The sequence below is a fragment of the Acidovorax sp. FG27 genome (assembly GCF_040365715.1).
In the GTDB taxonomy this organism is placed as follows: domain Bacteria; phylum Pseudomonadota; class Gammaproteobacteria; order Burkholderiales; family Burkholderiaceae_C; genus Paracidovorax.
The window spans coordinates 221982-279652 of record NZ_BAABVY010000010.1; the positions used below are offsets into that span (position 1 = coordinate 221982).

Consider the following 57671-nt stretch of genomic DNA (forward strand, 5'->3'; position numbering starts at 1 on the left):
GCGGCGGGCGATCTGAGCCCGGTGACAGCGGCGGGTGGCGGGCGCCTGCGCGAAGGCAGCGTGATGGCGTCGCTTGCCGCCATGCAGGCCAGCCTGGCGACGGTAGTCGAGAAGGTGCGCGTGGCCTCCGAGGCGATGGCCTCCGATTCGCTGGAGATCGCCAGCGGCAATAGCGGGCTGCTGCAGCGCACCGAGGAGCAGGCCGCCAACCTGCAGCAGACGGCAGCGTCGATGGAGCAGATGACGGCGACCGTGAAGCACAACGCCGACTCTGCGCGCCAGGCGACGCAACTGGCCACGTCGGCCAGCGCCACGGCGGCGAAAGGGGGAGCAGCGGTGGGCCAGGTGGTGTCGACGATGGAAGGCATCACCGCCAGCTCGCGGCAGATCGCGGACATCATCGGCGTGATCGACGGCATCGCCTTCCAGACCAACATCCTCGCGCTGAACGCCGCCGTGGAGGCGGCGCGGGCGGGCGAGCAGGGGCGGGGTTTCGCCGTGGTGGCGTCCGAGGTGCGCAGCCTGGCGCAGCGAAGCGCCGCGGCGGCCAGGGAGATCAAGGCGCTCATCGACAGCAGCGTGGGCAGGGTCGAGGAGGGCGCGAGGCTGGTGGGCGACGCCGGCGCCACCATGACCGACATCGTCACCCAGGTGCAGCGGGTGGCCGACCTGATCGCGGAGATCAGCGCCGCGACCATCGAGCAGACCAGCGGCATCGCCCAGGTGAGCGACGCCGTGACGCAACTGGACCGTGCCACGCAGCAGAACGCCTCGCTGGTGGAGCAGAGCGCCGGCGCCGCCGATGGCCTCAAGCAGCAGGCGGCGCATCTGGCGCAAGTGGTGAGCGTGTTCAAGCTGCGGCACGCCTGACGTCTTCCGTCTGCCGTCTGCCGTCTCCAGCCATTGCCGCCGCAGGCCCCCGATACGGAATCACGATGGCGTTCGATATATCCGATTGGTTGTAACGACATGAACAACCATTCGTTCCGGTTCTGCCCGCAAACCCCTACGATCACCGCCCAGTCCATCCAACAAAGGTAATTTTGTCGTGAACAAGCGCTCCCTGCTCCGTGCCACCCTCGCTCTTTCCGTGGCGGCCAGCCTCTCTTCTGGCGTTCTGGCGCAAGACAAGCCCATCAAGATCGGCGTGACCGCCGGCCCACATGCCCAGATCCTCGAGGCCGTGAAGAAGACGGCCGAGAAGGACGGCCTGAAGATCCAGATCGTCGAGTTCAGCGACTATGTGCAGCCCAACGCGGCCCTGGCGGCCGGCGACCTGGACGCCAACAGCTACCAGCACAAGCCGTATCTGGACGCGCAGGTCAAGGACCGTGGCTACAAGCTGGTGTCGGTCGGCTACACCGTCAACTTCCCCATCGGCCTGTACTCCAAGAAAGTCAAGAAGCTGGAAGACCTGAAGGAAGGCGCGCGCTTCGGCATTCCGAACGACCCCACGAACGGCGGCCGCGTGCTGCTGGTGCTGCAGGACAAGGGCCTCATCAAGCTGAAAGACGGCGCGGGCCTGAAGGCCACGCCGCTGGACGTGACGAGCAACCCCAAGAAGCTGCGCTTCGTGGAGCTGGACGCGGCCCAGCTGGCCCGCTCGCTGGACGACCTCGATGCCGCCGCCGTCAACACCAACTTCGCCCTGTCGGCCGGCCTGAACCCGGGCAAGGACGCCATCGCGCAGGAAAGCGCGAAGAGCCCCTACGTCAACATCATCGCCGTGCGCGAGGCCGACAAGGACAAGCCCTGGGTCGCCAAGCTGGTGAAGGCCTACCAGTCGGAAGACACGCGCCAGTTCATCCAGACGGAGTTCAAGGGCGCCGTGCTGGCCGGCTGGTAAACGGCACCCCGGCTGACCCCGCCGGCCGCTCCGCGGCCCGCAGACTGCCGCCAGAGCGGCGGGCATCAAGGCTTGCGAGCAGCGCAGGCCTTTTTATTTGTGGAAACCGCGACGAGGAATCCGCCCATGGCCCATTTCGAGATCGATCAGCTGGTGCAATCCCTGCACGCGGTGCGCCGCGAATGGCGCGAGTCGCAGAACCGCTCGCAGGAGCCGGGCGGCCGCGAGCTGCCCTCGCGCGAAGCGGTCGCCCAGGCGCTGGAGCAGCTGAAGGGGGCGCTCTTTCCGATGCGCCTGGGCCCGCACGACCTGCGGCAGGAAAGCGAGGACCTGTACGTGGGCCACACGCTCGATCTGGCGCTGCACACGCTGATGGCGCAGGCCCAGCTGGAGCTGCGCGCCAGTGCCCGCCAGCACGGCCTGCCGAGCGACGCCGACACGCCCCGGCAGGCGCAAGAAGCGATCCAGACCTTCGCCCGGGCGTTGCCGCAGATCCGCCGCCTGCTCGACAGCGACGTGCTGGCCGCCTACCGGGGCGACCCGGCGGCCCGCAGCGTGGACGAAGTGCTGCTCTGCTACCCGGGCGTGCTGGCCATGATCCACCACCGCATCGCGCACCAGCTTTACGGCCTGGGCCTGCCGCTGCTGGCACGCATCGCGGCGGAATTGGCCCATGGCCAGACCGGCATCGACATCCATCCGGGCGCGCGCATCGGCGCCGGGTTCTTCATCGACCACGGCACCGGCGTCGTCATCGGCGAGACGGCGGTCATCGGCGAGCGGGTGCGGGTGTACCAGGCCGTGACGCTGGGCGCCAAGCGCTTTCCGACCGACGCCGAAGGCGTGCTGCAAAAGGGCCTGCCGCGCCACCCGGTGGTGGAAGACGACGTGGTGATCTATGCCGGCGCCACCGTGCTGGGCCGCGTCACGCTGGGCCGGGACGCCGTGATCGGCGGCAACGTATGGCTGACGCACGACGTGCCGGCGGGCGGCCATGTGTCGCAGGCCGTGGCACGCGGCGGCAGCGACGCCGGCAGTGCCGCCGAACTGGGCACCGAGGCGGCGCGGTGAGCCACCCGCCGCGCCACTAGCGTGTCGCGGCCTGGGCCTGGGCCGGGGCCGACGGGGTGAAGTCTTCGCGCACCCGCAGGTAGCTGGCGAAACGCGGCAGCCTGCCCTCGTGCGTGCCGCGATACCGGTAGGTCACCCAGCTGCCGATGGACGGCGGCGCGCGCCGCTCGGCATCGGTGAAACCGGTGCCCAGCTTGAAGCGCCGGCCTTCGGGTGTTTCCACCAGCAGCGCGCCCAGCACGCCCGCATGCCGGCCCTGGCCAGGCAGGTGGGCGACGACGCGGGCTTCGGCATCGTCGTGCGTCTTGACCTTCAGCAAATCGTCGCTGCGCCCGCTGCGGTAGGGCGCGCTGCCCCGGTGCAGCATCAGCCCTTCGCCGCCGGCACGCACGGTGCGGCGCAGCAGGGCCTGCAATTGCGCGTCGTCGGCGACGCGCTGCTGGGGCACGGCCCGCACCCACGGCTGGGCGATGCGTGCGACGGTTTCCTGGAGCGCCGGCAGCCGCTCGTCGAAGGGGCCGCCGTGTGCAGGCAGGTCGAACACCATGAAAACGAGGGAGCGCCATGCGGCGTCCTGCGGCTGCTGCTGGCGCACGGTGGACTGCGCCTGGCCGAACCGGCCGCGCCCGGCCCACAGCTCGCCGTCCAGCGGGGTGGAGGGCCAGCCCTGCGTGAACCAGGCGGGTGCGTGAATGGTTTCGCCGCCGCGGGTGCGCAGGGTGCGGCCATCCCAGAAGCCGCGCACGCCGTCGTACTTCTCGCTGACCCAGTAGTCCTTCAGCGGCACGCCCCCACGGTAGCTGTTGGCCAGCCAGACGGCGGGAGCGGCCGGTGCGCTCCCCTGGGCCGGGGCCGGCAGCGGCGCCAGCAGAGCCGCCAGGGCTCCGGCCACCGCGAGCAACAGCAGGCGCCGGGATGGCATCATGCTATCGATTCGGTAGCTGCAGGTGCTTGATCCATCAGCGCCGCAGCCCGTTTTGACCCGGATTTCAGGCCAGATTGGCGCTGTCCCGGCTGATACCTCCGGTCTGGCTGAAGCCGCCGTCGACATACATGATCTCGGCCGTCACGCCGCTCGCCAGGTCCGACAGCAAAAAGGCCGCGGCATTGCCCACGTCCTCGATTGTGACGTTGCGGCGCAGCGGCGAGGCGTCGGCCACGGTGCCCAGCAGCTTGCCGAAGTCTTTGATGCCGCTGGCCGCCAGCGTCTTGATGGGGCCGGCGCTGATGCCGTTGGCGCGCATGCCCTTGGGGCCGAGCGATTCGGCCAGGTAGCGCACGCTGGCTTCCAGGCTGGCCTTGGCCAGGCCCATGGTGTTGTAGTTGGGCACGGCCCGCAGAGCGCCCAGGTAGCTCAGGGTGAGCACGGCGGCCTTCTCGTTCAGATAGGGCAGGGCGGCCTTGGCCATGGCTGGGAAGCTGTAGGCGCTGATGTCGTGCGCGATGCGGAACGACTCGCGAGACAGGCCTTCGAGGAAGTCGCCGGCGATGGCCTCGCGCGGCGCGAAGCCGATGCTGTGCACGAAGCCGTCGAACTTCGGCCAGGTCTTGGCGAGGTCGGTGAACATACGCTCGATCTGCTCGTCGCTGCCCACGTCGCAGTCGAAGATCAGCTGGGAATCGAACTCGGCTGCGAAGTCGGTGATGCGGTCCTTGAATCGCTCGCCCACATAGCTGAAGGCCAGCTCGGCACCCTGGGCGCGGCAGGCCTTGGCGATGCCGTAGGCGATGGAACGGTTGGACAGGACGCCCGTGATGAGCAGCTTCTTGCCGGCAAGGAAACCCATGTGTCGTTTTCTCCAGAGGAAATGCGGGGGAAGAGGGCGGCCGGGCGTGCCGGCGGGGAATGTGCCCCGACAGCGCTGGCCCGGCGCCGCCGTGGTGCAGAATTGTCGCATGCGGTTCTTGGCGATCTGTCTGCTGTGGGGAAGCTCTCTCGTTGCCGTGCCGGCGTGGGCCGCGCATGGCTACGCCCTGTGGGACGATCTCAAGTACCCGGCCGGCTTTGCGCACTTCGACTACGTGAATCCCGACGCGCCCCGGGGCGGCGAGCTGCGCATGGTGAGCAACCTGCGCTATTCCACCTTCGACAAGTACAACCCGTTCACCATCAAGGGCTCGCCGCCGGCGTACCTTTCGTCCCTGCTGTTCGACACCTTGCTGACGGGATCGATGGACGAGACCGCCTCCGGCTACGGCCTGCTGGCCGAGGACGTGGAGGTGCCGCCCGACCACCGCAGCGCCACCTTCCGCCTGCGCGCCGAGGCGCGCTTCCACGACGGCAGCCCGGTCGAGGCGGCCGACGTGAGGCACACCTACGACACGCTGACCGGCCCCCATGCCTCGCCCGGCTACGCCACGCTGCTGCAGGACGTGGAGGCCGTCGACGTGCTGGACCGCCGCACGGTGCGCTTTCGCTTCAAGCAGGCCAACCGCGAGCTGCCGCTGACCGTGGGCGGCCTGCCCATCTTCAGCCGCGCCTGGGGGCGCCAGGCGGACGGCAAGGCCAAGCGCTTCGACGAGATCGTGACCGACACGCCCATCGGCAGCGGCCCCTACCGCATCGGGCCGGTCGATTTCGGCCGCGACATCACCTACCAGCGCGACCCGAACTACTGGGCGCGGGGCCTGAATGTGAACCGGGGCCAGTACAACTTCGACCGCATCACGGTGAAGATCTACCGCGACAACACGGCCCGGCTCGAGGCCATGAAGGCGGGGGAGTTCGACTTCATGACCGTCTATTCCGCTGGCGACTGGGCGCGCCGCATCGACGGCAAGCTGTTCCGCCATGGCGTGCTGGTCAAGAAGGAATTCAGACACCAGCTGCCGGCTGGTTTCCAGAGCTACGTGCTGAACACGCGCCGCCCTCTGCTCAAGGACGTGCGGGTGCGCGAGGCGCTGGGCCTTGCGATCGACTACGACTGGATGAACCGCCAGATGTTCTACGGCAGCTACCCGCGCGTGACCGACCTCTTCGGCAACACCGACTGCCAGGCCAGGGGCACGCCCGGACCCGAGGAACTGGCGCTGCTGGAGCCCTGGCGCGGCAAGGTGCCGGACGCTGTGTTCGGCGCCATGTACCAGCCGCCGGTGACCGAGGGCGAGGGCCACTCTCTGCGCGACAACCTGCGCCGTGCTCGCCAGCTGCTGGCCGACGCCGGCTGGACCTACCGCGATGGCGCCCTGCGCAACGCCCAGGGCCAGTCCATGGTGCTGGAGTACGTGGACAGCAAGGAAGCCGGCGCGCGCACCGTCACGCCCTGGATCCGCAACCTGGAGAAGCTGGGCATCACGCTGCGCTTCGCCTCGGTGGACTTCGCGCTCTACCTGCAGCGCATGGACAAGTTCGACTTCGACATCATTTCGCTCAACTACCCCGGCACGTACAACCCGGGCCAGGAAATGCAGGAGCTGTTCGGCAGCCAGCGCGTGGACGTGGAGGGCGGCAGCAACCATGCGGGCGTGAAGAGCCCGGCCGTCGATGCGATGGTCCAGGCCCTGACCCGCGCCCGCACCAAGGACGAACTGCTGCCCGCCTGCCGCGCGCTCGACCGCATCATCATGCACAGCCACTACCTCATCCCGCAGTGGTTCCTGTCGTCGCACCGCGCCGTGTACAACCAGCAGCGGCTGGGTTACCGCGAGCCCATGCCGCCTTATGCGAAAGCAGAGGAATGGGTCCTGTCCACCTGGTGGAGCAAGTGAGAGACCACCCCCCTGAGGCGCTGCGCGCCTTCCCCCCGCTCTCGCCGTGCTGCGCACCGCGGGCAGGGGGACGCCGCCGGTGGCCTGGCAAAGCCAGTTCCACGGCGTCCACTGGCATGGCCTGCTCCGCGGCCATCGGACGGGTCATGCTGCGCTGCTTCCGGTGCGCGTGGATGCGGCGCAGCGCCGGGAATCACTGAAGCGCTCACGAATCACCCATGCTCGCCTACATCGCCAAACGCCTCCTGTTGATGGTGCCCACCCTGCTGGGCGTGCTGCTGCTGACCTTCGTGGTGATCCAGTTCGTGCCGGGCGGCCCGGTGGAGCAGTACCTGGCGGAGGCCCGCACGGCGGCGGGCAAGGGCGGCGGGGCGGAGTCGGGCGGCATGAACTACCGGGGCGACCAGGGCGTGGACCCGAAGCGGCTCGAGCAGATCAAGGCGCTCTACGGCTTCGACAAGCCCGCGCCCGAGCGCTTCTGGCAGATGCTGGGGCAGTTCGCCCGCTTCGATTTGGGAACCAGCTTCTTCCAGAACAAGAGCGTGTGGGAGCTGGTCAAGGAAAAGCTGCCGGTTTCCATCAGCCTGGGGCTCTGGACCTTCTTCATCAGCTACCTGGTCGCCGTGCCGCTGGGCGTGGCCAAGGCGGTGCGGGCGGGCTCGCGCTTCGACCTGGTGACCACGCTCCTCATCCTGGTGGGCTATGCCATTCCCGGTTTCGTGCTGGGCGTGGCGCTCCTGGTCATCTTCGGCGGCCAGCTGCAGTGGTTCCCGCTGCGGGGGCTCACATCGTCCAACTGGGACCAGCTGAGCTGGGGCGCCCGCATCGCCGACTACCTCTGGCACATCACGCTGCCGGTGACGGCCATGGTGGCGGGCAGCTTCGCGGTGACGGCCATGCTGACCAAGAACGCGTTCCTGGAAGAGATCCGCAAGCAGTACGTGCTGACGGCGCGGGCCAAGGGCCTTTCCGAGCGGCAGGTGCTCTGGAAGCACGTCTTTCGCAACGCGCTGATTCCCATCGTCACCGGCTTTCCAGCGGCCTTCATCGGCGCGTTCTTCACCGGCTCGCTGCTGATCGAGACGCTGTTCTCGCTGGACGGCCTCGGGCTGCTCAGCTATGAGAGCGTGATCCGCCGCGACTACCCCGTGGTGCTGGGCACGCTCTACCTCTTCACGCTGATCGGGCTGGTCACCAAGCTCATCAGCGACCTCTGCTACGTGTGGGTGGACCCCCGCGTGAAGTTCGACTGACCCGCCCATGAACGCGACGACGCCGCCGCCTTCCTCCGCCAGTGTGACCGCTACCGTGCCCGCGCCCGGGCGCTCGATGTCGCCCCCATCCTCACCCTCCCACCGCGCCTGGCAGCGCTTCAAGCGCAACCGGCTGGGCTTCTGGAGCCTGATCGTCTTCTGCGTGCTGGTCGCCCTCAGCCTGGGCGCCGAGCTGGTCAGCAACGACCGGCCGCTCATCGTGCGCTACGAAGGGCAGACCTACTTTCCGCTCTTCAAGACCTACCCGGAGACGACCTTCGGCGGCGACTTCGATACGCCGACCGACTACCTGGACCCGTTCATCCAGGACCGCCTGCGCACGGGGAGCAACTGGGCGCTCTACACCCTGAACCCCTACGGGCCCAACACCGTCAACTACTTCGCCAGGTCGCCCAACCCGTCGGCCCCCACGGCCGAGAACTGGCTGGGCACCGACGATCGGGGCCGCGACATGGTGGCGCAGCTGCTCTACGGCTTTCGCGTGAGCGTGCTGTTCGGCCTGGCGCTCACCTTCACCGGCACGGTGCTGGGCCTGCTCACGGGCGCCATCCAGGGCTTCTTCGGCGGCCGGACGGATCTCGCCTTCCAGCGCTTCATCGAGATCTGGAGCTCCATGCCCGAGCTCTACCTGCTCATCATCTTCAGCGCGCTGTTCTCGCCCAGCCTCTCGCTGCTGCTCATCCTGCTGAGCCTCTTCGGCTGGATGGGGCTGTCGGACTACGTGCGCGCCGAATTCCTGCGCAACCGCCAGCTCGACTACGTAAAGGCCGCCCGCGCCCTGGGCGTGCCCAACGGGCAGATCATCTGGCGGCACATTTTGCCCAACAGCCTCACGCCGGTGGTCACCTTCCTGCCGTTCCGCATGAGCGCGGCGATCCTGTCGCTCACCTCGCTCGACTTCCTGGGCCTGGGCGTGCCGGCCGGAACGCCCAGCCTGGGCGAGCTGCTGAGCCAGGGCAAGAACAACATCGACGCCTGGTGGATTTCCCTCAGCACCTTCGGCGTGCTGGTCGGCACGCTGCTGCTGCTCACCTTCATGGGCGACGCGCTGCGCGACGCCCTCGACCCCCGCAAGGCCGACCGATGACCACCGACGCTTCCCAGGCACCCGCCCCGCATCGCCAGGGCGAGCCGCTGCTGCGCGTGCAGGACCTCGACGTGCGCTTCGGCGACAAGCAGGTCGTTCGCGGCGTCAGCTTCGACATCGCGGCCGGCGAAAAGCTCGCGCTGGTGGGCGAATCCGGCTCGGGCAAGACCATCACGGCCCTGTCGCTGCTGCGCCTCACGGGCGAGGCGCAGCTGGGCGGCCATGCCTGGATGGGCGGGCGCGATCTGCTGGCGCTGTCCGAGCGCGAACTGCGCGGCGTGCGCGGCGGCGACATCGCCATGATCTTCCAGGAGCCGATGACCGCGCTCAACCCGCTGATGGCGGTGGGCGACCAGATCGCCGAGGTGCTGGAGCTCAAGGAGGCCCTGGCGCGCGGCCAGTCGGGGCAGGCGGCCGTCGAATTGCTGGCGAGCACCGGCATTCCCGACCCCGCCCGGCGTGCGCGGGCGTTCCCGCACCAGCTCTCCGGCGGGCAACGCCAGCGCGCCATGATCGCCATGGCGCTGGCCAGCCGGCCGCGCCTGCTGCTGGCCGACGAGCCCACCACCGCGCTGGACGTGACGCTGCGCGGCCAGATCCTCGACCTGCTGTCCGACCTGCAGCGGCAGACCGGCATGGCGGTGCTGATGATCACCCACGACCTGAACCTGGTGCGGCGCTTCGCCGACCGCGTGGCGGTGATGGAGCGCGGCGTGCTGGTGGAAGAGGGCGCCGTCGGCGACGTGTTCGCCGCGCCCCGGCACCCCTACACGCGCCGCCTGATCGGCAGCGTGCCGGTGCGCGACGTGGTCGATACCCCGCCGCCCGCCGATGCGCCCCTGGCGGCGCGGGCGCAAGGCCTGCGGGTGGCCTACCCGACACCCTTGCCTGGCCTGCGCGGCTGGTTCGCCAAGGGCGAGTTCGTGGCGGTGAAGGGCGCTGACTTCGCCATTGCGCCCGGCCGCACGCTGGGCGTGGTGGGCGAATCGGGCTCGGGCAAGTCCACGCTGGCGCAGGCGCTGCTGGGCCTGCTGCCGCACCAGGGCGAGTTGTCCGTCGAGGGCCGCGCCTGGGAGCTGCCCGCGCAACGCAACACGCCGGCCAACCAGGCCCTGCGGCGCCGGGTGCAGGTGGTGTTCCAGGACCCGTTCTCGTCGCTGTCGCCGCGCCTCACGGTGGAAGAGATCGTGGGCGAAGGCCTGCGCGTGCATGCCCCGGGCCTGCCCCCCGCCGAGCGGCGCTCGAAGGTGCAGGCGGCCCTGGCCGACGTGGGCCTCGCCGAGGCGCAGTTCCCGGGCCTGCTGGAGCGCTATCCGCATGAATTCTCCGGCGGGCAGCGCCAGCGCCTGGCGGTGGCCCGCGCGCTCATCGTGGAGCCGCAGATCCTGGTGCTGGACGAACCCACCAGCGCGCTCGACGTCACCATCCAGCAGCAGGTGCTGTCGCTCTTGCAGCGGCTGCAGAAAGAGCGCGGTCTCTCGTACCTGCTCATCACCCACGACGTGGCGGTCATCCGCGCCATGGCGCACGACGTGCTCGTGATGAAGGACGGCGAGGTGCTCGAAACCGGGCCGGTCGCCCAGGTGCTGGATGCGCCGCGCCACCCCTATACGCAAAAGCTGGTGGCGGCGGCCCTGCCCGCCTGACCCACCTCACCGGTCCGCCGTCCCGCCTCACCGGCCGCCCTCGGGTGGCCCGCAGGCGGTCACCCTCCCGTCGCCCACACCGCCTCCATGACCGAATCCCTGTTCCCCGGCTTCACCCGCCACGACATTCCCACCGCCCCGGGCGTGCACATCCACGCCGCCTCAGGGGGCGAAGGCCCGCCGCTCCTGCTGCTGCACGGCCACCCGCAGACCCACGCCATCTGGCACAGGGTGGCGCCGCGCCTGGCGCGGCACTTCACCCTGGTGCTGGCCGACCTGCGCGGCTACGGCGACTCCGCCAAGCCGGCGGGCGACGACCGGCATGCGCTCTACAGCAAGCGCGCCATGGCCGCCGACATGCTGGCGTCGATGCGCCACCTGGGCCACGAGCGCTTCGCCGTGCTGGCCCATGACCGGGGCGCGCGCGTCGCGCACCGGCTCGCGGCCGACCATCCGCAGGCGGTGCGGCGGCTGGCGCTGCTCGACGTCGCCCCCACGGTGGCGATGTACGAGCAGACCGACGAGGCGTTCGCCCGGGCCTACTGGCACTGGTTCTTCCTCATCCAGCCGGCGCCGCTGCCCGAGCGGCTGATCGAGGCCGACCCTGCCGCCTACCTGCGCGACGTGGTGGGCCGGCGCAGCGCGGGCCTGGCGCCGTTCGATGCCCGCGCCCTGGCCGAATACGCCCGGTGCCTGGCGCTGCCCGGCGCGGCGCACGGCCTGTGCGAGGACTACCGCGCCGCGGCCGGCATCGACCTGGAGCACGACCGCGCCGACCGCGACGCGGGGCGCCGCCTGGAGATGCCGCTGATGGCCCTCTGGGGACGCGACGGCGTGGTGGAGCGCTGCTTCGACGCCCTGGCCGAGTGGCGCCGCGTGGCCACCGACGTGCGCGGCGGGCCGCTGCCCTGCGGCCACTACATCGCCGAGGAAGCGCCCGACGCCTTGCTGGAGGCGGTGCTGCCGTTCCTGCGGGAAGGCGCCGCGCAGGGCGACTGAGCCACGCGCCCACCGCGGCCGCCCCGGTCGCGCCCTCTTTTCCAAGCCAAAAGAGCACCCCGCGCTTGATGCACAAGCGCGGGGTGCTCTACTTTTCATAGCGTTGGGACCGCAGGCGGAGCGGCCCCTTCGTCCGTCAGACGCCGATGGCGCCGCCGTCCTTGCGCTGGATCACCACGGTGGAGGAGCGAGGGCGCACCTTGCCGGTAGGCGCGGCGGTGGCGTCCTCGGTGTCGTAGGCCGGCCAGTTCACCGGATGCTGCACGTTCAGGAACACCGTCTTGTGGTCGGGCGTGAAGGCGAAGCCGGTGATCTCCGCCTCGTTGGGGCCGACGAAGAAGCGGCGCAGCTCGCCCTGGTTTCCGCCGTTGATGACCGGCCCGGTGGCCGGCGTGGCGCCCATGGCGGGCGGGATGACGGCCAGCATCTGGTCGTTGGTGGTCTTGGCCACCGCGTTGTTGCGGCCGCCGTCGATGCCGTTGTCGGTCTGCACCCAGAGAATGCCGCGGCCGTCGAAGCACAGGCCGTCGGGGCTGGCCAGCTGGTTGAGCGCCGTGAGGCCCGAGCGGTTGGTGTCGGCATCGGCGCCCGCGTCGGAGCCGTAGACGAAGATCTCCCACTGGAAGACGGTACTGTCCGGCTGGTCGCGCCAGCGCACGATGTGGCCGTTGACGTTGTTCAGGCGCGGGTTGGCCGGGTTGGTGCCGCGCGCCGCGTTGCGCGAGGTGTTGTTGGTGAGCGTGACGTACACATCGCCGTTGGTGGGGTGGGCGGCGGTCCATTCCGGCCGGTCCATGGGGGTGGCGCCCACGAAGTCGGCGGCGCCGCGCGTGTTCAGCAGGATCTGGTCGATGCCGCCGAACTCTTCCTTCAGCGTGCGGCCGGCGGCGTTCTTCGTGCCCTCGGCCAGCGCCAGCCATTCGCCCTTGCCGCTGGCGTCGAAGCGCGCCACGTACAGCGTGCCCTGATCCAGGTACTTGGCGCCCACGGCCAGGCGGTCCGTGCGGTCGGCGTCCTTCGGGTCCCAGGCGGCGGCGGAGACGAACTTGTAGAGGTATTCGAAGCGCGAGTCGTCGCCGCTGTAGAAGGACAGCGGCTTGCCCGCCACGGGCGGAGCGTACGCCGAGCCTTCGTGCGCGAAGCGGCCCATGGCCGTGCGCTTGGTGGCGATGCTGCTGGGGTCGTAGGGGTCGATCTCCACCAGGTAGCCGAAGCCGTTGGCTTCGTTGCGCCAGTCCTGCGTGGCGTCGGCGCCCCGGGGCGTGTTGTCGAAGCGGGCGAATTCGCCCAACTGCTCCGTGGCGTCGCCGGCCGCCGTCTCCCACAGGTAGCGGCCCTTGGCCGCCTGCACGCCCACGCGCTTCTGATCGCGCGTCAGCGTGCCGGTGTTGACGAAGCACGCGGCCCAGTTTTCCTCGGCGGTGATGTAGGTGCCCCAGGGGGTGAAGCCGTTGCCGCAGTTGTTGTTGGTGCCGCGCACCTGCCGGCCGTTGGGCGAGAAGGGCGTGCGCACCGAGGCCGAGCCGGCGACGGGGCCGGCCAGCGCCATGGGCGTGGCGGCGGTGAAGCGGCGGTTGTAGCGGGAATTCTTCACGATGGCCCAGCGGCCGCCCTGCAGGCGGATGTGCAGGATGGACACGCCGTGCGCGTTGATCTCCTTGCGCACCTCTTCGGCCGGCCGCTTGCCGCCCACCTGCGTGGGGCCGGCCGGGTGCAGGGCGCTTTCGTCGATGTACTCGTGGTTGACGGCCAGCAGGCCTTCGGTGGACGAGCCCTGCAGCGGAAAGTAGTGCATGCCGTCGTGGTGCATGCCGGTGGAGTGCAGCAGGTCGTTGGAGGTGTTGTTGCCGTCACGGCTCCAGGGCTGGGCGATGTCGTCGAGCGGCGTGCCCCAGGCGCCGAGCACCTGGGCGACATAGCCGGCCGGCACCACGCAGGCATCGGTCATGCTGCTCTGCAGCGACTGGAAGCCGAGCTTGAGCGTTTCACCGCTGCCGCCGCCGCCCGTGCCGGGCGGGTTGGACGAGGCGTCGTCGCTTCCGCCGCCGCCGCAGGCGCTCAACACGCTGCCGGTCATGACGGCCAGGGCGGCGCCCAGGCTGCCCCGCGCCAGGGTGCGGCGCGAGAGGGATTTTTCCAGGATGGCGCTGAAGGGCTCGTTGGCGCTGGTGTTGCGGACGGCGGAATCGGAAGTGGTTTGGCTCATGGGGTGGATTCAGTGTGATGGCACAGGCGGAATGCCGTCCCGTTGCCCAGGCCAGCATGGCTGGCCAGGCAGGGACGCGGCGGGGACCCAACGGTCGCCGCGCAGTCTAGAAATCGATCGATGACATCCGCGTGTCAGATGCCCCTGATCCGCGTGCTGGGTTGTGGGGCGATGCGGGCGGGGTGGGTGGGCGAGGTGGGTGGGCCCGCACCGGACGCCTGCCGGGCGCTGCTGCCTGCCGATGGCGTCAGCTCGCGGGCCGCTGCTGCATCACCAGCGCGTAGAGCGCCTGCGCGGCGGGCGACAGGCCCCGGTCGCGCCGCCGCACCAGGTAGATCTGGCGCGTGAGCCCGGGCAGGGCCAGCGGCCGGGTCACCAGGCCCGGCTGGTCGAAGTGGAACAGCGTCAGGGTGGGCACGACGCTGATGCCCAGGCCGGCGCGCACCATGCCCATCACCGTGGCCAGCTGCTCCACCTCCATCAGCGTATGCATGGCCTGCGGGTGGAAGGCGGCCTCCAGGTACTGCCGCACGCTGCTGGTGCGCGCCAGGTGGATGAACGGCCAGGCGGCCAGGTCGCCCAGCGAAACGGCGGCGCGCCTGCCGCGCGCTCCGGGCCGCGGCGCCAGCGGGTGGTCGTCCCGGCAGACCAGGTGGAAGCCGTCGGTGCAGAAGGCCTCCGCGCGCAGCTCGGGCGTGTCGGCGCGGATGGCGGCGAGGGCGAAGTCGGCCTTGCCGGCGGCCACCTGCTCGATGCAGGGCTCGGACAGCACGTCGGCGATGTCCAGCTCCACGCCCGGGTGCGCGGCGCGGTAGGTGGCCAGCACCTGCGGCAGCCAGCCCGCCGCGAGCGACGGCAGCAGCGCCACCGCCACCCGGCCGCGCCGTAGCGTCACCGCGTCGCGCACGCCGGCCAGTGCGGCGTCCACCTCCGCGCGGATGCGGCGGGCAGATTCCAGGAAGTTCGCGCCCTCGGGCGTCAGGTCCACGTGCCGGGTGCTGCGGTCGAAGAGGCGCAGGCCCAGGTCGTCCTCCAGCGCCCGCACCAGGGCGCTGAAGGCGGGTTGCGACAGGTGGCACTGCGCGGCCGCCCGGGTGAAGTTGCGCTGGGCCGCGAGCGCCAGGAAGGCGTCGATCTGGCGGGTGGAGATATTCATTCGCCTTCCAGATGAATTGATCCTGATTATCTATTTCACAGACGAGCCCGTGCGGCCTACAGTGGCCCGACACACCCAGAGACGACGCGGCCCGATCGCCGCGACCTGCAAGGCACTGCGAAAGACGCGACCATGGCGACGACTCCACCCCCTCTGCTCATCGGCTGCGCGGCCGGCTTCTCCGGTGACCGCACCGATGCGGCCGCGCCGGTGGTGGAGGCGCTCATCGCATCGGGCCAGCCCTCGGTGCTGATCTTCGAGACGCTGGCCGAGCGCACGCTGGCGCTGGCCCAACTGGCCCGCCGCACGCAGCCCGATGCAGGCTACGAGCCGCTGCTGGACGACCTGCTGCGCCCCGTGCTGGCGCGGTGCCTGCAGCACGGCGTGCGCATCGTCAGCAACTTCGGTGCGGCCAACCCGCTGGGGGCCGCCCGCCGCATCGCGCAACTGGCGCAGGAGTCGGGTGCGCGCCCGCCCCGTATCGCCGTGGTGCGGGGCGACGACCTGAGCGGCCCCGCGCACCGCGCACTGCTGCAGTCCGCGCTGGGCGCGGCCCTGCCGGCCGAGCCCATCGTCAGCGCCAACGCGTACATCGGCGCGCAACCCATCGCCGACGCGCTGCGCGGCGGAGCCGACGTGGTGGTCTGCGGCCGGGTGGCCGACCCCTCGCTGGTGCTGGGCCCGGCGCTCGCGCATTTCGGCTGGGCCCCGGACGACTGGGACCGGCTGGCCCGCGCCACCATGGCGGGCCACCTGCTGGAGTGCGGCTCGCAGGTGACAGGCGGCTACTTCGCCGACCCGGGCTACAAGGACGTGCCGGGCCTCGCACGGCTGGGCTACCCCATCGCCCGCATCGACGCCGACGGCCACTGCACCATCACCAAGCCCGCCGGCACCGGCGGGCGGGTGGACGAGCGCACGGTGAAGGAGCAGCTGCTCTACGAACTGCACGACCCCGCCGCCTACCTGACGCCGGACGTGGTGGCCGACATCACCCAGGCGCGCGTCACGCAGGACGGCCCGGACAGCGTGCGCCTGGAAGGCGTGCGCGGCCATGCGCAGCCGGCCACGCTCAAGGTCAACGTGTGCTTCGAATCAGGCTGGTTCGCCGAGGGCGAGATCTCCTACGCCGGCCCCCGCGCCGGTGCCCGCGCCCGGTTGGCCGGCGAGGTGCTGCACGAACGGGTGGCCGGCGTGGCCCCCCTGCGCATCGACCTGATCGGCGTCACCAGCGTGTTCGGCGGCGACGACAGCGGCTGGCGGCACGACCCCGCCACGGCGGGGCAGGGCGATGACGCCCGGGACGTGCGCCTGCGCGTCGCCTGGCAGCACCGCGACCATGCCACCGCCCAGCGGCTGGTGCGCGAGGTGACGGCGCTCTACTGCTGCGGCCCGGCGGGCGGCGGCGGTGTGCGCACGGCCATGCGGCCACGGCTGGGCACGGTGTCGTGTCTGGTGCCGCGCGAGGCCGTGGCCATCGGCTTCGACTGGCTGCATGAAGGCGCCGCGCCGGGCGTGCTGCCGCAAGGATCCATGAACCCATGACGCATCCATCGCAAGAGAGCGGTCCTTCCATGGCACCCACCACCACCTCCACCCCTTCGCCCAACGCGCCGCCGGACGGCCGCGCCGTGCCCCTCTACCGCCTGGCGCACAGCCGCACCGGCGACAAGGGCAACCGCTCCAACATCAGCGTGATCGCCTGGGACCCGGCGCTGTGGGACGTGCTGGTGAGCCAGGTGACCGAATCCGCCGTCGCCCGGCACTTCGCCGCCCGCCACCCCGGGCGGGTCACGCGCTACCTGTTGCCGCAGCTGCACGCGATGAACTTCGTCATCGACGACGTGCTCGACGGCGGCGTGAACGACGCGCTCAACCTCGACAGCCACGGCAAGGCACTGTCCTTTCTGCTGCTGGGCATGGCGGTGCAGGTGCCCGCCGCGCTGCTGGACCGGCTCGCCGGGCCGGCGTGAAAGGCGCAGGCACCGGCCTTTTTTGCTCTGATCCGTTCTTCCCGACACGCATTCAACAACCAGGAGACAAGATGAACACCCACCTTCCACCCACCGCACCGGTCCGGGCCGCCCGCCGCCACGTGCTGGCCACCGCGGCCGCCGCCGCCACCGCCGCGCTTTTGGGCCTGTCCATCGCCGGGCCGGCCCACGCGCAGGCGCCGGCCTATCCGGCCAAGCCGATCACCTTCGTGGTGCCGTTCGCGGCCGGCAGCGCGACCGACCAGCTCGCCCGGGCCCTGGGCCAGGCCGTCAACACCGACACCCGGCAGCCCGTGGTGGTGGACAACAAGGCCGGCGCCAGCGGCATGATCGCGGCCCAGGCGGTGGCCAAGGCGGCGCCGGACGGCTATACGGTGCTGATCACCACCAACACCACGCATGCCGCCAACGAGCATCTGTACAAAAAGCCCGGCTACGACGCGGTGAAGGACTTCGCGCCGGTGACCGGCCTGGGCAAGGGCGGGCAGGTACTGGTGGTGAATGCCAGCGCGCCCTACAAGAGCGTGGGCGAGCTGCTGGCCGCGGCCAAGGCGAAGCCGGGCAAGCTGTCGTTCGGCAGCGGCAGCTCGTCGAGCCGCATGGCGGGCGAGATGCTCAAGCAGCTGGCGGGCGTGGACATCCTGCACGTGCCCTACAAGAGCAACCCGCTCGCCATCACCGACCTGCTGGGCGGCCAGATCGACCTGATGATCACCGACACCTCCACCGGCGTGCCGCAGATCAAGGCGGGCAAGCTGCGGGCGCTGGGCTATTCCACGCAGCAGCGCAGCACGCAACTGCCCGACGTGCCGACCATCGCCGAGGCCGGCGTGAAGGGCTACGACATGGGCTACTGGTTCGCCGCCTACGTGCCGGCCGGCACGCCCGCGCCGGTGGTGGCGCGGCTCAACGAACTGCTGACGGCGGCCACCAAGAGCCCGGCGGCGCGTTCGTTCTACGACATGGCGGGCTCCGAAGCCTGGACGACCACCCCGGAAGGCCTGGCGCAGTTCCAGGCGGCCGAAACCCGCAAATGGGGCCAGGTCATCAAGGCGGCCGGCATCGAGCCGGAATGACGGCCGCCTGAAGAGGCGCCGCCCACTTAGCCGCTGGTAGCCCCGCGCTGCGGCACCGGACAGGTTCCGCGCCGCCTGCACTGACATCGCACCAGCCCAGTCCACTTGCGAGGGGCAACCCTTTCCCTTTGACGGCAGTCGCAGGGGCGGCGCCGCACCAGCCGACGCGCGCCGCCAGGTACGGCGCGTGCGGTGAAGCACGCCTTTTGAGATCCCCGGCGCAGGTCCGCGCCAGGGCATCGGGAGCGTGTTCCGGTCCTAGAGCCTCCATGCCGGAGGCGCCTTCCACCAGGAGACAAGCCATGCCATCGCGTTCCCTCGTCGGGCCAACGGCCCTGCAGTCAGCACCATCGACTTTCATAACCTCCGCCCGCCGTGCGGAGCCGGGCGATCTCCATCGCCGGCTCGTGCTGGCCGGCTGCGCCGTCGCGGCGGTCTGGGTGGCCGGGTGCGGCGGCGGCGGCGGTGGCTCCCTCGCCAGCGCCACGCCGCAGATGCGGCTGTCGATCACGGCGACCGAGGACTACCCCGGCAGCTTCGGCCGCGTGGGCGCCTACGAGAAGGTGACCGGCACCCTGCAGGGCGAGGTGGACCCGGCCGACCCGAAGAACGCGGTGATCCAGGACCTGCAGCTCGCCCCCCGGAATGCACGCGGCATGGTGGAGTACAGCACCGATTTCGTGATGCTCAAGCCCAGGAACATGGCCGAGGCCAATGGCGTGCTGCGCTACGACGCACCCAACCGCGGCAACATCCTCACGCAACCCAATCTCACGGCGAACCCGGGCGATGCGGTGTACTTCGAGCGCGGCTACGTGATGCTCTACGCCGCCTGGCAGGGCGACGTGCCCAAGAGCAGCCCGGCGCGGCTGACGGTGTCGGTGCCCGTGGCGCGCAATGCCGACGGCAGCAGCATCACCGGCCCGTATCGCACCGAGCTCGTGCCCACGGCCGCGGTGCCGGCCATGGCGCTGCCGGGTGGCGTCTTCAACGGCAGCATGATCCCCTATGCGCCCGCCAGCCTGGACAACACCCAGCCCGGCTATTCGCTCACCCGCCGGCGCAACGAGACCGATGCGCGCGAGCCGGTGCCCGCCGGCGACTGGAAGTTCGCCAGCTGCGACGCCGGCGCCAACCCGTTCCCCGGCACGGCGAGCGCCACCAGCGTGTGCCTGCGCGGCGGGTTCGACCCGCAATACCTCTACGAGCTGGTCTACGTCGCCAAGGACCCGAAGGTGATGGGCGTGGGCCTGGCCGCGCTGCGCGACACGGTGAGCTTCTTTCGCGGTGCCACGGCCGATGCCGAGGGCCGCGCCAATCCGCTGGCCGGGCGCATCAGCCACACCATCGGCCAGGGCACCTCGCAGTCGGGCAATGCGATGAAGACCTTTCTGCACCTGGGCTTCAACCAGCGGCTGGACGGCGGCCGGGTGTTCGACGGCATGTTCGCGCACGTGGCGGCGCGCCAGACCAACGTCAACACGCGCTTTGCCGTGCCGGGCGGCGGCGGAGGCCTGCGCACCGACCACACCGCGTTCGGCCAGACCGCGCCGCGCGGGCTGGACAAGGACTATGTGGACGATCTGACCGGCCGCCAGGGCGGGGTGATGAAGCGCTGCGCGGCGACCGACACCTGCCCGAAGTTCTACCTGGGGCTGTCGGGCACCGAGTTCTGGCAGCTGCAGGGCTCGCCGGTGCTGACCGACGCCCGTGGGCAGCGCGACATCGCCCAGCCCGCCAACGCCCGCATCTACTACTACGCCAGCACGCAGCACGGCGGCGCGGGGGGCACGGAAAGCATCAGCTTCGCGCCCACCCGCAACGTGTACCCGGCCGGCACCGTGGTGCATTTCAACGACACCTTCCGGGCGCTGTTCCTCACGCTGGAAGACTGGGTGGTGCGCGGTGCCGAGCCGCCTGCCAGCCAAGTGCCGCGCCTGGCGGACGGCACGCTGACGCGGCCCGAGCGGCTGGCCTTCCCGCCCATGCGCGGACTGAGCTGGAACGTGGGCGGCACGCAGACCGCCATCCCTGCCTTCGACTACCGGGGGCTCTACAACGGCTTTCCGCTGCTCGACTTCGGGCCGCAGTACATCCCGCAGGACGAGTCGGGCATCGCGACGCTGCAACCGCCGCGGGTGGGTGCGCAGGACTACGCCATCCTGGTGCCGCAGGTGGACGCCGCCACCGGGCTCACCCGCGCCGGCATCCGCAGCGTGGAGGCGCGCGTGCCGCTGGGCACCAGCCTCGAATTCAACTACGTGGCCACCCCCGGCATCACCGACCTGTCCAACCTCACGGGCAGTTTCATCCCGTTCCACGCCACGCCCGCGGCGCGGCTGGCGGCCGGCGACGGGCGGCCCTCGCTCCAGGAGCTGTACGGCACGCAGGCCGGGTATGTGGCGGCGGTGGAGCAGGCCGCGGCCGACCTGGTGCGCGAACGCCTGCTGCTGCAGCGCGACGCGGACGCCGTCGTGGCCAAGGCGCGCCGGCAGGTGGTGCTGCCCTGAACGGCCGGGGCCCTGCGGGCAGGCCGGATCAAGCATGAAAATGGCCCGCAGCGCTTACCCATAAAGCGCATAGCGCTATAAAATAAGTAGCAATAGGGGTACCCGGTGTGGGCTGGGGGTCCACGCCGCCTTCGGGGGCGGTCAGCCTGCCTGGTCGTCGCCGGCGTCGTCCGAGGCATCCGGCGCGTACGCCGGCCCCTGGCCCTGCGCCCGCGCCATGCGGAACTGCCGCCGGCCAGAGCGCTTGGCCGCGTACATGGCCGCATCGGCGCTGCGGGCCAGGGCCTCGAAGGTGTCGCCGTGGTGCGGATAGAGCGCGATGCCGCCGCTCAGCCAGATCTGGCGGGCGTGGCCGTCCAGCTCAAAGGGGGCCGCGCAGGCCGCCATCAGCTTGTCGGCCACCACCTGCGCCTGCTCGGCGCCGTCCAGCGCCGGCAGCAGCACCACGAATTCGTCGCCGCCCTGGCGGCAGACGGTGTCGGACTCGCGCACTGCGGCGGTGAAGCGCCGCGCCATCTGCACCAGCAGGGCGTCGCCCGCTTCGTGGCCGAGCGTGTCGTTCACCTGCTTGAATCCGTCGAGGTCGATGAACATCAGCGCGAGGCCGTGCCTGTCGCGCCGCGCCCGGGAGATGGCCTGCTGCGCCCGGTCCTGCAGCAGCATGCGGTTGGGCAGGCCGGTCAGGACGTCGTACTGCGCCAGGCGCGTGAGCCGGCGCGACAGCTCCATGGCTTCGGTCACGTCACGCAGCACCATTACGGCGCCGGTCACCGCGCCATGCCGGTCGGTGATGGGGCTGGCCGACTCCTCCACGTCCAGCCCGCTGCCGTCGCGCCGGCGCAGCGTGACACCGCGCTGCGCCGCCTGGCGGGCGCCTTCGGTGAGCGCGCGCTGGATGGGACTGGCGCCGCCCGCGGCATCGCCCGGCAACTGCAGCGGGGCGACCCGGTCCACGGACTGGCCCGCCGCGTCGAAGGCCTGCCAGCCGGTCATGCGCTCGGCCACGGGGTTGAGGTAGGTCACGCGGCCTTGCGCGTCGGTGCAGATCACGGCGTCGCCGATGGCCTGCAGGGTGAGCCGCACCAGCTCCTTTTCCTCGAACAGCAGATCCTCCATCTGCTTGCGCTCGGTCAGGTCGTCGATCTGCACGAAAAAGCCCCGCACGCTGCCGTCCTCCACGTCGGGGATGTACGTGACCACGGCGTGCCGCTTCTCGCCCGACGGCAGGCGCAGCGTGCGCTCGAACACCTGGCGGTGGCCCTGCAGCGCCTGCTGCACATGTTCGCGGATCTGGGCGTAGAACTGCGGCCCGGCGGCTTCGTCCAGCCGGCGCTGGCGCAACTGCTCGGCCGTCATGCCGGCCCAATGCAGATAGGCCTGGTTGGCGAACCGGTTGCGGAAGCTGCTGTCCCAGTAGGCCACCATGGACGGCAGGTTGTGCAGGATGGTGCTCAGGTCGTGCTCGGCCTGCTTGAGCTGCGCGCCGATGGATTGGCGCCGCAGCATCTCGCGCATGAAGAGCCACGCCAGGCCCAGGCTGGCCGCCACCAGCAGCGCGGCAAAGCCGCCAAGCAGCCACGCGCTGCGGCGCCAGGCCGCCAGGATGGTGCGCTCCGGCTGGCTGACATCGACCACCAGCGGATGGCCCTGCACGCGGCGGTAGGCGTTCAACCGCTGCATGCCGTCCTGCGCATCGGCGGCGGTGAAGGTGCCGTGGTCCGCGCCCGTCAGGCGCCGCAGCAGGGCGGCGTCGGCCATGCCTGCCGCAGGCTGGGACGGCTCGGCCGAGGCCGTGGCGAGCCGCAGGCCGTCGGAGCGCCAGAGGTCCACGCGGTTCGCCGTGTCGGTGTTGACCGAGGCGAACAGCTCCTCGAAATACCCGATCTGGATGGTGCCCACCACCACCCCCGCGAACCGGCCCTCCGCGTCGCGGTAGGCCAGGCTGAGCGGCAGGGCGGGCTGGCTGCCGGAAAGGCGGGAGCGCACCGGCATGCTGATGTAGAGCCCTTGCACGGCGCCCTGCGCATGGGCTCGGAAGTAGTCGCGGTCGCTGAAGTTGGCTTGGCGGGGCTGCTCAGCCGAGGAATCGAAGACGATGTCGCCCGCCCGGTCGAGCACCAGCACGGAGCCCAGTCCGCGCAGGCGCAGGGAGCTGTCGAACAGCACCGCGTGCTGCACCGATGGCTGCAGCGCCGCGAAATCGGGGCGCGCCAGCCCGAGCAGGGTGCCTTCCAGCGAATACACGAAGCCGTCGAGCGTGCGGCCGATGTTCTGCTCGATGGTGTGCACCAGCGTGGCGTTGGTCTCGCGCACATGCCGCCAGTGCTCGTCGCGCAGTGTCAGGATGACCTGCGCGAAGAGCGCGGCGATGGCGGCCGACAAGGCCAGCGCGAGAGCTGCGTACCGACGCAGCGGAAGAGGGCGCATCATCGGCAGACAGTATGTCTCACCCGCAGGCAGGGCGGAGCGATGGATGGGGCTCGCCGGGCATCGCCCGACCTTCGTGGCGGCCGGGCGGTCGGCGGCGTTCAGGGCCGGGGGGCCGGCGAGGTAGATGCGCTGGCCGCGCGCGGCGGCGCGAACAGGTCCCAGGTGGCGATGAACAGCGCGGCGATCACCGGGCCGATCACGAACCCCGTCAGGCCGAAGAGCGCCATGCCGCCCACGGTGGAGATGAGCACGACGTAGTCCGGCATCTTGGTGTCCTTGCCCACCAGCAGCGGCCGCAGGACGTTGTCCACCAGGCCGATCACGAAGATGCCGTAGGCCGTGAGCATGGCGCCCTGCATGACGGCGCCGGTGGCGAAGAAGTAAACGGCGACGGGCGCCCAGATGAGTCCCGCCCCCACGGCGGGCAGCAGCGAAAGGAACGCCATCAGCACGCCCCAGAGCACCGGGCCCTGGATGCCCAGCACCCAGAAGGCGATGCCGCCCAGCGCGCCCTGCACCGCGGCCACCACGATGTTGCCCTTGACCGTGGCGCGGATCACCGTCGTGAACTTGCTCGTGAGCTGCCGCTTGTGGCCTTCATCCAGGGGAATGGCGTCGCCGATGCGCTTGCCGAGGGCGGCGCCGTCGCGCAGCAGGAAGAACAGCAGATAGAGCATGATGCCGAAGCTCACCAGGAACTGCAGCGTGTTCTGGCCCAGGTCGAGCGCGCGCGTGGCCAGCGCCTGGCCGGCCTGCACACCCACGGTGGAGAGCCTCTCCTGCACATCGGCCATGGAGGTGAGGTTGAAACGGTCCAGCAACGACAGCACCCAGTTGGGCAGCGCGGACATGACCTGCTGCGCATAGGCGCCCAGGTTCAGCTGGCCGGAGCGCAGCCGTTCGTAAATGAGCCCCGCCTCTTGTACCAGCGAGATGCCGATCAGCGTGGTGGGAAGAATCACCACCACCAGGCACAGAAGGAGCGTGGCCAGGGCCGCCATGTTGGGCCGCTGGGGCATGCGGCGCAGCAGGCGGCGGTAGAGCGGCGTGAACAGGATCGCCAGCACCATGCCCCAGAACACCGCGCCGTGGAAGGGCCAGAGGATGGCGAAGAACGCGATGGTGACGGCCACCAGCAGGAGCAGGAGCGTGCGGCTCTGGAGCGTAGGAAGATTCATGAACCCGTACCGAGAGGAGGTCCGGTAAATGTAAGCGAGCCGGGTGCGATCTTGCGACGTTGCGCGTCGGACAGCAGGCCGAACTCACTGCCGAAAACGATCGGTGGCACAATGGCGGTCGCAACCCCCGGCCCTTCCCCAGCCACAGTCGCATCCGCCAATCGGTTCAGCCGTGTCGCGGAAGGTTTACCAACCAGCTAACGTTTCCCTCAGGGAGACAGAGGTCAGCGGAACAATGAGCGATACGACGTCCGTCTATCAAGCCTATCAAGGCAACACCTATCTCTTCGGCGGCAATGCGCCCTATGTCGAAGAGATGTACGAAAACTACCTGGCCAATCCGGGCAGCGTGCCCGACAGCTGGCGCGACTACTTCGACGCACTGCAGCACGTGCCCGCGGTGGACGGCAGCAACGCCAAGGATGTCCCCCATCTTCCCGTCATCAATGCCTTCGCCGAACGTGCGAAGCAGGGTGGCACCAAGGTCGTCGTCGCCACCGGCGCCGATTCGGAACTGGGCCGCAAGCGCACCGCCGTCCAGCAGCTGATCGCCGCCTACCGCAACGTGGGCCAGCGCTGGGCCGATCTCGACCCGCTCAAGCGCACCGAGCGCCCCTCCATTCCCGAGCTGGAGCCGTCGTTCTACGGCTTCACCGACGCCGACCAGGAAACCGTGTTCAACACCAGCAACACGTTCTTCGGCAAGGAATCGATGCCGCTGCGCGAGCTGATCAACGCCCTGCGCGAGACCTACTGCGGCACCATCGGCGCCGAGTACATGTACGCCTCCGACCAGAACCAGAAGCGCTGGTGGCAGGAAAAGCTGGAAACCATCCGCAGCAAGCCCTCGTTCGGCCCCGAGAAGAAAAAGCAGATCCTCGACCGCCTGACGGCAGCCGAAGGGCTTGAGCGCTTCCTGCATACCAAGTACGTCGGCCAGAAGCGCTTCTCGCTCGAAGGCGGCGAGAGCTTCATCGCCGCCATGGACGAGCTGATCCAGTCCGCCGGCGCGAAGGGCGTGCAGGAAATCGTCATCGGCATGGCCCACCGCGGCCGCCTGAACGTGCTGGTGAACACGCTGGGCAAGATGCCCAAGGACCTGTTCGCCGAGTTCGACCACACCGCCCCCGAAGACCTGCCCTCCGGCGACGTGAAGTACCACCAGGGCTTCAGCTCTGACGTGTCCACCCCCGGCGGCCCGGTCCACCTGTCGCTGGCGTTCAACCCGTCCCACCTGGAAATCGTGAACCCGGTGGTCGAAGGCTCCGTGCGTGCCCGCATGGACCGCCGCGCCGACCCGCACGGCAAGCAGGTGCTGCCGGTGCTGGTGCACGGCGACGCCGCCTTCGCCGGCCAGGGCGTCAACCAGGAAACCCTGGCGCTGGCGCAGACCCGTGGCTATTCCACGGGCGGCACGGTGCACATCATCATCAACAACCAGATCGGCTTCACCACGTCCGACCCCCGCGACGCGCGTTCCACGCTGTACTGCACGGACATCGTCAAGATGGTGGAGTCGCCCGTGCTGCACGTGAACGGTGACGATCCGGAAGCCGTGGCCCTGGCCACGCAGCTGGCCCTCGAATTCCGCATGGAGTTCCAGAAGGACGTGGTCGTCGACATCATCTGCTTCCGCAAGCTGGGCCACAACGAGCAGGACACGCCTGCGCTGACCCAGCCGCTGATGTACAAGAAGATCGGCGCGCACCCCGGCACCCGCAAGCTGTATGCGGACAAGCTGGCCGCGCAGGGCATGGGCGAGACGCTGGGCGACGACATGTTCAAGGCCTACCGCGCCGCGATGGAGGCGGGCAAGCACACGGTCGATCCGGTGCTGACCAACTTCAAGAGCAAGTACGCGGTGGACTGGAGCCCGTTCCTGGGCAAGAAGTGGACCGACGCCGGCGACACCGCCATTCCGCTCGCCGAGTGGAAGCGCCTGTCCGAGAAGATCACCACCATCCCTGAAAGCGTCACGCCGCACCAGCTGGTGAAGAAGGTGTACGACGACCGGGCCGCGATGGGCCGGGGCGACATTCCGGTGGACTGGGGCATGGGCGAGCACATGGCGTTCGCCTCGCTCGTGGCCAGCGGCTTCCCGGTGCGCCTGTCGGGCGAGGACTGCGGCCGCGGCACGTTCACGCACCGCCACGCCGTGATCCATGACCAGAAGCGCGAGAAGTGGGACACGGGCACCTACCTGCCCCTGCAGAACGTGAGCGAGAATCAGGCTCCGTTCGTCGTGATCGACTCCATCCTGTCGGAAGAAGCCGTGCTGGGCTTCGAGTACGGCTATGCGTCGAACGACCCCAACACGCTGGTGATCTGGGAAGCGCAGTTCGGCGACTTCGCCAACGGCGCGCAGGTCGTGATCGACCAGTTCATCGCCTCGGGCGAAGTGAAGTGGGGCCGCGTCAACGGCATCACGCTGATGCTGCCGCACGGCTACGAAGGCCAGGGCCCGGAACACAGCTCCGCCCGCCTGGAGCGCTTCATGCAGCTGGCCGCCGACGCCAACATGCAGATCGTGCAGCCCACCACGGCCAGCCAGATCTTCCACGTGCTGCGCCGCCAGATGGTGCGCAACCTGCGCAAGCCGCTCATCATCATGACGCCGAAGTCGCTGCTGCGGAACAAGGACGCGACCTCGCCGCTGTCCGAGTTCACGAAGGGCGCCTTCCAGACCGTCATTCCGGAACAGAACGAGGCCATCGACAAGCGCGCCGACAAGGTCAAGCGCGTGATCGCCTGCTCCGGCAAGGTGTACTACGACCTGGTGAAGAAGCGCGAAGAGAAGGAAGCCGACGACGTGGCGATCATCCGCGTCGAGCAGCTCTATCCCTTCCCGCACAAGGCGTTCGCCACCGAGTTGAGGAAGTACCCGAACGCGACCGACATCGTGTGGTGCCAGGACGAGCCGCAGAACCAGGGCGCCTGGTTCTTCGTGCAGCACTACATCCACGAGAACATGCTCGACGGCCAGAAGCTGGGTTATTCCGGCCGCGCCGCCTCCGCGTCGCCTGCCGTGGGTTACTCGCACCTGCACCAGGAACAGCAGAAGGCGCTGGTGGACGGTGCGTTCGCCAAGCTCAAGGGGTTTGTCCTGTCCAAGTAAGGCCGGCCACCCGTACGCACAACAAACACAGACAACCCCGAAAGAATTGTTATGGCTATCGTAGAAGTCAAGGTTCCCCAACTGTCCGAATCCGTGGCGGAAGCCACGATGCTCACCTGGAAGAAGAAGGCCGGCGAAGCCGTCGCGGTCGATGAGATCCTGATCGAGATCGAGACCGACAAGGTCGTGCTCGAAGTGCCCGCGCCGTCCGCTGGCGTGCTGGCCGAGATCGTGGAAGGCGACGGCGCCACCGTGGCGTCCGATCAGCTGATCGCCAAGATCGACACCGAAGGCAAGGCCGGCGCCGCCGCCCCCGCACCTGCGGCCGCCGCTGCCGCGCCTGCACCTTCCGCAGCGGCGCCCGCCGCCGCACCGGCCGCCGGTGGCTCCAAGAGCGACGTCGCCATGCCCGCAGCCGCGAAGCTGCTGGCCGACAACAACCTGTCGGTCGGCTCCGTGGCCGGCACGGGCAAGGACGGCCGCGTGACCAAGGGCGACGTGCTGTCGGCCGTGGCCGGCGGCGCCAAGCCCTCGGCGGCACCCAGCGCCATCCCTACCGGCGTGCCCACCAAGGCGCTGCCCCAGGTGGCCGCCCCCGCCGCCAAGCAGGACCTGGGCGACCGGCCCGAGCAGCGCGTGGCCATGAGCCGCCTGCGTGCCCGCGTGGCCGAACGCCTGCTGCAGTCGCAATCCACCAACGCCATCCTGACCACGTTCAACGAAGTCAACATGTCGCCGGTGATGGACCTGCGCAAGAAGTTCCAGGACTCCTTCACCAAGGAACACGGCGCGAAGCTGGGCTTCATGTCCTTCTTCGTCAAGGCAGCGGTGCATGCCCTGAAGAAGTATCCGGTGCTGAACGCCTCGGTGGACGGCAACGACATCGTCTACCACGGCTACTTCGACATCGGCATCGCCGTGGGTTCGCCCCGCGGCCTGGTGGTGCCCATCCTGCGCAACGCCGACCAGATGAGCTTTGCCGACATCGAGAAGAAGATCGCCGAGTTCGGCAAGAAGGCGGCCGAAGGCAAGCTGGGCATCGAAGAGATGACCGGCGGCACGTTCTCCATCTCCAACGGCGGCACGTTCGGCTCGATGATGTCCACCCCCATCATCAACCCGCCCCAGTCGGCCATCCTGGGCGTGCACGCCACCAAGGACCGCGCCGTGGTCGAGAACGGCCAGGTCGTGGTGCGCCCGATGAACTACCTCGCCATGTCGTATGACCACCGCATCATCGACGGCCGCGAAGCCGTGCTGGGCCTGGTCGCCATGAAGGACGCGCTGGAAGATCCGTCGCGCCTGTTGTTCGATATCTAAGCACTTCTCGATCGACCCACCCGCGTGGCTGGCCCGACGGCCGCGCCCGCCGGTGGGTCTTTTTTCAACGGAACAAGCGAGTACCTCATGAGCAAACAATTCGACGTGATCGTCATCGGTGGCGGCCCCGGCGGCTACATTGCCGCCATCCGCGCGGCCCAGCTGGGCTTCAACGTGGCCTGTATCGACGAGTGGAAGAACGACAAGGGCGGCCCGGCCCTCGGCGGCACCTGCACCAACGTGGGCTGCATCCCGTCCAAGGCGCTGCTGCAGTCGTCGGAGCACTTCGACCAGGCCCACCACCACTTCGCGGACCACGGCATCTCGCTCAAGGACCTGTCGATGGACGTGGGCCGGATGATCGCCCGCAAGGACACGGTCGTGAAGCAGAACAACGACGGCATCCAGTACCTCTTCAAGAAGAACAAGGTCACGTTCTTCCATGGCCGTGGCTCGTTCGTGAAGGCCGTTCCAGCCGGTGAGGGTGGAACCTCTAGTTCCACGGGTGGCTACGAGATCCAGGTCGCCGGCAAGGACACCGAGACGCTGACCGGCAAGCAGATCATCATCGCGACGGGCTCCAACGCCCGCGCGCTGCCCGGCACGCCGTTCGATGAAGAGAACATCCTCTCCAACGACGGTGCCCTGCGCATCGGCTCGGTGCCCAAGAAGCTCGGCCTCATCGGCTCGGGCGTGATCGGCCTGGAGATGGGCTCCGTCTGGCGCCGCCTGGGCGCCGAAGTGACGGTGCTGGAAGGCCTGCCCACGTTCCTGGGCGCGGTGGACGAGCAGATCGCCAAGGAGGCCAAGAAGGCCTTCGACAAGCAGGGCCTGAAGATCGAGCTGGGCGTGAAGGTCGGCGAGATCAAGAACGGCAAGAAGGGCGTGAGCGTCGCCTACACCAACGCCAAGGGTGAAGAGGTGTCGCTCGACGTGGACAAGCTGATTGTCTCCATCGGCCGCGTGCCCAACACCATCGGTCTGAATGCCGAAGCCGTGGGCCTGCAGCTCGACGAGCGCGGCGCCATCGTGGTGGACGGCGACTGCAAGACCAGCCTGCCGGGCGTGTGGGCCGTGGGCGACGTGGTGCGCGGCCCGATGCTGGCGCACAAGGCCGAGGAAGAGGGTGTGGCGGTGGCCGAGCGCATCGCCGGCCAGCACGGCCATGTGAACTTCAACACCATCCCCTGGGTGATCTACACCAACCCCGAGATCGCGTGGGTGGGCCGCACCGAGCAGCAGCTCAAGGCCGACGGCGTGAAGTACAAGGCCGGCACGTTCCCGTTCCTCGCGAACGGCCGTGCGCGCGCGCTGGGCGACACCACCGGCATGGTGAAGTTCCTGGCCGATGCCGCGACCGACGAGATCCTCGGCGTGCACATCGTCGGCCCGATGGCCAGCGAGCTGATCGCCGAAGCCGTGGTGGCGATGGAGTTCAAGGCCAGCGCCGAGGACATCGCCCGCATCTGCCATGCGCACCCGTCCTTGAGCGAAGCCACCAAGGAAGCGGCCCTGGCGGTGGACAAGCGCACGCTCAACTTCTGAGCCTGACCCGGCACGCCGCCTGCCGACAGGGCAGCTGGCGTGCCGCCGGGCCACGGCCGATCAGAGTCAAATTGGCTGCTGGCGCTTATCCATCAAGCGCCAGCAGCTATTGTTTTTATAGCATTGGAGTGCGGGCGTGAAAGTAAGGCAGGCCTACGAGGCGGAACTGGCGGAAAAGGGCTTCCAGAGCGATCCGGCGCAGCTGCGCGCGGTGGACGCCCTGCAACGCTGCGCCGACGAGTGGGCCGACTACAAGGAACGCCGCTCCAACGCGCTCAAGAAGCTGATCCACCGCCCGCCCGTGCCGCGCGGCGTCTACATGTATGGCGGTGTGGGGCGCGGCAAGAGCTTTCTCATGGACTGCTTCTTCAACGCCGTGCCGATCAAGCGGAAAGTGCGGCTGCACTTCCACGAGTTCATGCGCGAGGTGCACCGCGAACTGGCCGGCCTGCAGGGCACCGTCAACCCGCTCGACGTGCTGGGAGCGCGCATCTCCAAGCGCTACAAGCTCATCTGCTTCGACGAGTTCCACGTGGCGGACATCACCGACGCGATGATCCTGCACCGGCTGCTGCAGTCGCTGTTCGACAACGGCGTGGGCTTCGTCACCACCTCCAACTTCGAGCCGGACGGCCTGTACCCCGGCGGTTTGCACCGCGACCGCATCCTGCCCGCCATCGCGCTGCTCAACCAGAAGATGGAAGTGGTCAACGTGGACAACGGCACCGACTACCGGCGCCGCACGCTGGAGCGGGTGCAGCTCTACCACACGCCTCTGGGCGCCGAGGCGGACGCCGCCATGAGCGAGGCCTTCGACCGGCTGGCCGAGGTGCGCGACGAAGACCCGGTGCTGCACATCGAGGCGCGGGAGATCCGCGCCCGGCGCAAGGCGGGCGGCGTGGTGTGGTTCGACTTCCGGGAGCTCTGCGGCGGTCCCCGCTCGCAAAACGACTACCTGGAGATCGCCACGCAGTTCCACACCGTGCTGCTGTCCGACGTTCCGTACATGCCGGTCGCCATGGCCTCGCCGGCCCGCCGCTTCACCTGGTTGATCGACGTGCTCTACGATAGGCGCGTGAAACTGATCCTGTCGGCTGCCGTACCGCCCGAACAGCTCTACACCGAGGGCCCGCTGGCCCACGAATTCCCCCGCACGGTGTCGCGGCTGAACGAAATGCAGTCACAGGAATTCCTGGCGCTCGAGCGCCGGGTGGTCGATACCGGACTGACCTGATGCCACACACTGCATGGACCCCCTGGCGCTGCGGCGCCGCACTGGCGCTGGCCGGCGCCGCCCTGGCCGCCACGGCGCAAACCGGCGCTGCCGCTCCCGCTGGCGCCGGCACGGCGGCTGCTCCGCTGGCCGAAGACGCTGCCGCTGCCGCGCAGGCCGAGCGCGACCGGGAGCGTGCGCAGATCCTGCAGCGCCGCGCCGCGCTGGAGCGCCAGCGCGTGGCGGACGAAGCCCAGTGCTACCAGCGCTTCGTGGTGGAAAGCTGCCTGCAGCAAGTGCGGGCCCAGGCGCGTGAAGCCGATACGGCCCTGAGGGAACGCGAGCTGGCCCTGAACGACGTGGAGCGCCGCGAAAAGGCAGCGGAGCGTCGCCAGACCATCGAAGAGAACCAGGCGCAGCAGCAGGCACGCCAGGCCAATGTGCAGGCCCGGCCCGCACCGGCCGATCCCGCAGCGCGGCAGGCCGACATCGACGATCGCAACGCCCAGGCGCGCCAGCGGGCCGAGCAGCAGCGCGCCCGGCAGAGCAGCCACGCCGAGCAGCAGCAGCAACGCGAGGCGACCGAGCCCAACCGCATCGCCGAGTCGCGCGCCCGCTACGAGGCCAAGCAGCAGGCGGCCGCGGAGCGGCGTGCCAAACACGAGAAGGCGCGTGCCGAGGCCGAAGCCTCCGGCCGCAAGCCGCCAGCGCCGTTGCCCGCGCCGCAGCGTGCGCCGGCCTCCGCCGCACCTTGATGGGTCCAGATCGGGTGCGGATGTGGGCCGCACGGACCGACTTGCTGCCATGGGCCTGCGTCGCGGGCGGCAGCCCGCACCACCCCGGGACCGGCTTCGACCGCCATGCCAACGCGCCGCATCGTCACCCTGGAGCGCTCGCCATCGACCGGCGCGGCGGCCGGGCCGGGCCGCGCAGGCTCGGCTCAGCCTTGCGGGTCCGCCAGCGTCTCGATCTTCACCACGATCAGCGACAGGTTGTCGCCGCCCCCACGGGCTCGCGAGCGGGCTTTCTCGATGAGCAGCTCGGAAGCGTCCCGCGGCCCCAGCGAATGAACGGCCGTGGCGAGCTCTGCGGGCGTGAAGTAGTGCCAGAGCCCATCCGTGCAGGCGAGCAGGGCGTCGCCCGGCCGCAGCCGGCGGATGTGGTGGGCGGTGGCGGGCGGTTCGGCGTCCGCGCCCAGGCAGCCGACCAGCACGTTGGAGCGTGGGTGGTTGCTGGCCTCGGCCTCAGTGATCTCGCCGCGGTCCACCAGGGCCTGTACGTACGAGTGGTCGCTGGTGCGGAACACGAGGCGCGGGCCGTCGAAATGGTAGATCCGGGAGTCGCCCGCATGCACCCAGTGGCATTCCCCCTGCGGGTTGATGATGAAGGCGGCCACCGTGCTGTGGGGCTCCTGCTCGGCCGACAGCGCGGTGAGCCGGATCACGATGTGGGCTTCTTGCACCAGGTGCTTCAGCAGGGCCGCGGCATCGTCGGTTTCGGGCGAATAGCGCTCGAACAGCTGCCGCGCCGTGAGCATCACCTGGTCGGACGCCTTGCGCCCCCCGCTACGCCCGCCCATGCCGTCGGCGACCACGCCCAGCACGCAGCCGTGGAAGCGCGGATGCGAGAGCAGGGTGACCTGGTCCTGCTGGTACTCGCGGTCTCCACGGTGGATGCCGGTGGCGGCGATGAGGCGAAACGCTGGGGTCATGGCGGAGGGCGGGGCGGCGGAGCCTGGGACAAAGCGGCATTATCACGGCTCGCTGGCCGCTTGCCGGGCACCGGCGGTGCCGCGGCGAGGGCGGCGCCTGGCATGCCGCGGCAGCGGAGCGCCTGCGGACGGCGCCTGCGCCGGGAGCAGCCTTGTCGCTGACTGCCTGGGTCGATGCAGCGTTCGCGCCCGACGGCACCCTGGCGCGGGCGCTGCCGCATTTCCGCGCCCGGCCCGGGCAGCTGGACATGGCGCTGGCGGTCGCCCAGACCATCGAAGAGGGCGGCGCCCTGGTGGTGGAGGCGGGCACCGGCGTGGGCAAGACCTTCGCCTATCTCGTGCCGGCCCTGTTGAGCGGCGAGCGCGTGCTGGTATCGACCGCCACCAAGTCGCTGCAGGACCAGCTGTTCGCCCGCGACCTGCCCCGCCTGCTGGAGACGCTGGAGCTGCCGCTGCGCGCCGCCTTGTTGAAAGGCCGTTCCAGCTACCTGTGCCTGCACCGCCTGGAACAGGCCCGCCGCGACGGCCTGGCGGGGGAGCGGGGGAACCAGCACCTGCTGGCGCGGGTGGAGGTCTGGGCGCAGGGCACGCGCACGGGCGACCTGGCCGAACTGCCGGGCCTGGACGAAAAGTCCCCCGTCGTCGGCCTGGTCACGTCCACCCGCGAGAACTGCCTGGGCTCGGCCTGCCCGCAGTTCCGCGCCTGCCACGTCAACGCCGCCCGGCGCGAGGCGCTGGCGGCGGACGTGGTGGTCATCAACCACCACCTTTTCTTCGCCGATCTGGCGGTGCGCGAGTCGGGCATGGCGGAACTGCTGCCCTCCGTGCGGGTGGTGGTGTTCGACGAGGCGCACCAGCTGAACGCCACGGGCGTGCAGTTTCTCGGCATGCAGTTCGGCACCGGCCAGATCCACGACCTGGCCCGCGACGTGCTTCAGGCTGGCCTGCAGCACGCCCGCGGGCTCGTGGACTGGCCCGTGCTCACCCAGGCGCTGCGCGAGGCCGCGGACGGCCTGCGAGCCACCCTCGCAGGCACGGCCATGCCGGCCGCCGGCGCGGCGTCGGGGCGGCTGCGCTGGGCGGACGTCGCTCCCGAGGGCGTCGATGAACGTCGCTGGACGGCGGCCATGCAGGCCCTGGAATGGGCGTTGCGCGCCGTGCTGGAGGGCATCGATGCGGTCGCAGAGCGGGCGCCCGATTTCGCACGCCTGCACGAGCGGGCGATCGGCGCCATGGAGCGGCTCGTGCAACTGTCGCAACCCTGTCCCGATGACGCCACCCGGTGGGCCGATGCAGCGCTGCATGCGCGGCTGGTGGAGTCGCCGCTCGACATCGCGCCCCGCCTGGAGGCACTCTGGAGCGGCCCTGCACGCGAACCCGGCGCGTGGGACGAAGCAGAGGACGATCCGCCAGAGCCCGCCGTCCCGGCGCCGCCCGGCGTGCGCGGGCGGGCCTGGATCTTCACGTCGGCCACGCTCGGCACGGACGACGCGCTGACCTGGTTCACCGAGCCCTGCGGCCTGCAGCAGGCGCGGGTGCTGCGCGTCGGCAGCCCGTTCGACTACGCCGCGCAGGCGGCACTCTTCATTCCGCCGCAGTTGCCGGCACCGGCGGATCCCCGGCACTCCGACCACCTGGCCGACTGGGCCGGCGATGCCATTGCGCGCCTGGGTGGCCGCACGCTAGTGCTGACGACCACGTTGCGGGCGCTGCGCACCATCGGCGCCCGGCTGCAGCAAAGGTTCGGCGCTGGCGGCCGGATCGAGGTGCTGGTGCAGGGCCAGGGCACGAAGCGGGAATTGATGGAGCGCTTTCGCAACGAAAGCCGCGAACCCGGCGCCTGGGAAGAGGACGACGAGGCGCCCCCGGGCCATGGCCGGGTGCTGGTGGCGTCCGCTTCGTTCTGGGAAGGCTTCGATGTGCCGGGCAACGCCCTGCAGCTGGTCATCATCGACAAGCTGCCGTTTCCGCCGCCGGGCGACCCGCTGGTCGAGGCGCAGGGGCACAAGCTGGAGCGCGCGGGCCGCAGCGCCTTCCGGGACTTCGCGCTGCCCGAGGCGGCCATGGCCCTGCGGCAGGGCGCCGGCCGCCTCATCCGCAGCGAGACGGATATGGGCGTGCTGGTGGTGGCCGATACGCGGCTGATCACCATGGGTTACGGCAAGCGCCTGCTGCGCGCGCTGCCGCCGCTCAGGCGCCTGGAGACGCAGGCCGCGTTCGATCAGGCGCTGGACGAACTCACCAGAGCTTCCACCACGGGCCCGTCTTCGGCCTGAGGCTGTTCTGGCTCATCAGCTGGCTCTGGGGGTAGGAGGCCTGCATCACCCGCTGCGCATCGTCGCGCAGCTGGGTCATGCCCAGCGCGTCGTACGACTTGATGAGGATGAAGAGGGCTTCCTCGAGCGCCGGCACGTCCTTGTAGTCGGCCAGCGCGATCTGGGCGCGGCTGATGGCCGCCACGTAGGCACCGCGCTCGTAGTAGTAGCGCGCCACGTGCACCTCGTACTGGGCCAGCGAATTGACGATATAGGTCATGCGCTGGCGGGCATCCTGCGCGTATCGGGACTCGGGAAAGCGCGTGACCAGGTCGCGGAACGACTCGAAGGAATCCTTGGCGGCCTTCTGGTCGCGCTCCGACAGATCCTGGCGCGAGATCCAGGAGAACAGGCCCAGGTTGTCGTTGAAGTTCACCAGGCCCTTCAGGTAGAGGGCATAGTCGTAGGCCGGGCTGGCCGGGTGCAGCTTCAGGAAGCGGTCCAGCGTGGCGATGGCCTGGGCCTTCTCGCCGCCCTTGTACTGGGCATAGGCCTTGTCGAGCTGGGCCTGCTGCGCGAGCGGCGTGCCGGCGGCGCGGCCTTCCAGCTTCTCCAGCAGCGGAACGGCCTTGTCGTAGGCGCCGCCGTTGAGTTCGTCACGCGCTTCCGAATAGATCTTGTCGGTCGTCCAGCCGGCGGTCTTGTCTTCCGGCGTGCTGGAACAGCCCGCCAGAAGGCCGGCGGCCAGCAGGGCGGACAGAAGGGGGGCGGAAATACGCGACATGGTGGCGGCTTTCTGGCAGAGGATGCTCGTCGTCAGGGACTGGGGGCGAGGTGCGGGCGGGCGGTGCGCCAGGCACGCCATGGCGGCGCCCGGCACGGGGCCCGGAGACTGGGATTGTAGCGAGCCGCCATGAAGCGGCGCCGCCGCGCATTCGTCCCTCCAGCCGGGTGGCCGCCGGTGGCTTTCTACAATGCACGGATGTTTGTCCACCTGCGCCTGCACACCGAATTTTCCGTCGTTGACGGTACCAACCGCATCGACGAGGTGGCCAAGGCCGCCGCCAAAGATGGCCAGCCCGCGCTCGCCATCACCGACCTGAACAACCTGTTCGGCGCCATCAAGTTCTACAAGGAAACCCGCGGCAAGGGCGTGAAGCCGCTGCTGGGCGCCGAGATCCACGTGCCGTCCACCACGGGCGGCCCGTGCCGCATGGTGGTGCTGGTGCAGAACATGCAGGGCTACCTGAACCTGTCCGAGCTGCTGGCGCGCGCGTGGACGCGCAACATCGTGAAGAACGTGCCGGTCTGCACCTGGGAATGGCTGCGCGAGCTGAACGCCGGCCTGATCCTGCTCGCGGGCGCGCAGGCCGGCCCGGTCGGCCAGGCGCTGGTGCGTGGCGACGATGCCGGCGCGGCCCGGATGGCGCTGGAGCTGGCGGGCATGTTCCCCCATCGGTTCTATGTCGAGATCCAGCGGGCGGGCCGCGTGGACGACGAGGCGCATGTGGTGGCCGCCGTGCAACTGGCGGCCCGGCTCAACCTGCCGGTGGTGGCGACGCACCCGGTGCAGTTCGCCACGGCCGACGACTACGAGGCCCATGAAGCGCGCATCTGCATCGCCGAAGGAGAGATCCTGGCCAACCAGCGCCGGGTGCGCAAATTCACGCGGGAGCAGTACTTCAAGTCGAGCGCGGAGATGGAAGCGCTTTTCGCGGACGTGCCCTCGGCCATCGCCAACACGCTGGAGATCGCCAAGCGCTGCAACCTGACGCTGGTGCTGGGCAAGCCGCGCCTGCCGGACTTTCCCACGCCCAACGGCATGCCCATCGACGAGTACTTCCGGTATGCGTCGTTCCAGGGCCTGGAGGAGCGCCTGGCGCAGCTGTTCCCTGCCGAGGCCGAGCGGGAAAAGCAGCGGCCGCGCTATGTCGAGCGGCTGGAGTTCGAGCTGGGCACCATCCTGAAGATGGGCTTTCCGGGCTACTTCCTCATCGTGGGCGATTTCATCCAGTGGGCCAAGCAGAACGGCTGCCCGGTGGGGCCGGGCCGGGGCTCGGGCGCAGGCTCGCTGGTGGCCTATGCGCTCAAGATCACCGACCTCGATCCGCTGCAGTACAACCTGCTGTTCGAGCGCTTCCTGAACCCGGAACGCGTGTCGATGCCCGACTTCGACATCGACTTCTGCCAGTCCAACCGCGACCGGGTGATCGACTACGTGAAGGACAAGTACGGCAAGAACGCCGTGAGCCAGATCGCCACCTTCGGCACCCTGGCCGCCAAGGCCGCCATCCGCGACGTGGGCCGCGTCATGGACATGAGCTACACCTTCTGCGACGGCATCTCCAAGCTGGTGCCCGGCAAGCCCGGCATGTCGTACACGCTGGCCTATCCGCCCGAGGTGAAGAAGGAGGGCGACAAGAACAACTACGCGCTGGAGCTTGAACCCATGCTCTACGAGCGCGTGCGCAAGGAAGAAGACGTCAAGACCGTCATCGAGATGGCGCAGAAGCTCGAAGGCATGACGCGCAACATCGGCATGCACGCGGGGGGTGTGCTGATCGCGCCGGGCAAGCTGACCGATTTTTGCCCGCTCTACCAGCAGCCGGGCAGCGAATCGGCCGTGAGCCAGTACGACAAGGACGACGTGGAGGCGATCGGCCTGGTGAAGTTCGACTTCCTGGGCCTGGCGACGCTGACGATCCTGGAGATCGCCCGCGAGTTCATCATGAAGCGCCACAAGGGCCAGGAGAACTTCGCGTTCGAGACCATTCCGCTCGACGACGCGCCCACTTACCGGCTCTTTTCCGAAGGCAAGACGGAGGCCGTGTTCCAGTTCGAATCGCGCGGCATGCAGGGCATGCTGAAGGAAGCGCGCCCGAGCCGGCTGGAGGACCTGATCGCCCTGAACGCGCTCTACCGCCCGGGCCCGATGGACCTGATCCCCACCTTCGTGAACCGCAAGCACGGCAAGGAGCCGGTGGAGTACCCCCACCCGCTGGTCGAGCCCGTGCTGGCCGAGACCTACGGGATCATGGTCTACCAGGAGCAGGTGATGCAGACCGCCCAGGTGCTGGGCGGCTACAGCCTCGGCGGCGCCGACATGCTGCGCCGGGCCATGGGCAAGAAGAAGGCCGAGGAGATGGCCGAGCACCGCGAGATATTCCGTAAGGGCGCGGCCGAGAAGGGCATCGACCAGAACAAGGCCGACGAGGTGTTCGACCTGATGGAGAAGTTCGCGGGCTACGGCTTCAACAAGTCGCACGCCGCCGCCTATTCCCTGCTGGCCTACCACACCGGCTGGCTCAAGGTGCACTACACGGCCGAATTCTTCTGCGCCAACATGACGGTGGAAATGGACGACACCGACAAGCTGAAGGTGCTGTACGAAGACGCGGTGAAGAACTTCGGCATGACCTTCGAGCCGCCTGACGTGAACCGGGGCATGTACCGCTTCGAGCCGGTGACGGACAAGGTCATCCGCTACGGGCTGGGCGCCATCAAGGGCACCGGCCAGCAGGCGATCGAGGCCATCATCGCCGCCCGGGAAGGGCGTGGCGAGGGGCCGCACGGCAGCACGGTGGGCCCCTTCAAGAGCCTGTTCGACTTCTGCGTGCGGGTCGACCGGGCCCGCATCAACAAGCGCACGGTGGACGCCCTCATCAAGGCGGGCGCGTTCGACGCGCTGCAGATGAACCGCGCGTCGCTGTCCGCCTCGCTCGACCGCGCCTTCGATTTCGCCTCGGCCACCCACGCGAACGTCAACCAGGGCGGGCTCTTCGACATGATGGGCGACGACGCCCACGGCTCCAGCACGCAGGAGCCCGACCTGGTGGAAGTCACGCCCTGGGGCATCAAGGAGCGGCTGACGCAGGAGAAGACCGCCATCGGCTACTACCTGTCCGGGCACCTGTTCGACGAAGTGGCGCTGGAAGTGCGCCGGTTCGTCCGCACCCGGCTCGATGAGATGGGCGACAGTCGGGAGCCGCAGATCCTGGCTGGCATCGTCAGCGATCTTCGCGTCATCAACGGCCAGCGCGGCAAGCTGGCACTCTTCAAGCTGGACGACAAGACTGCCACCATCGAGGCCTCGGCCGATGAGGGCGTGCTGAACGCCCACCGCGACATCCTGAAGGACGACGAGTTCGTGGTCATCAGCGGCCGGGTGCAGCTGGACCATTTCAGCGGGGGCCTGCGCGTCAAGGTGCAGCAGGCCTGGGATCTGGCCGGCGCTCGCGCCAAGTACGGGCGTTACCTGCAGGTGGCGGTGGGCGACTCGGTGCCGGACGTGAACCGGCTGGTGCGGGAATTTCCCGCCAAGCGCGAGGAAACCGAGCACGGCGACATCCTGGTACACGGCTTGCGTGTGCGCATGGACCTGTGCTGCAAGTCCGAGCAGGGCGCCGCCGTGGCGGAGGTCCAGCTGGGCGAGGCGAGCCGGTTCTTCCCGTCCGACGCCGCCCTGGCGGCATGGAGCGCCCAGGCCGGCAGCGGCTCGGTCTCGGTCGTGTACGACGCGGGCTGATCGCTTGAAAACGGGCGTTGTAACACCAGATGGATCAGGCTGCGCCCCCGGGCGCGGCTCGCTAGAATGAAATTCATGGCAACGAAACCACCTCCCAAGACACCGGCCCCTCCGACCCGAGCTCCCGCGCGGGACGACGGTGGATCGGTAGTGCTGGAGCGACGCACGCAGCGCACGCAGCCGCCCCAGATGTTCCAGGTGGTGATGCTCAACGACGACTACACGCCCATGGAGTTCGTGATCGTCGTTCTGCAGGAATTCTTCAGCAAGGACCGGGAGGCCGCGACCCAGATCATGCTGAAGATCCATCTGGACGGCAAAGGCGTATGCGGGGTGTATTCCCGTGACGTCGCCGCAACCAAGGTCGAACAGGTGTACGAGGCCGCGCACAAGGCGGGCCATCCACTGCAATGCGTCAGTGAGCCTGTTGAATAAGTGGCCTTTGGACCCGATCTACAGTAATCCCTTCCAAGCAAGCACAAAGGAGTTCACATGATTGCCCAGGAACTGGAAGTCAGCTTGCACATGGCCTTTGTCGAGGCCCGCCAGCAGCGCCACGAATTCATCACCGTGGAACACCTGCTGCTGGCTCTTCTGGACAACCCCAGCGCAGCCGAAGTGCTGCGTGCCTGCTCGGCCAACATCGACGACCTGCGCGCGTCGCTGGCCAACTTCATCAAGGACAACACCCCCCAGGTAGCCGGCGCCGACGAGGTGGACACGCAGCCCACGCTGGGTTTCCAGCGGGTGATCCAGCGCGCCATCATGCACGTGCAGTCCACGGGCAACGGCAAGAAGGAAGTCACCGGCGCCAACGTGCTGGTGGCGATCTTCGGCGAGAAGGACTCGCACGCGGTCTACTACCTGCACCAGCAGGGCGTCACGCGTCTGGACGTCGTGAACTTCATCGCTCACGGCATCAAGAAGGGCGAGCCGCCGGAGCCCGCCAAGTCCGACAGCCCGGCCGATGGCGAAGAGGGTGGCAATGCCGGCGAGCGCAGCGAAAAGGCGTCGCCGCTGGAGCAGTACACCCAGAACCTGAATGTCGCCGCCAAGGAAGGCAAGATCGATCCGCTGATCGGCCGCCACTACGAGGTGGAACGCACGATCCAGATCCTCTGCCGCCGCCGCAAGAACAACCCGCTGCTGGTGGGGGAAGCCGGCGTGGGCAAGACGGCCATCGCCGAGGGCCTGGCCTGGCGCATCACGCAGGGCGACGTGCCCGAGATCCTGGGCGAGGCCATCGTGTACTCGCTCGACATGGGTGCGCTGCTGGCCGGCACCAAGTACCGTGGCGATTTCGAGCAGCGCCTGAAGGGCGTGCTCAAGTCGCTCAAGGACAAGCCGAACGCTATCCTGTTCATCGACGAGATCCACACGCTGATCGGTGCCGGCGCGGCCTCGGGCGGCACGCTGGATGCGTCCAACCTGCTCAAGCCGGCGCTCTCCAGCGGCCAGCTCAAGTGCATCGGCGCGACCACCTTCACCGAGTACCGCGGCATCTTCGAGAAGGACGCGGCCCTGTCGCGGCGCTTCCAGAAGGTCGACGTGGTCGAGCCGACCGTGGCCGAGACGGTGGACATCCTCAAGGGCCTCAAGAGCCGCTTCGAGGAACACCACAGCGTGAAGTACGCCGCCGCCGCGCTGCAGGCCGCGGCCGAGCTGTCGGCCAAGTACATCAACGACCGGCACCTGCCCGACAAGGCCATCGACGTGATCGATGAAGCCGGCGCCGCCCAGCGCATCCAGGTCGCCAGCAAGCGCAAGAAGACCATCGGCAAGGCCGAGATCGAGGAAATCGTGGCCAAGATCGCGCGCATTCCGCCCGCGAACGTGTCCAACGACGACCGCAGCAAGCTGCAGACCATCGAGCGCGACCTGAAGAGCGTGGTGTTCGGGCAGGACAAGGCGCTCGAAGTGCTGGCCTCCGCCGTCAAGATGGCACGCTCGGGCCTGGGCAAGGGCGACAAGCCGATCGGCTCGTTCCTCTTCAGCGGCCCCACCGGCGTCGGCAAGACCGAAGCGGCCAAGCAGCTCGCCTACATCATGGGCATCGAGCTGATCCGCTTCGACATGTCCGAGTACATGGAGCGCCATGCCGTGTCGCGCCTGATCGGTGCGCCCCCGGGCTACGTCGGGTTCGACCAGGGCGGCCTGCTGACCGAGGCGATCACCAAGAAGCCGCACGCTGTGCTGCTGCTCGACGAGATCGAGAAGGCGCATCCGGACATCTTCAACGTGCTGCTGCAGGTGATGGACCACGGCACCCTGACGGACAACAACGGGCGCAAGGCCGACTTCCGCAACGTCATCATCATCATGACGACCAATGCGGGTGCCGAGACCATGAACAAGGCGACCATCGGCTTCACCAACCCACGCGTGGCGGGCGACGAGATGGCCGACATCAAGCGCCTGTTCACCCCCGAGTTCCGCAACCGCCTGGACGCCATCGTCAACTTCAAGGCGCTCGACGAGCAGGTCATCCTGCGCGTAGTGGACAAGTTCCTGCTGCAGCTGGAAACGCAACTCTCCGAGAAGAAGGTGGAGGTCACCTTCACCGACAAGCTGCGCAAGCACCTGGCGAAGAAGGGCTTCGACCCGCTGATGGGCGCCCGCCCGATGCAGCGCCTGATCCAGGACATGATCCGCCGGGCGCTGGCCGACGAACTGCTGTTCGGGCGCCTGACCGACGGCGGTCGCCTGACGGTGGACGTGGACCTCGCCACGGACGAGAAGGGCGTGGAGACGGCGGACGTCAAGCTCGACATCCAGGCCTTGCCGAAGAAGGACCGTTCGGCCCGCTCGGAGCCTGCGGAGCCGGAAGAGGCGACTGCGGACTGAACGAAGGCCGCCGCCTCTGCTGCTGCCTCGCGCAGCAGCCTCAAGAAACCGCAGCCTCGGCTGCGGTTTTTTTTCGGGCCATCCCGCCCTGTCAGCGGCCCGCCGACAGCCGCTGCAGCAGGTCCGGCGTGGGGTAGCCGTCGGCCTCCAGTCCCTGGCTGCGCTGGAACTGCCGCAAGCCGGCGCGGGTCGCGGGGCCGAACACGCCGTCCGCAGTGCCGGCTGAAAAGCCCTGGCGGTTGAGCCCGTTCTGCAGCTCCAGCACCTGGCTGCGGGTCAGTGGTGGCAACTCGCGTGGCCAGGGCGCCACGACGCCCGGGCCGCCTTCGATCTGGCGTGCCAGCAGGCCCACGCCCAGGGCGTAGTTCACCGAGTTGTTGTAGCGCAGGATGGCGCGGAAGTTGGGCCCCACCAGGAAGGCCGGCCCCCTCGCACCCGCCGGCTCGATGACCGATGCCGCCTCGAAGGCCGGCAAAGGCTGGCCGTCGATGGCCGCCACCCCCATGGCAGCCCACTGGGCGGCTGGCTGCCGCACCGACAGTTCCGCCTGGCCATGGTCGAGGCCGGCCGGCAGCCGCACCTCGACGCCCCACGGCTCGCCGCGGCGCCAGCCGGCGCTGGCCAGGTAGTTGGCGGTGGAGGCAGTGACGTCGGGAATACTGCCCCAGATGTCGCGCCGGCCGTCGCCGTCGGCATCGACCGCATGGGCGAGGAAGACGGACGGCAGGAACTGCGTGTGCCCCATGGCGCCCGCCCACGACCCGACCATGCGGTCCGCGGCGATGTCGCCCTGGTCCACGATGCGCAGGGCCGCGAGCAGTTCGCCACGCGCCCAGTCCCGCCGCCGGCCTTCGAAGGCGAGCGTGGCGAGCGCATCCACGGCGCGGAAGCTGCCGAAGTTGCCGCCGTAGTTGCTTTCCATGCCCCAGATCGCGGTGACCACGGAAGCCGGCACGCCGTAGCGCGCCTCGGCTGAGGCGAGCGGCGCGCCGTACTCGGCGCGCTTGGCGCGGCCGGCGGCCACGCGCTGGGCCGACACGGCGCTGTCGAGGTAGGCCCACGGCGTGCGGGTGAATTCGGGCTGGGCGCGGTCGAGCTCGATCACGCGCGGCAGCAGCCGGGCGCCGTTCAGCACCTGCTCCACGGTGGTGGCACGTACGCCCGCCGCCTGCGCGTCCCGCCCGAAGGCCGCGATCCAGGCCGCGAAGCTCGCCTGCTCGGCTGCCGCCGAAGGATAGGCCTGCGGGTCGGCGGCTGGCGCGGGCGAGCTGGCGTCAGCCGCAGGCGGCTGGGCGGCGGCGGGCGCGGCCGGTGGCGCGACGGCCGGCTGCGTCGCGGCGGCAGGCACGGCGGAAGGCACCGCGGGGCGGGGCGTGGAGGCGCAACCGCCCACGGCCAGGGCCAGGCCGGCCAGGGTCAATGCAAGGGGCGAACGCAGGCGCTGCACGGCGGGCATCTGCGATGGGAAATCACGGGTCGGTGTGGAATGCATGCGCCATTGTCGTTGGCCCCGGCATACTTGCGGCTTTGCGTTCTCTGCGTCAGCGACCCCATGCACACCTTCTATTGGCACGACTACGAAACCTTCGGTGCCAACACGCGGCGCGACCGTCCGGCCCAGTTCGCCGGCATCCGCACCGATGCCGAGCTCAACGAGATCGGCGAGCCGATGATGATCTATTGCCGGCCCGCGCCCGATTACCTGCCCGACCCCGAGTCGTGCCTGATCACAGGCATCACGCCGCAGGTCTGCCTGGAGCGGGGACTGCCCGAGCACGCGTTCGCGGCGCGCATCGAGGCCGAACTGGCGCGCCCCGGCACCATCGGCGTGGGCTACAACACCATCCGCTTCGACGACGAGATCACGCGCTTCATGTTCTGGCGCAACCTGATCGACCCGTATGCGCGCGAGTGGCAGAACCATTGCGGCCGCTGGGACCTGCTGGACGTCGTGCGCATGACCTACGCGCTGCGCCCGGAGGGCATCGAATGGCCGCGCAAGGAAGACGGCTCGCCCAGCTTCAAGCTGGAGCATCTCTCACGGGCCAACGGGCTCGCGCACGAAGCGGCGCACGACGCGCTCTCCGACGTGCGCGCCACCATCGCTCTGGCGCGGCTGATCCGCCAGCGTCAGCCCAAGCTGTTCGACTTTGCCCTCGGCCTGCACAAGAAGGACCGCGTGGCGGCCGAGCTGCGCCTGCCCACCACCACCGACACGGCCCGGCCCTTCCTGCACGTCTCGGGCATGTTCCCGGCAGAGCGCGGCTGCCTGGGCGTGATGTGGCCGCTGGCGAGCCACCCCACCAACCGCAACGAACTCATCGCCTGGGACCTGTCCCACGACCCGGCCGAGCTGGCGCTGCTCGACGCCGACACGATCCGCCAGCGCATGTTCACCCGCAGCGAAGAGCTGCCCGAAGGCGTGTCGCGCCTGCCGATCAAGACCGTGCACCTGAACAAGTCGCCCATGGTGGTGGGCAACGTCAACACCCTCACGCGGCAGGCCGCCGAACGCTGGGGCATCGATCTGGAGCGTGCGGCCACCCATGCCGAGCGGGCGCGGGCGCTGCCCGACCTCACGGCCATCTGGGCGCAGGTGTTCACGCGCCCGCAGGAAGGCGGCGCCATGCCCGACGTGGATCAGGATCTCTACGGCGGCTTCGTCGGCAACGAGGACCGCCGGCGGCTCGAGCGGTTGCGCGCCCTGCCGCCGGAAAAGCTCGCCAGCGCCCGCCCCGGCTTCGACGACGAGCGGCTGGAGGAACTCGTCTGGCGCTACCGCGTGCGCAACTTCCCCCACACGATGGACGACGAAGACCTGGAGCGTTGGGAGGGCCACCGCGTCGCCTGCCTGATGGAGGGGCAGGGCGGGGCGCTCACGTTCGACGACCTGTTTGCACGGCTCGATGAACTGGGCGGCGAAGCGGACGAGCGCGGGGAAGAAATCCTCGGCGCGCTCTACGATTACGCCGAAGGCATCGCCCCTGCGCTGTAGGCCGCCGCGACCGTGTCTTCACCTCCTGCACCCTTCATGACGCCCCTGCCGCCGCAGGACGCGCAAGACCTGGCCGCCTTCCTGCGGGCCCATCCGCGCCTCTTCGTGCTGACCGGCGCGGGCTGCAGCACCGCTTCGGGCATTCCGGACTACCGGGACGCTGACGGGCAGTGGAAGCGCCCGCAGCCCGTCACCTTCCAGGCCTTCATGGGCGAAGAGGCCACGCGCAAGCGGTACTGGGCGCGCAGCATGATCGGCTGGCGGGTGATGGGCCACGCCCAGCCGGGCGCCGCCCACTGGGCGCTGGCCGCACTGGAGGCGATGGGGCGGGTCGAACTGCTGCTCACCCAGAACGTCGATGGCCTGCATGAAGCTGCCGGCAGCATGCGCACCATCGACCTGCACGGCCGCATCGACACCGTGCGCTGCATGCATTGCGAAGCGCGCATGCCCCGTGCCAAACTGCAGCAGCGGCTGCTGCAGGCCAACCCCGACTGGGCCGCGCTGCATGCGCAGGCAGCGCCGGACGGCGATGCCGATCTCGACGGCCTCGATTTCTCGGGCTTCGCCGTGCCGGCCTGCCCGGTCTGTGGGCAGGGGCCGCTCAAGCCCGACGTGGTGTTCTTCGGCGAAGCCGTGCCGGCCGACCGGGTGGCCGCTGCGCGCGCGGCCCTGCAGCGTGCCAGCGCCGTGCTGGTGGCGGGCTCGTCGCTGATGGTCTATTCGGGCTTTCGCTTCGTCCAGGCGGCTGCGGGCGCCGGGTTGCCCATCGCCGCCGTCAACCAGGGCCGCACCCGGGCAGACGCGCTCTTCACGCTGAAGGTGTCGGCCGACGTGGGCGGCACGCTGGCCGCGGCGGTGGCTCTGCTGCACTGACCCGCGTGGGCTTGCGCCCGCAACGGTGCTATGGTGCGCGAAGGCATGGAACCCGGGAGCGCGCCGCCGCACCGGGCCACCGATGCCGGCAAGGCAGAGGAGACGTCATGCACCAGTCCCACCCCCACGGCGGCGCCACGCCGCTCACGCACTCCGCCGACTGGCTGGAGACGGCCGTAGACGGCGCGCTGCGCATTCAGCATGCGCACGAACGCTCCGCCGCCTTCGGGCTGCGGCGCGACGATGGTGCCGACCTGGCGCCGCTGCAGGCCGATGCGCTGGCCTGGACGCTGGCGCGCAACGAAGCGCTCTGCATGCATGCGCGGCCGGTGATGGAGACGCTGTCTGCCCAGATCGCCGGCACGGAGAGCATGGTGCTGCTCACCGATGCGACCGGCGTGGTGCTGCACGCCCTGGGCGACGACGAGATCCTGGGCCGCGCCAGCCGCGTGGCGCTGCGCCCCGGCGCCACCTGGTCCGAGCGCAGCAAGGGCACCAACGCCATCGGCACCGCGCTGGCGCTGGGCGAGGCCACGCAAGTCCATGGCAGCGAGCATTTCCTGCACGCCAACCATTTCCTCACCTGTTCGTGCGCGCCCATCCACGACCCGCAAGGCCACGTCATCGGCGCGCTGGACGTCAGCGGCGACCACCGGCGCTGCAGCCCGCACACCATGGCGTTGGTGCGCATGTCGGCGCAGATGGTGGAGAACCACCTCTTCGGCAAGGTGTTCGAGGACGCGGTGCTGCTGCGCTTCCATGCGCGGGAGGAATTCCTCGGCACCCTGGTGGAAGGCCTGGCCGCCTTCACGCCCGACGGCCGCTTTCTCGCCGCCAACCGCAGCGGCCAGTTCCAGCTGGGACTCTCCCGCGCCGCCCTGCAGGCGCACACCTTTTCGTCGCTCTTCGGCATGCCGATGAGCGGCTTGCTCCAGCACGCCCGCGCCACGCTGCCGGGCCGGCTGTCGCTCTGGCTGCATGGCGGGGTGGCGGTGGCGGCGCAGGTGGACTACCGCGCCCCCCAGCCGACGCTGGTGCCTGCGGCGCCCGACGAGCGCCCCGAGCCCCGGTGGAGCGCTCGCCCGGGCGCCCCCCCCGCCCGCAGCGCGGCGCCTCGCCCCGCACCCGGCGGGCCGGCCGCTGCGGGCCGCCTCTCCAGCCTGCGTTTTCTGGATACGGGCGACGCCCAGCTCAGGCAGGTGATCGACCGTGTCACGCGCCTGTTGGGGCGCGACGTGCCCACCATGATCCTGGGCGAAACCGGCACCGGCAAGGAACTGCTGGCCCAGGCGATCCACCACGACGGACCGCGTGCCCCGGGCCCCTTCATGGCGGTGAATTGCGCGTCGATCCCGGAAAGCCTGATGGAGGCCGAGCTGTTCGGCTATGAAGAGGGCGCCTTCACCGGGGCACGGCGCAAGGGCAGCCCGGGCAAGATCGTGCAGGCCCACGGCGGCACGCTGTTCCTGGACGAGATCGGCGACATGCCCCTGGCCCTGCAGGCTCGCCTGCTGCGCGTGCTGCAGGAGCGCACGGTGGTGCCGCTCGGGTCCGCGCGCGAGGTGCCGGTGGACGTGCACGTGCTCTGCGCCACCCACCGCAACCTGCGCGAGATGATGGCGCGAGGGCTGTTCCGCGACGATCTGTACTACCGGCTCAACGGCCTGGTGGTGCGCCTGCCGGCCCTGCGGGAGCGCTCCGACCTGCCGGTCATCGTGCAGCGGCTGCTGCAGGCGCAGGAGCGGGAAGAGGGCCCCCCGGCGGCCTCGCCAGCCGGGCGGCAACCGGCCCGCACCGCACCGCTGCGGCTGTCGGCACGCGCCATGCAATACCTGATGTCCCACCGCTGGCCGGGCAACCTGCGGCAGTTGTCCAACGCGCTGCGGACTGCCGCGCTGATGGCGGGGGATGCGGCCGAGATCGACCTCGAACACCTGCCGGAAGACCTGTTGGACGACGGCCAGGGCGCAGCGGCCCCCGGATGGGCGCCAGGCCCTGCCGCCGATGCTCCGGCCATGGGCGCGCCCGCAGCGCCAGCCGCCGTGCGGTCCTGGGACGACACCGTCGACTCCGCGCTGCGCCATGCGCTCGCCGTGCATGGCGGCAATGTGTCGGCCGTGGCCCGGGCGCTGGGCGTGTCGCGCAACACCGTCTACCGCCGGCTCCGGGCGATGGACGCGCCGCCCGTGCGTCACTGACGCTGATCGCGGTCGCTGCCAGGCTGCGCCTGCCGGCGCCAGGCCCGGAACGCCAGGGCGGCGATGGGCACGGCCCAGAGGAAGGACAGCACCCAGACCACCCACCGGGACTCCGGCGCGGCCGACCCCAGGTAGGCCGCCACGACGGCATTGCCCGCGCCGGCCACGGGCGCCAGCGCGACCAGCCAGATTGCGGCCACGGCATTGCGCCGCAGGCACCAACAGGCGAGAGGCAAGATGCACAGCACTGCGGGGCTGAACAGCAGCCAGCCGATGACGGCGCCTGCCTCCTGGTCCAGGTAGGGCAGTCCACTGCCTGCGACGCGAAGAAGCGCCGCCCAGCCCACAAGCGCGAGTGCCAGGCCGATGAGATGACGCATGCTCCGAACTCGTGCAAAGGGCCAAGGATGCCATGGGCGGGCCCCCAGCGGCATTGCCTTCGCTCAGGCGGGCCCTCGCCGGGGCGGCCCTAGGGCCTTGATGGCCGCCCACTCGGCATCGCCATACAGCCGCGATCGGGTCAGAAAACGCAGGCCCGTCGGGCGCTCCAGCGAGAACATGCCGCCGTTGCCGGGCACCGCGTCAATGATGAGGTGCGTGTGTTCCCAGTACGCGAATTGCGATTCGCTCATGTGAAAGGGCGTGCCGGCGATCTCGCCGAGCAGCACGTCGGAGTCGCCCAGCAGGAATTCGCCCAGTGCGAAGCACATGGGCGCGCTGCCGTCGCAGCAGCCGCCCGACTGGTGGAACATCAGCGGGCCGTGCTGGGCGCGAAGCCGCTCGATGAGCGCCTCGGCGGCCGGCGTGGCCGACACGCGGGCGGCGGGAGCAGGGCTGGCATCGGGCGGGGTCGTCATGCGTGATCTCCTGTCATGGCGGGCGGTGGCAGCGGGCGCGGGGGCACCCGGCGCCCGCTGCCTCGTCCGACAGCCGGTCAGAAAAAGCCCAGCTTGTTCGGGCTATAGCTCACCAGCAGGTTCTTGGTTTGCTGGTAGTGGTCGAGCATCATCTTGTGGTTCTCGCGGCCGATGCCGGACTGCTTGTAGCCGCCGAAGGCCGCGTGCGCGGGGTAGGCGTGGTAGCAGTTGGTCCACACCCGGCCGGCCTGGATGCCGCGGCCCATGCGGAAGGCGCGCGCGCCGTCGCGGCTCCACACGCCGGCGCCCAGGCCGTAGAGCGTGTCGTTGGCGATCTCCAGCGCTTCTTCTTCGGTCTTGAAGGTGGTGACGGACACCACCGGGCCGAAGATCTCTTCCTGGAAGATGCGCATCTTGTTGTGGCCCTTGAACACGGTGGGCTTGACGTAGTAGCCGCCGGCCAGGTCGCCGCCCAGCAGGTTGCGCTCCCCGCCGATGAGGCACTGGGCGCCTTCCTGCCTGCCCAGGTCCAGGTACGAGAGGATCTTCTCCAGCTGCTCCTGCGAGGCCTGCGCGCCGATCATGGTGGCCTTGTCCAGCGGATGGCCCTGGGTGATGGCGGCCACGCGCTTCAGGGCGCGTTCCATGAAGCGGTCGTAGATCGATTCCTGGATCAGCACGCGGCTGGGGCAGGTGCAGACCTCGCCCTGGTTCAGCGCGAACATGGCGAAGCCTTCCAGGGCCTTGTCGAAGAAGGCGTCGTCGGCGCCCAGCACGTCCTCAAAGAAGATGTTCGGGCTCTTGCCGCCCAGCTCCAGCGTGACCGGGATGATGTTCTGGCTGGCGTACTGCATGATGAGCCGGCCGGTGGTGGTCTCGCCGGTGAAGGCGATCTTCGCGATGCGGTTGCTGGAGGCGAGCGGCTTGCCGGCCTCCAGTCCGAAGCCGTTGACCACGTTGACCACGCCCGGGGGCAGCAGGTCGCCGATGAGCTCCAGCAGCACGAGGATGGACGCCGGCGTCTGCTCGGCGGGTTTCAGCACCACGCAGTTGCCGGCGGCCAGCGCCGGCGCGAGCTTCCACACGGCCATCAGGATGGGGAAGTTCCAGGGAATGATCTGGCCCACGACGCCCAGCGGCTCGTGAAAATGGTAGGCCACGGTGTCGTGGTCGATCTCGCTGATGCCGCCTTCCTGCGCCCGCACGGCACCCGCGAAGTAGCGGAAGTGATCGATGGCCAGGGGAATGTCGGCCGCCATGGTCTCGCGCAGCGGCTTGCCGTTGTCGATGGTCTCGGCCACGGCGATGGTGAGCAGGTTGGCCTCCATGCGGTCGGCGATCTTCAGCAGGATGTTGGCGCGGTCCGTCGTGGAGGTCTTGCCCCACGCTGCCTTGGCCTTGTGCGCGGCGTCCAGCGCGGCGTTCACGTCCTTGTCGTTGGAGCGGGGAATGGCGGTGAAGACCTGGCCGTCGATGGGCGAGCCGTTGTCGAAGTACTGCCCGTCCACTGGCGGCACCCACTGGCCGCCGATGTAGTTGCCGTACTGCTTCTTGTAGGGGTTGGCGATGCCGAGATGGGCGATTTCTGCCATGTGCATGGTGCTTGTCTCCTGGTTGGAATGGGGGGGAACTGCGCCAACGGCCTGGAGCGCATTGGCGGCAGGAAAAGGGCAATTCGCATGCCAACGGCGTCTGCGCGCCACGGCAGCGAGGCGGCGCAGGGGGCGAGGGGCGCCTTGCCGCCAGGCGCCGGCGCGCTGCGGGCGGGGCGGCCTGTGGCGGTATGGCACACCGGGGTGCGCCAGGTGTTCCATTTCTGAACAGCCGTGGCACACCCCACCGGATTGCTATCGAATGAATAGCTGAGTGCCCAGGCGAGATGGGCGATCAGGCCTATTTCGGCATGCTTTTCACTGGCGGGGCTCCACCCACCGTGCCCTGCGGTCGCGCCCTGCCGGCAGCCGCCTAGAATCGGCGGCTGCACTCCGGCGCCCGTCGCCGGGGAGAGAACGGCCCACCGCCCATCGGCGGCGGCCGCACGGAAGGCGCCTGGCCCTGGCCGCGAGGCGCCTCCAATCACCCCTCCATCACCAATACGCAGGAGGCGCCACCATGGGTGCGCAATGGAAAGCAAAGGGCAAGGCGCAGGTCGCCGACGCCAAGGGCAAGCTGTTCGGCAAGCTGGTCAAGGAAATCATCGTGGCCGCGCGCGGCGGCGCCGACCCGGCGGGCAACTCGCGCCTGCGGCTGGCGGTGGAGCAGGCCCGCAAGGCCTCCATGCCCAAGGACACGCTGGAGCGCGCCATCAAGAAGGGCTCCGGCGTGGGCGCCGACGCGGTGGACTACCAGCGCGTGATCTATGAAGGCTTCGGTCCGCACCAGGTGCCCGTCATGGTCGAGTGCCTCACCGACAACGTGAACCGCACCGCGCCCGAGATGCGCGTGCTGTTCCGCAAGGGGCAGCTCGGCACGTCTGGTTCGGTGTCGTGGGACTTCAACCACGTCGGCCTGATCGAGGCCGAGCCCACGCCGGGCCACGCCGGCGCCGATGCCGAAGTGGCCGCCATCGAAGCCGGCGCGCAGGACTTCGAGCCGGGCGAGCAGGAGGGCGCGACCCTTTTCGTCACCGACCCGGCCGACCTCGACGTGGTGAGCCGTGCGCTCCCCGCCCAGGGCTTCACCGTGCTGTCGGCCAAGCTGGGCTACCAGCCCAAGAACCCGGTGGACCCGGCAAACCTGAGCGCCGAGGCGCTGGAAGAGGTCGAGACCTTCCTCGCCGCCATCGACGCACACGACGACGTGCAGGAGATGTTCGTCGGTCTGAAGGGCTGAGCGGGGCGTGCCGGGTGCCCGCGCCGCGGTGCGGCGCCCCCCGCACCATGCCATCAAAAATGATAGCTGCCCGCGCAGGAACCACCAGCGCTGGCGGCTTTTTTCATGCCCAAAGTGGCCGCAACCGGGGCCTGATGGGTGTCAGCCGCAGGACGCGCCCAGAAACCCCACCTGCTGCGGCCGCCCCGGCAGCGTGAGCTGCGCCACAGGCGCCGGGCTGCTGGCCACCTGCCGGCCGCGGCGCCACACCGCCAGCCGGGTGGCCCGCAGCCGAATCGCCTCGGCCGGGTTGCGGGCGTGCAGCAGCACCAGGTCCGCATGGCAGCCGGGAGTGATGCCGTAGCCCTCCAGGCCCAGCAGCCGGGCCGGGTTCACGGTCACCGCGTCGAAGCACTGGCGCATGGCCGACTGGCTGGTCATCTGCGCCACGTGCAGGCCCATATGGGCCGATTCCAGCAGGTCGGCGCTGCCGCCGCCATACCACGGGTCCATCACGCAGTCGTGGCCGAAGGCGACGGTCAGGCCGGCGGCCATCAGCTCGGGCACCCGCGTCATGCCGCGCCGCTTGGGGTAGGTGTCGTGCCGGCCCTGCAGCGTGATGTTGATGAGCGGGTTGGCCACCACGCCCAGCTGGGCCTCGGCCATCAGCGGGATCAGCTTGCTGACGTAGTAGTTGTCCATGCTGTGCATGGACGTGAGATGCGAGCCGGTCACGCGGCCCTGCAGGCCCAGGCGCACGGTCTCGGCGGCGAGCGTCTCGACATGGCGCGAGAGCGGGTCGTCGGTCTCGTCGCAGTGCATGTCCACGCGCAGGCCGCGCTCGGCGGCCAGCTCGCACAGCAGCCGCACGCTCTCGCCCCCCTGCGCCATGGTGCGCTCGAAATGGGGAATGCCGCCCACCACCTCCACGCCCAGGTCCAGCGCGCGGGTGAGGCTGTCCAGCCCGCCCGGGCGGCGCAGCACGCCGTCCTGCGGAAAGGCGACGAGCTGCAGGTCGAGGTAGGGCGCCACGCGGGCCTTCACGTCCAGCAGGGCGCGCACCGTGAGCAGGCTCGGGTCGCTGGTGTCCACGTGGCTGCGAATGGCCAGCAGGCCGCGTGCGACGGCCCAGTCGCAATAGGCCAGCGCCCGCTCCACGATGGCCTCGTGCGTGAGCGTGGGCTTCAACTCGCCCCATAGCGCGATGCCTTCCAGCAGCGTGCCGCTCTCGTTCACGCGCGGCTGGCCGTAGCTCAGGGCCGAGTCCAGGTGAAAGTGCGCATCGACGAAGGGCGGCGACAGCAGCATGCCGCCGGCATCCACCGTCTGGTGCGCCGGGGCGCGCAGGCCCTGCGTGACTTCGGCGATGCGCCCGGCCTGCACGGCGACGGACATGTGCTGGCGGCCATCGGGCAGGGTGGCGTCGTGGATGAGCAGATCGAGCATGGTCGGTGCGTGGTGTGCGGGGGGAAATGACGGGAGGCCAGGGACGGCAGGCGGCGAGCATATTGTGGGCCAGGGGCCTCCCGGTGCCGCCCTTCGGGAATCGGTGAAGGCTCAGGCCCCTGGCTGCGTGGCCGCGAGCCACCGGCCCCGCGAAAGCCGATGCAGCTGGTGGCGGCGCAGGACATGGCCCTCGGGCACCGAGGGGTGGTCGAAGGCCTCCGAGGGCGATTCGCGCATGCCCAGGCGTTCCATCACCGCCTGCGACCGCAGGTTGCGCTGCGCGGTGAAGGCGATGATCTCCTGCAGGCCCAGCGCCTCGAACCCCACGCGCAGCGCCAGCAGGGCGCCTTCGGTGGCCAGGCCCCGGCCCCAGAACGGCCGGGCCAGGCGCCAGCCGATTTCGACGCAAGGCGCGAACGGCAGGGGCGCGGTGGGCCCGTTCAGGCCGATGAAGCCCATGAACCTACCGGGGCCGTGGCCGATGCCCTCCAGCGATTCGGCCGCCCAGAAACCCCAGCCTTGCTGGTCGATGAGGTTCTCGATGCGGTCGGCCAGGGCGTCGCTGTGGGCGCGGGTGGGCAGCGGCAGCAGGTGCTCCATGACCCCCGGGTCGGCGGCGAGGGCGGCGAAGGGCTCGCGGTCCGCAGGCGTCCACTGGCGCAGGCGCAGCCGGGGCGAGCGCAGCAGGGCCGGGTCGATGGCTGGAGCGGCGTGGACCGCATGCGCGGGTGTGGGCGAGGCGTCGGTCATCCGCCCATGCTAAAGGCCCCCACGGAGCTTACCGCTCTCCCTTGCGATAAGGCTTCATCAGCGCCTGGGGATAGGCGGCCTTGCGGGCCACCAGCACCAGCGCCAGGATGGACAGCAGATACGGCAGCATCAGGTACACCTGATAAGGCAGCCACGCGTCGCCCGCCTGCTGCAGGCGCAGCTGCAGCGCGTCGAAGAACGCGAACAGCAGCGCGCCCAGCAGCGCCTTGCCGGGCCGCCACGAGGCGAACACCACCAGCGCCACGCAGATCCAGCCCCGGCCGTTGACCATGTTGAAGAAGAACGCGTTGAACGCCGACAGCGTGAGAAAGCTGCCGGCCACGCCCATCAGCGCCGAGCCCGCCACGATGGCGCCCGTGCGCGTGGCCGCCACCGAAATGCCCTGGCCCTCGGCCGCCTGCGGGTTTTCGCCCACCATGCGCACCGCCAGCCTCAGCGGCGTGCGGTAGAGCGCCCAGGCCAGCAGCGGCGCGAGCAGCAGGGCCAGCAGCGTGAGCGGTGTCTGCGCCGAGAGGATGGGCACGCCCAGCCAGTCCATGGGCGCGAAGGGCGTGATGGTGGGCGGCGTGTTGACCTTCGGGAAGCCCACGCGGTAGCCGTAGTAGCTGAGCGCCGTGGCCAGCAGGGTGATGCCCAGGCCCGATACGTGCTGGGACAAGGCCAGTCCCACGGTGAGCCAGGCATGTAGCAGGCCGAACACGGCGCCCGTGAGCGCCGCCACCGCCACGCCCGTCCACAGGCCGTGGCCCGCATACACGGTGAGCCAGCCGGCGAAGGCGCCCGCCACCATGATGCCTTCGATGCCCAGGTTCAACACGCCCGCGCGCTCGCAGAGCAGCACGCCCAGCGTGCCCAGGATGAGCGGCGTGGCCACCCGCAGCGTGGCGATCCAGAAGGCCGGGTTGGACAGGATGTCGAGCAGCTCGGTCATGCCGTTGCTCCTGATTTGATAGCCGCACGTGCTGATGGAACGGGCGCCGGCGGCTGAAATGGCATGTGTCGCATGGGGGCCTCGTTCATTTCCACCGCACGCGGTACTGGGCCAGCAGGCCGGCCACCAGCACGGCGATCAGCGAGGCCGCCACGATGACGTCGGCGATATAGGTGGGCACGCCGATGGCGCGGCTCATGCTGTCCGCCCCCACCAGCACGCCGGCCACGAAGACGCCCGCCGCCACCACGCCCAGCGGATGCAGGCCGGCGAGCATCGCGATCACGATGCCGCTGTAGCCGTAGCCCGGCGACATGTCGAGCGTCACGTAGCCCGTGCGGCCCGCCACCTCGATCGCGCCGGCCAGGCCCGCGAGGCCTCCCGAGAGCAGCGCCACCAGCACCACCGTGCGCGTGACCGGCACTCCGGCGAACGCGGCGGCGCGCGGGTTGGCGCCCGCGGCGCGGATGTCGAAGCCCGGCACGGTGCGCGCCAGCAGCGCCCACAGCAGCACGGCCAGCCCGACGGCGATCAGCAGGCCGGTGTGCAGGCGCGAGCCGGTCACCAGCCGGGAGAGTTCCAGCTCGCCCTGCAGCGCCACGCTCTGCGGCCAGCCCAGCGCCGTCGGGTCCTTCATGGGGCCGTCGAGCAGCGCGGAGACCAGCAGCAGCATCACGAAGTTGAGCAGCAGCGTGGTGACCACCTCGTCCACCCCCAGGCGCGCCTTCATGAGCGCCGGGCCCAGCAGCAGGGCGGCGCCGGCCAGCGCGGCGGCCAGCATCATCAGCGGAAACAGCACCCAGGCCGACCATTCCAGGCCGGTGCCCCCGTGCAGGCCGCCCACGGCCACGGCCGCGATGGCGCCGGCATAGAGCTGCCCTTCCGCCCCGATGTTGAAGAGCCGGGCGCGGAAGGCGACGGCCGCCGCCAGGCCGGTGAGAATCAGCGGCGTGGCGCGGGTCAGCGTTTCGGTGAGCGCGAAGACGGAGCCGAACGCCCCCTGCGCCAGCAGCGCATAGGTGCGGCCCACCGGCGCGCCCGCCCAGAGCACCAGCAGCGCGGAAACCAGCAGCGTGAAGGCCACCGCGCCCACCGGGGCGGCGACGTAGGCGGCGGGCGACGTGCGATGGCGTTTTTCGAGTCTCATGCGGTGCCTCCGGCCATGGCGAGACCGATGGCCTCGCGTGTCCATTCTTCCGCCGGGCGGGCTTCGCCCAGGTGCCCGGCATGCATCACCGCCACGCGGTCGCCCATCTGCAGCACTTCGTCCAGGTCGTCCGAGATCAGCAGCACGGCGGCGCCCGCGTCGCGGGCGGCGATCAGGCGCTCCTGCACGAAGGTGACGGCGCCGATGTCCAGGCCCCAGGTAGGCTGGTGCGCCACGATGAGCAGCGGGGCGGCGCCGGTGGCCGTGCCGCCCGGTGCGTCGGGCCCGCCCGGATGCAGCAGCGCCCGCCCGAGGATGAGCTTTTGCATGTTGCCCCCCGAAAGCGCGCGGGCCGGCGCGTCCGGGCCGCCGCCGCGCACGTCGAAGGTCTCGGCCACCTGCCGCGCATAGCGGCGGGCGGCGCCGCGCCGGATCCAGCCGGCGGTGAACCACCCGTGCGAGAACCAGCGGCTGCCCAGCCGCTCGGAGACCGCGTTCTCCCAGACGGGCAGGTCGCCCACCACGCCCACGGCATGGCGGTCCTCCGGGATGCGGGCCACGCCGCGCTCCACCAGGTGCCTGACCCGCCGGGCCACGGCCGGGGGCAGGGCGCGGGCCTGCAGCGCCACCGTGCCGCGCGCGGGCAGGCGCACGCCGCAGAGCAATTCGGCCAGCGCCACCTGCCCGTTGCCGGACACACCCGCGATGGCGGTGATCTCGCCGGCGCGCAGGGCCAGGCGCACGCCGTGCAGGGCGTCGCGGCCACCGGTGGTGTGCACGTCCTGCAGGTCGCACACCACGTCGCCCACGCGCCCGGTCGGGCGGCGGGCGGCGCGCTCCACGGCCCGCCCGACCATCCACTGCGCCAGCTGCGCCTGCGTGGCGCCGGCCGCCGGCGCCTCGGCCACCAGCCGCCCCTGGCGCAGCACG

42 protein-coding genes (2 of these 42 cut by a window edge) are annotated in these 57671 nt (G+C 69.8%); 25 read left to right on the forward strand and 17 right to left on the reverse strand.

What is annotated here, in order from left to right; all coding sequences use genetic code 11:
- The 3 genes from ABWV53_RS14895 to epsC form a co-directional block, all read left to right on the forward strand.
- Nucleotides 1-870 carry the 3' portion of a methyl-accepting chemotaxis protein gene (locus ABWV53_RS14895; RefSeq protein WP_353366917.1) on the forward strand. 708 nt of this gene lie to the left of the window's left edge, so the window shows 870 of its 1578 coding nt (coding positions 709-1578); its start codon lies off the left edge, out of view; its stop codon occupies nt 868-870.
- A gap of 178 nt (nt 871-1048) precedes the next feature.
- A complete protein-coding gene (locus tag ABWV53_RS14900; RefSeq protein WP_353366918.1) occupies nt 1049-1846 on the forward strand; it encodes a MetQ/NlpA family ABC transporter substrate-binding protein in 798 nt (265 codons plus the stop codon).
- 126 nt (nt 1847-1972) lie between these two features.
- Complete coding sequence (gene epsC, locus ABWV53_RS14905) at nt 1973-2917, forward strand: serine O-acetyltransferase EpsC (RefSeq protein WP_353366919.1); 945 nt, start codon at nt 1973-1975, stop codon at nt 2915-2917.
- 16 nt (nt 2918-2933) lie between these two features.
- Here epsC and ABWV53_RS14910 read toward each other — a convergent pair whose 3' ends face one another.
- Both ABWV53_RS14910 and fabI read right to left on the reverse strand, forming a co-directional pair.
- Complete coding sequence (locus ABWV53_RS14910) at nt 2934-3839, reverse strand: DNA ligase (RefSeq protein ID WP_353366978.1); 906 nt, start codon at nt 3837-3839, stop codon at nt 2934-2936.
- A 67-nt stretch (nt 3840-3906) separates the two neighbouring features.
- Nucleotides 3907-4704 carry an enoyl-ACP reductase FabI gene (gene fabI / locus ABWV53_RS14915; RefSeq protein WP_353366920.1) on the reverse strand — a complete coding sequence of 266 codons (798 nt, stop codon included), beginning with the start codon at nt 4702-4704 and terminating at the stop codon, nt 3907-3909.
- A gap of 109 nt (nt 4705-4813) precedes the next feature.
- Here fabI and ABWV53_RS14920 point away from each other — a divergent pair, with 109 nt between their 5' ends.
- From ABWV53_RS14920 to ABWV53_RS14940, 5 genes are all read left to right on the forward strand, one after another.
- Nucleotides 4814-6625, forward strand: coding sequence for an extracellular solute-binding protein (locus ABWV53_RS14920; protein WP_353366921.1), 1812 nt, complete (start codon nt 4814-4816; stop codon nt 6623-6625).
- Nucleotides 6626-6843: 218 nt separating this feature from the next.
- Entirely contained in the window at nt 6844-7878 is a 1035-nt protein-coding gene (locus tag ABWV53_RS14925) for a microcin C ABC transporter permease YejB (protein WP_353366922.1), read from the forward strand.
- A 76-nt stretch (nt 7879-7954) separates the two neighbouring features.
- Nucleotides 7955-8986, forward strand: a complete 1032-nt coding sequence (locus ABWV53_RS14930) for an ABC transporter permease (RefSeq protein ID WP_353366979.1) — start codon at nt 7955-7957, stop codon at nt 8984-8986.
- Nucleotides 8983-10632 (forward strand): ABC transporter ATP-binding protein, encoded by a 1650-nt coding sequence (locus ABWV53_RS14935; RefSeq protein ID WP_353366923.1) that lies wholly within the window; start codon nt 8983-8985, stop codon nt 10630-10632. The genes ABWV53_RS14930 and ABWV53_RS14935 overlap by 4 nt, the downstream gene beginning before the upstream one ends.
- A gap of 87 nt (nt 10633-10719) precedes the next feature.
- Nucleotides 10720-11631: an alpha/beta fold hydrolase gene (locus ABWV53_RS14940; RefSeq protein ID WP_353366924.1), complete on the forward strand. Its 912-nt coding sequence runs from the start codon at nt 10720-10722 to the stop codon at nt 11629-11631.
- A gap of 136 nt (nt 11632-11767) precedes the next feature.
- Here ABWV53_RS14940 and ABWV53_RS14945 read toward each other — a convergent pair whose 3' ends face one another.
- Entirely contained in the window at nt 11768-13837 is a 2070-nt protein-coding gene (locus ABWV53_RS14945; RefSeq protein ID WP_353366925.1) for a PhoX family protein, read from the reverse strand.
- 247 nt (nt 13838-14084) lie between these two features.
- Nucleotides 14085-14993 (reverse strand): LysR family transcriptional regulator, encoded by a 909-nt coding sequence (locus tag ABWV53_RS14950; protein WP_353366926.1) that lies wholly within the window; start codon nt 14991-14993, stop codon nt 14085-14087.
- A 132-nt stretch (nt 14994-15125) separates the two neighbouring features.
- Between ABWV53_RS14950 and ABWV53_RS14955 the strand changes: the two genes are divergently transcribed.
- From ABWV53_RS14955 to ABWV53_RS14970, 4 genes are all read left to right on the forward strand, one after another.
- Nucleotides 15126-16538 carry an acyclic terpene utilization AtuA family protein gene (locus ABWV53_RS14955; RefSeq protein WP_353366927.1) on the forward strand — a complete coding sequence of 471 codons (1413 nt, stop codon included), beginning with the start codon at nt 15126-15128 and terminating at the stop codon, nt 16536-16538.
- Between the two features lie 29 nt (nt 16539-16567).
- Nucleotides 16568-16966 carry an AtuA-related protein gene (locus ABWV53_RS14960; RefSeq protein WP_353366928.1) on the forward strand — a complete coding sequence of 133 codons (399 nt, stop codon included), beginning with the start codon at nt 16568-16570 and terminating at the stop codon, nt 16964-16966.
- 71 nt (nt 16967-17037) lie between these two features.
- Complete coding sequence (locus tag ABWV53_RS14965) at nt 17038-18063, forward strand: Bug family tripartite tricarboxylate transporter substrate binding protein (protein WP_353366929.1); 1026 nt, start codon at nt 17038-17040, stop codon at nt 18061-18063.
- Nucleotides 18064-18365: 302 nt separating this feature from the next.
- Nucleotides 18366-20573, forward strand: coding sequence for an alpha/beta hydrolase domain-containing protein (locus ABWV53_RS14970; RefSeq protein WP_353366930.1), 2208 nt, complete (start codon nt 18366-18368; stop codon nt 20571-20573).
- 141 nt (nt 20574-20714) lie between these two features.
- On the opposite strand, the gene ABWV53_RS14975 is transcribed toward ABWV53_RS14970, so the two are convergent.
- Nucleotides 20715-23003 (reverse strand): bifunctional diguanylate cyclase/phosphodiesterase, encoded by a 2289-nt coding sequence (locus ABWV53_RS14975; RefSeq protein ID WP_353366931.1) that lies wholly within the window; start codon nt 23001-23003, stop codon nt 20715-20717.
- A 98-nt stretch (nt 23004-23101) separates the two neighbouring features.
- Nucleotides 23102-24181, reverse strand: coding sequence for an AI-2E family transporter (locus ABWV53_RS14980; RefSeq protein ID WP_353366932.1), 1080 nt, complete (start codon nt 24179-24181; stop codon nt 23102-23104).
- Nucleotides 24182-24416: 235 nt separating this feature from the next.
- Here ABWV53_RS14980 and ABWV53_RS14985 point away from each other — a divergent pair, with 235 nt between their 5' ends.
- The 5 genes from ABWV53_RS14985 (at nt 24417) to ABWV53_RS15005 (ending at nt 32129) form a co-directional block, all read left to right on the forward strand.
- Nucleotides 24417-27296, forward strand: coding sequence for a 2-oxoglutarate dehydrogenase E1 component (locus ABWV53_RS14985; RefSeq protein WP_353366933.1), 2880 nt, complete (start codon nt 24417-24419; stop codon nt 27294-27296).
- A gap of 51 nt (nt 27297-27347) precedes the next feature.
- On the forward strand, nt 27348-28616 hold the full coding sequence (odhB, locus tag ABWV53_RS14990; protein WP_353366934.1) for a 2-oxoglutarate dehydrogenase complex dihydrolipoyllysine-residue succinyltransferase: 1269 nt from the start codon (nt 27348-27350) through the stop codon (nt 28614-28616).
- Between the two features lie 87 nt (nt 28617-28703).
- Nucleotides 28704-30161: a dihydrolipoyl dehydrogenase gene (lpdA, locus tag ABWV53_RS14995; RefSeq protein WP_353366935.1), complete on the forward strand. Its 1458-nt coding sequence runs from the start codon at nt 28704-28706 to the stop codon at nt 30159-30161.
- Nucleotides 30162-30297: 136 nt separating this feature from the next.
- A complete protein-coding gene (gene zapE, locus ABWV53_RS15000; protein WP_353366936.1) occupies nt 30298-31395 on the forward strand; it encodes a cell division protein ZapE in 1098 nt (365 codons plus the stop codon).
- Nucleotides 31395-32129, forward strand: a complete 735-nt coding sequence (locus tag ABWV53_RS15005) for a hypothetical protein (protein ID WP_353366937.1) — start codon at nt 31395-31397, stop codon at nt 32127-32129. Before zapE ends, ABWV53_RS15005 begins: the two co-directional genes overlap by 1 nt.
- Nucleotides 32130-32314: 185 nt before the next feature.
- Here the strand turns inward: ABWV53_RS15005 and ABWV53_RS15010 are convergent, their stop codons facing one another.
- Nucleotides 32315-33085, reverse strand: a complete 771-nt coding sequence (locus ABWV53_RS15010) for a PP2C family protein-serine/threonine phosphatase (protein WP_353366938.1) — start codon at nt 33083-33085, stop codon at nt 32315-32317.
- 152 nt (nt 33086-33237) lie between these two features.
- Here ABWV53_RS15010 and yoaA point away from each other — a divergent pair, with 152 nt between their 5' ends.
- The gene (yoaA, locus tag ABWV53_RS15015) at nt 33238-35361 is read left to right on the forward strand and encodes a DNA repair helicase YoaA (protein WP_353366939.1); all 2124 of its coding nucleotides are present in this window, start codon (nt 33238-33240) and stop codon (nt 35359-35361) included.
- On the opposite strand, the gene ABWV53_RS15020 is transcribed toward yoaA, so the two are convergent.
- Nucleotides 35324-36124: an outer membrane protein assembly factor BamD gene (locus tag ABWV53_RS15020; RefSeq protein ID WP_353366940.1), complete on the reverse strand. Its 801-nt coding sequence runs from the start codon at nt 36122-36124 to the stop codon at nt 35324-35326. The two genes, yoaA and ABWV53_RS15020, sit on opposite strands and share 38 nt — an antisense overlap.
- Before the next feature lie 198 nt (nt 36125-36322).
- Here ABWV53_RS15020 and dnaE point away from each other — a divergent pair, with 198 nt between their 5' ends.
- From dnaE to clpA, 3 genes are all read left to right on the forward strand, one after another.
- Nucleotides 36323-39865, forward strand: a complete 3543-nt coding sequence (gene dnaE / locus ABWV53_RS15025) for a DNA polymerase III subunit alpha (RefSeq protein WP_353366941.1) — start codon at nt 36323-36325, stop codon at nt 39863-39865.
- A gap of 66 nt (nt 39866-39931) precedes the next feature.
- On the forward strand, nt 39932-40300 hold the full coding sequence (gene clpS / locus ABWV53_RS15030) for an ATP-dependent Clp protease adapter ClpS (RefSeq protein WP_353366942.1): 369 nt from the start codon (nt 39932-39934) through the stop codon (nt 40298-40300).
- Nucleotides 40301-40357: 57 nt separating this feature from the next.
- Nucleotides 40358-42709 (forward strand): ATP-dependent Clp protease ATP-binding subunit ClpA, encoded by a 2352-nt coding sequence (clpA, locus tag ABWV53_RS15035; protein WP_353366943.1) that lies wholly within the window; start codon nt 40358-40360, stop codon nt 42707-42709.
- Between the two features lie 91 nt (nt 42710-42800).
- Here clpA and ABWV53_RS15040 read toward each other — a convergent pair whose 3' ends face one another.
- The gene (locus ABWV53_RS15040; protein ID WP_502903910.1) at nt 42801-44201 is read right to left on the reverse strand and encodes a lytic murein transglycosylase; all 1401 of its coding nucleotides are present in this window, start codon (nt 44199-44201) and stop codon (nt 42801-42803) included.
- Nucleotides 44202-44261: 60 nt separating this feature from the next.
- Here ABWV53_RS15040 and sbcB point away from each other — a divergent pair, with 60 nt between their 5' ends.
- From sbcB to ABWV53_RS15055, 3 genes are all read left to right on the forward strand, one after another.
- Nucleotides 44262-45704, forward strand: a complete 1443-nt coding sequence (gene sbcB / locus ABWV53_RS15045) for an exodeoxyribonuclease I (protein ID WP_353366944.1) — start codon at nt 44262-44264, stop codon at nt 45702-45704.
- A 36-nt stretch (nt 45705-45740) separates the two neighbouring features.
- On the forward strand, nt 45741-46580 hold the full coding sequence (locus ABWV53_RS15050; RefSeq protein WP_353366945.1) for an NAD-dependent protein deacetylase: 840 nt from the start codon (nt 45741-45743) through the stop codon (nt 46578-46580).
- A 107-nt stretch (nt 46581-46687) separates the two neighbouring features.
- Complete coding sequence (locus ABWV53_RS15055; protein ID WP_353366946.1) at nt 46688-48778, forward strand: sigma-54-dependent Fis family transcriptional regulator; 2091 nt, start codon at nt 46688-46690, stop codon at nt 48776-48778.
- Here ABWV53_RS15055 and ABWV53_RS15060 read toward each other — a convergent pair.
- The 3 genes from ABWV53_RS15060 to adh all read right to left on the reverse strand — a co-directional run bounded on the left by ABWV53_RS15060 (nt 48772) and on the right by adh (nt 51233).
- Nucleotides 48772-49158 carry a hypothetical protein gene (locus ABWV53_RS15060; RefSeq protein ID WP_353366947.1) on the reverse strand — a complete coding sequence of 129 codons (387 nt, stop codon included), beginning with the start codon at nt 49156-49158 and terminating at the stop codon, nt 48772-48774. The genes ABWV53_RS15055 and ABWV53_RS15060 overlap by 7 nt on opposite strands.
- Before the next feature lie 63 nt (nt 49159-49221).
- Complete coding sequence (locus tag ABWV53_RS15065) at nt 49222-49635, reverse strand: DUF779 domain-containing protein (protein ID WP_353366948.1); 414 nt, start codon at nt 49633-49635, stop codon at nt 49222-49224.
- 77 nt (nt 49636-49712) lie between these two features.
- Nucleotides 49713-51233 (reverse strand): aldehyde dehydrogenase, encoded by a 1521-nt coding sequence (gene adh / locus ABWV53_RS15070; RefSeq protein ID WP_353366949.1) that lies wholly within the window; start codon nt 51231-51233, stop codon nt 49713-49715.
- A 514-nt stretch (nt 51234-51747) separates the two neighbouring features.
- Between adh and ABWV53_RS15075 the strand changes: the two genes are divergently transcribed.
- A complete protein-coding gene (locus tag ABWV53_RS15075; RefSeq protein ID WP_353366950.1) occupies nt 51748-52467 on the forward strand; it encodes a YebC/PmpR family DNA-binding transcriptional regulator in 720 nt (239 codons plus the stop codon).
- 141 nt (nt 52468-52608) lie between these two features.
- Here the strand turns inward: ABWV53_RS15075 and ABWV53_RS15080 are convergent, their stop codons facing one another.
- The 5 genes from ABWV53_RS15080 to ABWV53_RS15100 all read right to left on the reverse strand — a co-directional run.
- Nucleotides 52609-53892: an amidohydrolase family protein gene (locus tag ABWV53_RS15080; RefSeq protein ID WP_353366951.1), complete on the reverse strand. Its 1284-nt coding sequence runs from the start codon at nt 53890-53892 to the stop codon at nt 52609-52611.
- A gap of 111 nt (nt 53893-54003) precedes the next feature.
- Nucleotides 54004-54642 (reverse strand): GNAT family N-acetyltransferase, encoded by a 639-nt coding sequence (locus tag ABWV53_RS15085; protein ID WP_353366952.1) that lies wholly within the window; start codon nt 54640-54642, stop codon nt 54004-54006.
- Between the two features lie 28 nt (nt 54643-54670).
- Nucleotides 54671-55594: an ABC transporter permease gene (locus tag ABWV53_RS15090; RefSeq protein ID WP_353366953.1), complete on the reverse strand. Its 924-nt coding sequence runs from the start codon at nt 55592-55594 to the stop codon at nt 54671-54673.
- Nucleotides 55595-55679: 85 nt separating this feature from the next.
- Nucleotides 55680-56741, reverse strand: coding sequence for an ABC transporter permease (locus tag ABWV53_RS15095; RefSeq protein ID WP_353366954.1), 1062 nt, complete (start codon nt 56739-56741; stop codon nt 55680-55682).
- On the reverse strand, nt 56738-57671 hold the 3' portion of the coding sequence (locus ABWV53_RS15100; RefSeq protein WP_502903911.1) for an ABC transporter ATP-binding protein. It continues 701 nt past the right edge of the window; only the last 934 of its 1635 coding nucleotides appear in the window; the start codon falls outside the window, past its right edge; it ends in the stop codon at nt 56738-56740. The genes ABWV53_RS15095 and ABWV53_RS15100 overlap by 4 nt, the downstream gene beginning before the upstream one ends.

Excerpts from the sequence above, each read along its gene's own strand:
- ABWV53_RS15090 (WP_353366953.1), bottom strand. The coding sequence starts at position 55,594 with ATGACCGAGCTGCTCGACATCCTGTCCAACCCGGCCTTCTGGATCGCC.
- ABWV53_RS14965 (WP_353366929.1), top strand. The coding sequence starts at position 17,038 with ATGAACACCCACCTTCCACCCACCGCACCGGTCCGGGCCGCCCGCCGC.
- ABWV53_RS14960 (WP_353366928.1), top strand. The coding sequence starts at position 16,568 with ATGGCACCCACCACCACCTCCACCCCTTCGCCCAACGCGCCGCCGGAC.
- ABWV53_RS15020 (WP_353366940.1), bottom strand. The coding sequence starts at position 36,124 with ATGTCGCGTATTTCCGCCCCCCTTCTGTCCGCCCTGCTGGCCGCCGGC.
- epsC (WP_353366919.1), top strand. The coding sequence starts at position 1,973 with ATGGCCCATTTCGAGATCGATCAGCTGGTGCAATCCCTGCACGCGGTG.
- ABWV53_RS15055 (WP_353366946.1), top strand. The coding sequence starts at position 46,688 with ATGCACCAGTCCCACCCCCACGGCGGCGCCACGCCGCTCACGCACTCC.
- ABWV53_RS14910 (WP_353366978.1), bottom strand. The coding sequence starts at position 3,839 with ATGCCATCCCGGCGCCTGCTGTTGCTCGCGGTGGCCGGAGCCCTGGCG.
- clpS (WP_353366942.1), top strand. The coding sequence starts at position 39,932 with ATGAAATTCATGGCAACGAAACCACCTCCCAAGACACCGGCCCCTCCG.
- ABWV53_RS15085 (WP_353366952.1), bottom strand. The coding sequence starts at position 54,642 with ATGACCGACGCCTCGCCCACACCCGCGCATGCGGTCCACGCCGCTCCA.
- ABWV53_RS15005 (WP_353366937.1), top strand. The coding sequence starts at position 31,395 with ATGCCACACACTGCATGGACCCCCTGGCGCTGCGGCGCCGCACTGGCG.
- lpdA (WP_353366935.1), top strand. The coding sequence starts at position 28,704 with ATGAGCAAACAATTCGACGTGATCGTCATCGGTGGCGGCCCCGGCGGC.
- ABWV53_RS14925 (WP_353366922.1), top strand. The coding sequence starts at position 6,844 with ATGCTCGCCTACATCGCCAAACGCCTCCTGTTGATGGTGCCCACCCTG.
- ABWV53_RS14920 (WP_353366921.1), top strand. The coding sequence starts at position 4,814 with ATGCGGTTCTTGGCGATCTGTCTGCTGTGGGGAAGCTCTCTCGTTGCC.
- clpA (WP_353366943.1), top strand. The coding sequence starts at position 40,358 with ATGATTGCCCAGGAACTGGAAGTCAGCTTGCACATGGCCTTTGTCGAG.
- ABWV53_RS14975 (WP_353366931.1), bottom strand. The coding sequence starts at position 23,003 with ATGATGCGCCCTCTTCCGCTGCGTCGGTACGCAGCTCTCGCGCTGGCC.
- ABWV53_RS15080 (WP_353366951.1), bottom strand. The coding sequence starts at position 53,892 with ATGCTCGATCTGCTCATCCACGACGCCACCCTGCCCGATGGCCGCCAG.
- ABWV53_RS15010 (WP_353366938.1), bottom strand. The coding sequence starts at position 33,085 with ATGACCCCAGCGTTTCGCCTCATCGCCGCCACCGGCATCCACCGTGGA.
- ABWV53_RS15060 (WP_353366947.1), bottom strand. The coding sequence starts at position 49,158 with ATGCGTCATCTCATCGGCCTGGCACTCGCGCTTGTGGGCTGGGCGGCG.
- ABWV53_RS14950 (WP_353366926.1), bottom strand. The coding sequence starts at position 14,993 with ATGAATATCTCCACCCGCCAGATCGACGCCTTCCTGGCGCTCGCGGCC.
- ABWV53_RS14985 (WP_353366933.1), top strand. The coding sequence starts at position 24,417 with ATGAGCGATACGACGTCCGTCTATCAAGCCTATCAAGGCAACACCTAT.
- ABWV53_RS14945 (WP_353366925.1), bottom strand. The coding sequence starts at position 13,837 with ATGAGCCAAACCACTTCCGATTCCGCCGTCCGCAACACCAGCGCCAAC.
- ABWV53_RS15075 (WP_353366950.1), top strand. The coding sequence starts at position 51,748 with ATGGGTGCGCAATGGAAAGCAAAGGGCAAGGCGCAGGTCGCCGACGCC.
- ABWV53_RS14970 (WP_353366930.1), top strand. The coding sequence starts at position 18,366 with ATGCCATCGCGTTCCCTCGTCGGGCCAACGGCCCTGCAGTCAGCACCA.
- ABWV53_RS15065 (WP_353366948.1), bottom strand. The coding sequence starts at position 49,635 with ATGACGACCCCGCCCGATGCCAGCCCTGCTCCCGCCGCCCGCGTGTCG.
- fabI (WP_353366920.1), bottom strand. The coding sequence starts at position 4,704 with ATGGGTTTCCTTGCCGGCAAGAAGCTGCTCATCACGGGCGTCCTGTCC.
- ABWV53_RS14980 (WP_353366932.1), bottom strand. The coding sequence starts at position 24,181 with ATGAATCTTCCTACGCTCCAGAGCCGCACGCTCCTGCTCCTGCTGGTG.
- ABWV53_RS15095 (WP_353366954.1), bottom strand. The coding sequence starts at position 56,741 with ATGAGACTCGAAAAACGCCATCGCACGTCGCCCGCCGCCTACGTCGCC.
- ABWV53_RS15050 (WP_353366945.1), top strand. The coding sequence starts at position 45,741 with ATGACGCCCCTGCCGCCGCAGGACGCGCAAGACCTGGCCGCCTTCCTG.
- dnaE (WP_353366941.1), top strand. The coding sequence starts at position 36,323 with ATGTTTGTCCACCTGCGCCTGCACACCGAATTTTCCGTCGTTGACGGT.
- ABWV53_RS14940 (WP_353366924.1), top strand. The coding sequence starts at position 10,720 with ATGACCGAATCCCTGTTCCCCGGCTTCACCCGCCACGACATTCCCACC.
- sbcB (WP_353366944.1), top strand. The coding sequence starts at position 44,262 with ATGCACACCTTCTATTGGCACGACTACGAAACCTTCGGTGCCAACACG.
- ABWV53_RS14955 (WP_353366927.1), top strand. The coding sequence starts at position 15,126 with ATGGCGACGACTCCACCCCCTCTGCTCATCGGCTGCGCGGCCGGCTTC.
- adh (WP_353366949.1), bottom strand. The coding sequence starts at position 51,233 with ATGCACATGGCAGAAATCGCCCATCTCGGCATCGCCAACCCCTACAAG.
- odhB (WP_353366934.1), top strand. The coding sequence starts at position 27,348 with ATGGCTATCGTAGAAGTCAAGGTTCCCCAACTGTCCGAATCCGTGGCG.
- ABWV53_RS15040 (WP_502903910.1), bottom strand. The coding sequence starts at position 44,201 with ATGCATTCCACACCGACCCGTGATTTCCCATCGCAGATGCCCGCCGTG.
- ABWV53_RS14930 (WP_353366979.1), top strand. The coding sequence starts at position 7,955 with ATGTCGCCCCCATCCTCACCCTCCCACCGCGCCTGGCAGCGCTTCAAG.
- ABWV53_RS14935 (WP_353366923.1), top strand. The coding sequence starts at position 8,983 with ATGACCACCGACGCTTCCCAGGCACCCGCCCCGCATCGCCAGGGCGAG.